The 50,926-nt window shown below is 50.4% G+C and carries 50 protein-coding genes and 1 tRNA gene; 34 read left to right on the top strand and 17 right to left on the bottom strand.

What is annotated here, in order from left to right:
• Window positions 1–270: 270 nt before the first annotated feature.
• A complete protein-coding gene (locus ACVA58_RS26210) occupies window positions 271–1,431 on the bottom strand; it encodes a 2-octaprenyl-3-methyl-6-methoxy-1,4-benzoquinol hydroxylase (protein WP_446513196.1) in 1,161 nt (386 codons plus the stop codon).
• A gap of 124 nt (window positions 1,432–1,555) precedes the next feature.
• On the opposite strand from ACVA58_RS26210, the gene mtgA reads away from it, so the two are divergent.
• The 7 genes from mtgA to ACVA58_RS26175 all read left to right on the top strand — a co-directional run bounded on the left by mtgA (window position 1,556) and on the right by ACVA58_RS26175 (window position 8,887).
• The gene (mtgA, locus tag ACVA58_RS26205) at window positions 1,556–2,260 is read left to right on the top strand and encodes a monofunctional biosynthetic peptidoglycan transglycosylase (protein ID WP_446513195.1); all 705 of its coding nucleotides are present in this window, start codon (window positions 1,556–1,558) and stop codon (window positions 2,258–2,260) included.
• A gap of 160 nt (window positions 2,261–2,420) precedes the next feature.
• Window positions 2,421–3,845 (top strand): tRNA (N6-isopentenyl adenosine(37)-C2)-methylthiotransferase MiaB, encoded by a 1,425-nt coding sequence (miaB, locus tag ACVA58_RS26200; RefSeq protein WP_446513194.1) that lies wholly within the window; start codon window positions 2,421–2,423, stop codon window positions 3,843–3,845.
• 81 nt (window positions 3,846–3,926) lie between these two features.
• Window positions 3,927–5,021: a PhoH family protein gene (locus ACVA58_RS26195; RefSeq protein ID WP_446513193.1), complete on the top strand. Its 1,095-nt coding sequence runs from the start codon at window positions 3,927–3,929 to the stop codon at window positions 5,019–5,021.
• Window positions 5,021–5,485 (top strand): rRNA maturation RNase YbeY, encoded by a 465-nt coding sequence (gene ybeY, locus ACVA58_RS26190; RefSeq protein ID WP_446513192.1) that lies wholly within the window; start codon window positions 5,021–5,023, stop codon window positions 5,483–5,485. The genes ACVA58_RS26195 and ybeY overlap by 1 nt, the downstream gene beginning before the upstream one ends.
• A 99-nt stretch (window positions 5,486–5,584) precedes the next feature.
• Complete coding sequence (gene corC, locus ACVA58_RS26185) at window positions 5,585–6,457, top strand: CNNM family magnesium/cobalt transport protein CorC (RefSeq protein WP_446513191.1); 873 nt, start codon at window positions 5,585–5,587, stop codon at window positions 6,455–6,457.
• 3 nt (window positions 6,458–6,460) lie between these two features.
• Window positions 6,461–8,020, top strand: a complete 1,560-nt coding sequence (gene lnt / locus ACVA58_RS26180) for an apolipoprotein N-acyltransferase (protein WP_446513190.1) — start codon at window positions 6,461–6,463, stop codon at window positions 8,018–8,020.
• 27 nt (window positions 8,021–8,047) lie between these two features.
• Window positions 8,048–8,887: a lipid-binding SYLF domain-containing protein gene (locus ACVA58_RS26175; protein WP_446513189.1), complete on the top strand. Its 840-nt coding sequence runs from the start codon at window positions 8,048–8,050 to the stop codon at window positions 8,885–8,887.
• A gap of 75 nt (window positions 8,888–8,962) precedes the next feature.
• Here the strand turns inward: ACVA58_RS26175 and ACVA58_RS26170 are convergent, their stop codons facing one another.
• Window positions 8,963–9,445 (bottom strand): zinc ribbon-containing protein, encoded by a 483-nt coding sequence (locus ACVA58_RS26170; protein ID WP_446513188.1) that lies wholly within the window; start codon window positions 9,443–9,445, stop codon window positions 8,963–8,965.
• A gap of 184 nt (window positions 9,446–9,629) precedes the next feature.
• Here ACVA58_RS26170 and leuS point away from each other — a divergent pair, with 184 nt between their 5' ends.
• The 12 genes from leuS (at window position 9,630) to lipA (ending at window position 22,515) form a co-directional block, all read left to right on the top strand.
• Complete coding sequence (leuS, locus tag ACVA58_RS26165; RefSeq protein WP_446513187.1) at window positions 9,630–12,206, top strand: leucine--tRNA ligase; 2,577 nt, start codon at window positions 9,630–9,632, stop codon at window positions 12,204–12,206.
• 142 nt (window positions 12,207–12,348) lie between these two features.
• On the top strand, window positions 12,349–13,047 hold the full coding sequence (locus tag ACVA58_RS26160) for an LPS-assembly lipoprotein LptE (RefSeq protein ID WP_446513186.1): 699 nt from the start codon (window positions 12,349–12,351) through the stop codon (window positions 13,045–13,047).
• Complete coding sequence (gene holA / locus ACVA58_RS26155; RefSeq protein WP_446513185.1) at window positions 13,044–14,072, top strand: DNA polymerase III subunit delta; 1,029 nt, start codon at window positions 13,044–13,046, stop codon at window positions 14,070–14,072. The genes ACVA58_RS26160 and holA overlap by 4 nt, the downstream gene beginning before the upstream one ends.
• 151 nt (window positions 14,073–14,223) lie before the next feature.
• A complete protein-coding gene (gene rsfS / locus ACVA58_RS26150) occupies window positions 14,224–14,541 on the top strand; it encodes a ribosome silencing factor (protein ID WP_428657222.1) in 318 nt (105 codons plus the stop codon).
• 6 nt (window positions 14,542–14,547) lie between these two features.
• A complete protein-coding gene (gene rlmH, locus ACVA58_RS26145; RefSeq protein ID WP_446513184.1) occupies window positions 14,548–15,018 on the top strand; it encodes a 23S rRNA (pseudouridine(1915)-N(3))-methyltransferase RlmH in 471 nt (156 codons plus the stop codon).
• A gap of 6 nt (window positions 15,019–15,024) precedes the next feature.
• Window positions 15,025–16,980 (top strand): penicillin-binding protein 2, encoded by a 1,956-nt coding sequence (gene mrdA / locus ACVA58_RS26140; protein ID WP_446513183.1) that lies wholly within the window; start codon window positions 15,025–15,027, stop codon window positions 16,978–16,980.
• Window positions 16,977–18,098 (top strand): peptidoglycan glycosyltransferase MrdB, encoded by a 1,122-nt coding sequence (gene mrdB / locus ACVA58_RS26135; protein WP_446513182.1) that lies wholly within the window; start codon window positions 16,977–16,979, stop codon window positions 18,096–18,098. Before mrdA ends, mrdB begins: the two co-directional genes overlap by 4 nt.
• Complete coding sequence (locus ACVA58_RS26130) at window positions 18,099–18,905, top strand: septal ring lytic transglycosylase RlpA family protein (protein ID WP_446513181.1); 807 nt, start codon at window positions 18,099–18,101, stop codon at window positions 18,903–18,905.
• A gap of 245 nt (window positions 18,906–19,150) precedes the next feature.
• Window positions 19,151–20,326 carry a serine hydrolase gene (locus ACVA58_RS26125; RefSeq protein ID WP_446513180.1) on the top strand — a complete coding sequence of 392 codons (1,176 nt, stop codon included), beginning with the start codon at window positions 19,151–19,153 and terminating at the stop codon, window positions 20,324–20,326.
• Between the two features lie 164 nt (window positions 20,327–20,490).
• The gene (gene ybeD / locus ACVA58_RS26120) at window positions 20,491–20,766 is read left to right on the top strand and encodes a DUF493 family protein YbeD (protein ID WP_446513179.1); all 276 of its coding nucleotides are present in this window, start codon (window positions 20,491–20,493) and stop codon (window positions 20,764–20,766) included.
• Between the two features lie 133 nt (window positions 20,767–20,899).
• Window positions 20,900–21,547 carry a lipoyl(octanoyl) transferase LipB gene (gene lipB / locus ACVA58_RS26115; protein WP_446513178.1) on the top strand — a complete coding sequence of 216 codons (648 nt, stop codon included), beginning with the start codon at window positions 20,900–20,902 and terminating at the stop codon, window positions 21,545–21,547.
• A complete protein-coding gene (gene lipA / locus ACVA58_RS26110) occupies window positions 21,544–22,515 on the top strand; it encodes a lipoyl synthase (protein WP_446513177.1) in 972 nt (323 codons plus the stop codon). Before lipB ends, lipA begins: the two co-directional genes overlap by 4 nt.
• 119 nt (window positions 22,516–22,634) lie before the next feature.
• On the opposite strand, the gene bamC is transcribed toward lipA, so the two are convergent.
• Both bamC and dapA read right to left on the bottom strand, forming a co-directional pair.
• On the bottom strand, window positions 22,635–23,663 hold the full coding sequence (bamC, locus tag ACVA58_RS26105; protein ID WP_446513176.1) for an outer membrane protein assembly factor BamC: 1,029 nt from the start codon (window positions 23,661–23,663) through the stop codon (window positions 22,635–22,637).
• Between the two features lie 30 nt (window positions 23,664–23,693).
• Window positions 23,694–24,575 (bottom strand): 4-hydroxy-tetrahydrodipicolinate synthase, encoded by an 882-nt coding sequence (gene dapA / locus ACVA58_RS26100; RefSeq protein WP_446513175.1) that lies wholly within the window; start codon window positions 24,573–24,575, stop codon window positions 23,694–23,696.
• Window positions 24,576–24,890: 315 nt separating this feature from the next.
• Here dapA and ACVA58_RS26095 point away from each other — a divergent pair, with 315 nt between their 5' ends.
• A complete protein-coding gene (locus ACVA58_RS26095; protein ID WP_446513174.1) occupies window positions 24,891–25,430 on the top strand; it encodes a glycine cleavage system protein R in 540 nt (179 codons plus the stop codon).
• Window positions 25,431–25,440: 10 nt separating this feature from the next.
• Window positions 25,441–25,911, top strand: coding sequence for a thioredoxin-dependent thiol peroxidase (gene bcp / locus ACVA58_RS26090; protein WP_446513173.1), 471 nt, complete (start codon window positions 25,441–25,443; stop codon window positions 25,909–25,911).
• Window positions 25,912–25,971: 60 nt separating this feature from the next.
• Here the strand turns inward: bcp and ACVA58_RS26085 are convergent, their stop codons facing one another.
• Entirely contained in the window at window positions 25,972–27,048 is a 1,077-nt protein-coding gene (locus ACVA58_RS26085; RefSeq protein WP_446513172.1) for an AI-2E family transporter, read from the bottom strand.
• A gap of 7 nt (window positions 27,049–27,055) precedes the next feature.
• Window positions 27,056–27,283: a sulfurtransferase TusA family protein gene (locus ACVA58_RS26080; protein ID WP_446513171.1), complete on the bottom strand. Its 228-nt coding sequence runs from the start codon at window positions 27,281–27,283 to the stop codon at window positions 27,056–27,058.
• Window positions 27,284–27,466: 183 nt separating this feature from the next.
• On the opposite strand from ACVA58_RS26080, the gene bepA reads away from it, so the two are divergent.
• From bepA to ACVA58_RS26060, 4 genes are all read left to right on the top strand, one after another.
• On the top strand, window positions 27,467–28,921 hold the full coding sequence (gene bepA / locus ACVA58_RS26075; protein WP_446513170.1) for a beta-barrel assembly-enhancing protease: 1,455 nt from the start codon (window positions 27,467–27,469) through the stop codon (window positions 28,919–28,921).
• Window positions 28,922–29,050: 129 nt separating this feature from the next.
• Window positions 29,051–29,401 (top strand): arsenate reductase (glutaredoxin), encoded by a 351-nt coding sequence (arsC, locus tag ACVA58_RS26070; protein WP_446513169.1) that lies wholly within the window; start codon window positions 29,051–29,053, stop codon window positions 29,399–29,401.
• Window positions 29,402–29,416: 15 nt separating this feature from the next.
• Window positions 29,417–29,998, top strand: coding sequence for an NAD(P)H:quinone oxidoreductase (gene wrbA / locus ACVA58_RS26065; RefSeq protein WP_446513168.1), 582 nt, complete (start codon window positions 29,417–29,419; stop codon window positions 29,996–29,998).
• Window positions 29,999–30,002: 4 nt separating this feature from the next.
• Window positions 30,003–30,428 carry a DUF2069 domain-containing protein gene (locus ACVA58_RS26060; protein ID WP_446513167.1) on the top strand — a complete coding sequence of 142 codons (426 nt, stop codon included), beginning with the start codon at window positions 30,003–30,005 and terminating at the stop codon, window positions 30,426–30,428.
• Window positions 30,429–30,508: 80 nt separating this feature from the next.
• Here the strand turns inward: ACVA58_RS26060 and ACVA58_RS26055 are convergent, their stop codons facing one another.
• Complete coding sequence (locus ACVA58_RS26055) at window positions 30,509–31,759, bottom strand: DUF2066 domain-containing protein (protein WP_446513166.1); 1,251 nt, start codon at window positions 31,757–31,759, stop codon at window positions 30,509–30,511.
• 294 nt (window positions 31,760–32,053) lie between these two features.
• Between ACVA58_RS26055 and ACVA58_RS26050 the strand changes: the two genes are divergently transcribed.
• The gene (locus ACVA58_RS26050) at window positions 32,054–33,307 is read left to right on the top strand and encodes a uracil-xanthine permease family protein (protein WP_255043493.1); all 1,254 of its coding nucleotides are present in this window, start codon (window positions 32,054–32,056) and stop codon (window positions 33,305–33,307) included.
• 169 nt (window positions 33,308–33,476) lie between these two features.
• Here the strand turns inward: ACVA58_RS26050 and upp are convergent, their stop codons facing one another.
• The gene (upp, locus tag ACVA58_RS26045) at window positions 33,477–34,103 is read right to left on the bottom strand and encodes a uracil phosphoribosyltransferase (protein WP_107350335.1); all 627 of its coding nucleotides are present in this window, start codon (window positions 34,101–34,103) and stop codon (window positions 33,477–33,479) included.
• A 197-nt stretch (window positions 34,104–34,300) separates the two neighbouring features.
• Here upp and purM point away from each other — a divergent pair, with 197 nt between their 5' ends.
• Both purM and purN read left to right on the top strand, forming a co-directional pair.
• Window positions 34,301–35,341 carry a phosphoribosylformylglycinamidine cyclo-ligase gene (gene purM, locus ACVA58_RS26040; RefSeq protein ID WP_446513165.1) on the top strand — a complete coding sequence of 347 codons (1,041 nt, stop codon included), beginning with the start codon at window positions 34,301–34,303 and terminating at the stop codon, window positions 35,339–35,341.
• A 3-nt stretch (window positions 35,342–35,344) separates the two neighbouring features.
• Window positions 35,345–35,989, top strand: coding sequence for a phosphoribosylglycinamide formyltransferase (purN, locus tag ACVA58_RS26035; RefSeq protein ID WP_446513164.1), 645 nt, complete (start codon window positions 35,345–35,347; stop codon window positions 35,987–35,989).
• 74 nt (window positions 35,990–36,063) lie between these two features.
• Here the strand turns inward: purN and ACVA58_RS26030 are convergent, their stop codons facing one another.
• From ACVA58_RS26030 to dauA, 3 genes are read right to left on the bottom strand one after another with little or no spacing between them, the layout of a single operon-like run.
• Window positions 36,064–36,843 (bottom strand): class II glutamine amidotransferase, encoded by a 780-nt coding sequence (locus ACVA58_RS26030; RefSeq protein ID WP_446513163.1) that lies wholly within the window; start codon window positions 36,841–36,843, stop codon window positions 36,064–36,066.
• A 43-nt stretch (window positions 36,844–36,886) separates the two neighbouring features.
• Window positions 36,887–37,465, bottom strand: a complete 579-nt coding sequence (gene lpcA, locus ACVA58_RS26025) for a D-sedoheptulose 7-phosphate isomerase (RefSeq protein ID WP_446513162.1) — start codon at window positions 37,463–37,465, stop codon at window positions 36,887–36,889.
• A 31-nt stretch (window positions 37,466–37,496) separates the two neighbouring features.
• Complete coding sequence (dauA, locus tag ACVA58_RS26020) at window positions 37,497–39,215, bottom strand: C4-dicarboxylic acid transporter DauA (protein ID WP_446513161.1); 1,719 nt, start codon at window positions 39,213–39,215, stop codon at window positions 37,497–37,499.
• A 493-nt stretch (window positions 39,216–39,708) separates the two neighbouring features.
• Here dauA and fadE point away from each other — a divergent pair, with 493 nt between their 5' ends.
• Window positions 39,709–42,159 carry an acyl-CoA dehydrogenase FadE gene (fadE, locus tag ACVA58_RS26015; RefSeq protein ID WP_446513160.1) on the top strand — a complete coding sequence of 817 codons (2,451 nt, stop codon included), beginning with the start codon at window positions 39,709–39,711 and terminating at the stop codon, window positions 42,157–42,159.
• Window positions 42,160–42,291: 132 nt separating this feature from the next.
• Here the strand turns inward: fadE and ACVA58_RS26010 are convergent, their stop codons facing one another.
• Both ACVA58_RS26010 and dnaQ read right to left on the bottom strand, forming a co-directional pair.
• Window positions 42,292–43,554 carry a TIGR03503 family protein gene (locus tag ACVA58_RS26010; RefSeq protein ID WP_446513159.1) on the bottom strand — a complete coding sequence of 421 codons (1,263 nt, stop codon included), beginning with the start codon at window positions 43,552–43,554 and terminating at the stop codon, window positions 42,292–42,294.
• Between the two features lie 4 nt (window positions 43,555–43,558).
• Window positions 43,559–44,284, bottom strand: coding sequence for a DNA polymerase III subunit epsilon (gene dnaQ, locus ACVA58_RS26005; RefSeq protein WP_446513158.1), 726 nt, complete (start codon window positions 44,282–44,284; stop codon window positions 43,559–43,561).
• Between the two features lie 51 nt (window positions 44,285–44,335).
• On the opposite strand from dnaQ, the gene rnhA reads away from it, so the two are divergent.
• Window positions 44,336–44,800, top strand: a complete 465-nt coding sequence (gene rnhA, locus ACVA58_RS26000; protein ID WP_446513157.1) for a ribonuclease HI — start codon at window positions 44,336–44,338, stop codon at window positions 44,798–44,800.
• Window positions 44,801–44,809: 9 nt separating this feature from the next.
• On the opposite strand, the gene ACVA58_RS25995 is transcribed toward rnhA, so the two are convergent.
• The gene (locus tag ACVA58_RS25995) at window positions 44,810–45,553 is read right to left on the bottom strand and encodes a methyltransferase domain-containing protein (RefSeq protein ID WP_446513156.1); all 744 of its coding nucleotides are present in this window, start codon (window positions 45,551–45,553) and stop codon (window positions 44,810–44,812) included.
• Window positions 45,554–45,607: 54 nt separating this feature from the next.
• Between ACVA58_RS25995 and gloB the strand changes: the two genes are divergently transcribed.
• The 3 genes from gloB (at window position 45,608) to ACVA58_RS25980 (ending at window position 48,694) form a co-directional block, all read left to right on the top strand.
• Entirely contained in the window at window positions 45,608–46,366 is a 759-nt protein-coding gene (gene gloB, locus ACVA58_RS25990) for a hydroxyacylglutathione hydrolase (RefSeq protein WP_446513155.1), read from the top strand.
• A gap of 70 nt (window positions 46,367–46,436) precedes the next feature.
• The gene (locus ACVA58_RS25985; RefSeq protein ID WP_446513154.1) at window positions 46,437–48,008 is read left to right on the top strand and encodes a LysM peptidoglycan-binding domain-containing protein; all 1,572 of its coding nucleotides are present in this window, start codon (window positions 46,437–46,439) and stop codon (window positions 48,006–48,008) included.
• The gene (locus ACVA58_RS25980; RefSeq protein WP_446513153.1) at window positions 48,005–48,694 is read left to right on the top strand and encodes a YIP1 family protein; all 690 of its coding nucleotides are present in this window, start codon (window positions 48,005–48,007) and stop codon (window positions 48,692–48,694) included. The genes ACVA58_RS25985 and ACVA58_RS25980 overlap by 4 nt, the downstream gene beginning before the upstream one ends.
• Here ACVA58_RS25980 and ACVA58_RS25975 read toward each other — a convergent pair.
• Both ACVA58_RS25975 and ACVA58_RS25970 read right to left on the bottom strand, forming a co-directional pair.
• Window positions 48,681–49,532, bottom strand: a complete 852-nt coding sequence (locus ACVA58_RS25975; RefSeq protein WP_446513152.1) for an endonuclease/exonuclease/phosphatase family protein — start codon at window positions 49,530–49,532, stop codon at window positions 48,681–48,683. The two genes, ACVA58_RS25980 and ACVA58_RS25975, sit on opposite strands and share 14 nt — an antisense overlap.
• A 108-nt stretch (window positions 49,533–49,640) precedes the next feature.
• Entirely contained in the window at window positions 49,641–49,976 is a 336-nt protein-coding gene (locus ACVA58_RS25970; protein WP_446513151.1) for a DUF1904 domain-containing protein, read from the bottom strand.
• Window positions 49,977–50,178: 202 nt separating this feature from the next.
• On the opposite strand from ACVA58_RS25970, the gene ACVA58_RS25965 reads away from it, so the two are divergent.
• Window positions 50,179–50,517, top strand: coding sequence for a hypothetical protein (locus ACVA58_RS25965; RefSeq protein WP_446513150.1), 339 nt, complete (start codon window positions 50,179–50,181; stop codon window positions 50,515–50,517).
• Between the two features lie 224 nt (window positions 50,518–50,741).
• Here ACVA58_RS25965 and ACVA58_RS25960 read toward each other — a convergent pair.
• Window positions 50,742–50,818: transfer RNA gene (locus tag ACVA58_RS25960), tRNA-Trp, on the bottom strand.
• Window positions 50,819–50,926 lie beyond the last annotated feature (108 nt).

Here is a 50,926-nt window from a genome sequence, read left to right as displayed (position 1 = left end):
AATTGGTAGACGCACCAGATTTAGGTTCTGGCGCCGCAAGGTGTGAGAGTTCAAGTCTCTCCTTCCGCACCATCTTTAGAAACCCACCTTTTGGTGGGTTTTCTTATGTCTGGCATATGGTTATGTGAATACATGGCTATCTAGAAATGCTGACAGTAGATTTTACAACCAACTCAATGATCGTATCTCTCTGGTTGTTAAGCCGAATGTTTTTCAATAAACATTCGGCTTTTTTCTTTATGCCACCTTTTGATCTACGAAGAAAGCCGGCTACATCCCCATCGCATATTTCAGAACTTTCTGCTTAATCGGCCCGGCTTGCTCGGCCAGCTTCAAACCCGCATTGCGTAACAACTTCACCGGCAGTAAGTTGTTACTGAAGGTGGTATAGAAAAAGTCCATGCCACTCTGCATCAACAGGTTATCCGGACGCCGGCGGCGCTCATAAGCTTTGAGCACCCGTTCGTTCGACCAATCTTGGCCAGCTTTCTCGATTTCATGCAGCAAGACATCAACATCCTTGAAGCCAAGATTGACCCCCTGCCCCGCCAAAGGATTAATAGTATGAGCAGCATCGCCTAACAACACCACGCCAGACTTGTAGTATCGCTGAGCATGGCGACGGGTTAGCGGGAATCGGCCATGGTTGAGCACCTTGATTTCACCCAGCTCTGGCGGGAAATGGGTAATGACCTGTGCTTCCAGCTGAGCTGGAGTCATCGCCGATAGTTGCTGGATCTTCGCTGGGCTGTCGTACCATACCAATGAGCCCTGATGGCCCGGCAACGGCAGAAATGAACGCGGACCGTGAGGGGTAAACATCTGCCAAGTAATATCCTGCTGTGGCAAGATCGTTTCGACATTGATCAGCATACAGTGCTGGCGGTAGTCCCATGCAGTGATCCCGATCCCCGCCTGTTGGCGAACACGAGACTGAGCACCGTCGGCTCCGACCAGCAAAGTAGCATGTAATGGGTTACCATCCTCGAGTGCAATCTCATAACCATTTTCGGTTTCGACTGCTGAGACCATACGGGCCGGACACTTCACCGTCAGGTTAGGGTAGAGTTCGAATTGCTGCCACAGTGCCAACTGGATCACCCGGTTTTCGACAATATAACCAAGGCGGTCAAGGTGCATGTGATCAGCATTAAAACGGGTACGGCACTCTGGGTGCTCCCAGGTTTCCAATCGCTTATACGGGCAAAGACGCATCGCCGTCACCGCCTCCCACGCCCCCAACCGTTCCAGTAATGACACAGAGTGTGGGGAAATGGCCGACACTCGCAGATCCATTGGCTGCGATGACTCGAACGGAGCTGGGGTGATCCCTTCCAACACTGCAACAGATAGCCCCTGCTGGGCCAAACCTATTGCTGTTGCCGCTCCGACCATACCGCCGCCAGCCACAACCACATCAAACTGTTCCATATCGGTTCCCATTTGTTATGCTCAAGAAAAGAGTACTGCGCCCACAGGCGCGTTGCTGCCATTATTCTACCAAAATTCACAAGTACATCAGTGATTAATATATGGCCACACAAGGATGAGGGGTATGACTGGATTTATCAAACGCTGGCTAATCAAGCTGCTATTGCTTGCCCTTGCGCTACCGATCTTGTTGGTATTGGCCGGGAAATTTATCAATCCACCGAGTTGGGGCTGGCAACTTCACCGTGAATGGTTTCCTCCGCAAGGCTATCCGCCACGATCAGCGCATTTATGGGTGCCAATGGAGGCGATATCGGCCAATGCCCAACTCGCGGTGATTGCATCTGAAGATCAAAATTTCCCAGATCATAACGGTATTGATATCAATGCCATCCTGGCGATCCTCAAACAAACCGGTGGTGATGGTCCCAGCCGTGGAGGCAGTACCATCACCCAGCAGACCGCCAAAAACCTATTTCTGTTTCCGTCCCGTACCTTCCTGCGAAAAGGGGTTGAGCTCTACTTTGCCCTGTGGATGGAGTTACTCTGGGATAAATCACGGATCTTGGAGGTCTACCTTAACATCGTTGAGTTCGGCCCCGGCCTGTTCGGTGTGGAAGCGGCTAGTCAGACCTTTTTCGGTACTCCCGCCAGCCGACTCAGCGCCCAACAAGCCGCGCAACTGGCCGCAGTACTGCCCAACCCTTACCGGATGCAGCCAGCCCCCATGACCCCCTATATTCAGCAGCGTAGCCAATGGATCCGTCAACAAATGCGCCAATTGGGTCCTCAAACCCTCAATAAACTCAAACCGGTAGTGACAGAATGAAAAACCACAAAATATTCGGGGTGGTGATGATCTAGTCAGGCACGCTTTAAAGCAGTACAATACGCGGCTTGCTACCGCAGGCGGCCTTGTTTTTGAGCGCCAAAGCGGAATGATGCAATGTGAAACGCAATGAATAAACACTACGAGTGAAGAGTTAGACATGGCTAAGAAACTGCTTATCAAAACCTGGGGTTGCCAGATGAACGAATACGATTCATCAAAAATGGCCGATCTTCTTAATGCAGCCAATGGCTTCGAAATAACGGAAGAACCAGAAGAAGCAGACGTTCTGCTGCTTAACACCTGCTCCATCCGTGAAAAAGCCCAGGAAAAAGTGTTCCACCAGCTTGGTCGCTGGAAAACCCTAAAAGACAAAAAACCTGAGCTAGTGATCGGCGTGGGTGGTTGTGTAGCAACCCAGGAAGGCGATTCTATCCGCAAGCGTGCACCGTATGTCGATGTTATTTTCGGCCCACAGACCTTGCACCGCCTGCCTGAGATGATCAAGCAATCGCAGAGCGACCATGCGCCAGTCATGGATATTTCCTTCCCGGAAATCGAGAAATTCGACCGCCTACCTGAGCCTCGTGCTGAAGGCCCGACGGCATTCGTTTCGATTATGGAAGGCTGCTCGAAGTACTGCACCTACTGTGTGGTTCCTTACACCCGTGGTGAAGAAGTGAGCCGTCCGCTGGATGACGTACTATTCGAAATCGCCCAACTGGCAGAGCAAGGTGTCCGTGAGGTCAACCTACTTGGCCAGAACGTCAATGCTTTCCGTGGTGCGACCCACGACGGTGACGTTGCGACTTTCGCAGAATTGTTGCGTCTGGTGGCAGCTATCGACGGTATCGACCGTATCCGTTACACCACCAGCCACCCGATCGAGTTCACCGATGACATTGTCGATGTGTACCTAGATACCCCTGAAGTGGTGAGCTTCCTGCACCTACCGGTACAAAGTGGTTCAGACCGTATTTTGACGAACATGAAGCGTCCACATACGGCGATCGAGTACAAGTCGAAGATCCGCAAGCTGCGTAAAGCACGTCCGGATATCACGATCAGCTCTGACTTCATCGTTGGCTTCCCGGGCGAGTCTGACCAAGACTTCCAGGATACGATGAAACTGATCCGTGATGTGGACTTCGATATCAGCTTCAGCTTTATCTTTTCTGCCCGTCCGGGTACGCCAGCAGCCGATTACCCATGTGATCTGCCTGAAAAAGTGAAGAAAGAACGCTTGTATGAACTGCAGCAACAGATCAATACTCAGGCTATGCGCTATTCTCGCCAGATGCTAGGTACCGAGCAGCGTATCTTGATTGAAGGCCCATCGAAGAAGAACGTGATGGAATTGCGTGGCCGTACCGAGAACAACCGCGTGGTGAACTTTGAAGGTTCGCCAGAGCTGATCGGCCAGTTCGTTGACGTGAAAATCACTGACGTCTTCACCAACTCACTACGTGGTGAGCTAGTTCGCACCGAAGCGGAAATGGACCTACGTGTAGCCATGTCTCCAGCCGAAGTGATGGAAAAAACACGCAAAGAAGATGAATTGGGTGTTGGCGTATATACTCCATAGTAAGACGCCCGTCTGAACACAAGTAGGACGCGCCCTGAACCCTAGGCCACCCACATGGGTGGCCCTATTGAGAGGCAAATCTTGAGCAAAGTTATTACTATTGAATTCAATCTGGAACCCGCCAATAACCAGCGCCTTTCCAGCCTTTGTGGCCCTTTCGACGATAACATCAAACAACTTGAACGCCGTTTGGGTGTAGAAATAAACCACCGCAGCAGCAGTTTCAGCGTGGTCGGCCAACCCCACACAGCCGAAGCCGCCGCCGATATCATCAAAACCCTGTATGTCGATACCGCCCCGGTACGCAACACCATTCCTGACATCGAACCTGATCAGGTTCACTTGGCTATCAAAGAATCCGGTGTCCTAGAGCAGTCGACCGAATCAAGCATTCCTTATGGCAAGGAAGTGGTGATCAAAACCAAGAAAGGGGTGATCAAACCACGCACGCCTAACCAGGCCCAGTACATTGCCAACATGGTTCGCCATGACATTACCTTCGGTATTGGCCCAGCAGGTACCGGTAAGACATACCTCGCTGTTGCTGCTGCAGTAGATGCGCTGGAACGTCAGGAAATCCGTCGTATTCTACTGACCCGCCCGGCGGTTGAAGCCGGTGAGAAACTGGGTTTCCTACCGGGTGATTTGAGCCAGAAAGTCGACCCGTATCTACGTCCGCTTTACGATGCCCTGTTTGAAATGCTGGGTTTCGAGCGTGTTGAAAAGTTGATTGAACGTAACGTGATTGAAGTTGCTCCGCTCGCCTATATGCGTGGCCGTACCCTCAATGACGCCTTCATCATTCTTGATGAAAGCCAGAACACCACCGTCGAGCAGATGAAGATGTTCCTGACCCGTATCGGCTTCAACTCCCGTGCGGTGATCACCGGTGACGTGACCCAGATCGACTTACCTCGCGGTGCCCGTTCAGGCCTGCGTCACGCGATTGAAGTACTGTCTGATGTCGATGAGATCAGCTTCAACTTCTTCCAGGCCGACGATGTCGTCCGCCACCCAGTAGTTGCACGAATTGTACAGGCCTACGAGGTATGGGAGAGCGCAGATCAGAAGCAACGTAAACTTGCAGAACAACGCCGACGTGAAGAGCAAGCCGTCATGCAAGCTGCAGCCGCAGCATCGGTTGCCGCACCAGTAGAAACGGAAAAAACAAACTAATGGCGATTTATCTTGATCTCCAGGTAGCCACTGAAAACACAAACGGTATGCCTAGCGAAGCGCAATTCCAGCAATGGCTGGATGCCGCAGTTACTCCTTTCCAAGCCGATGCCGAAGTGACAATCCGCTTGGTGGACGAGGAAGAGAGCCATAGCCTTAACCATGACTATCGTGGCAAGGACAAATCAACCAATGTCCTCTCTTTCCCGTTCGAAGCACCACCGGGTGTGGAGCTGGAACTGCTAGGCGACCTGATCATTTGCCGACAGGTCGTCGAAAAAGAAGCCAAGCAGCAGGATAAACCTCTGAATGCCCACTGGGCACACATGGTTGTACACGGCAGTCTTCATCTGCTAGGTTATGACCATATAGAGGACGACGAAGCAGAAGAGATGGAAGGCTTGGAAACGGACATCATGCAGCAGATGGGCTATGCCGATCCGTATGCCGAAGAAAAGCAGTAAACTTTTCATGATATTGTTGTCAAACTAATACGGCACATTGAGGTGCCGTATATTCCCGTGGCACAGCCACTTAACTGAGAGAAGTAATTCTTACAAACAATGAACGAAGATAACTCACAAAATTCTGAAGGTCCGAGTAGAAAGTCCTTCTTTGAACGAATTGGCCAGCTGTTTCAAGGCGAGCCACAGAACCGCGAAGAGCTTGTAGAAGTTTTCCGTGATTCAGAAGAAAACGATTTGATCGACCACGACACCCGCGACATGCTCGAAGGGGTCATGGAAATTTCCGAGATGCGTGTCCGTGACATCATGATCCCGCGCTCTCAGATGGTCACAATCGAGCGTTCTCAGAAGGTAGAGGATCTAATTAATTTAATTGTTGATGCCCAGCACTCACGCTACCCGGTGATCAGTGACGACAAAGACCACGTAGAAGGGATCCTTCTGGCTAAAGATCTTTTGCGTTACCTACAACCAAGCAGCGAACCGTTCGACATGGAAAAAGTACTGCGACCAGCGGTCGTTGTGCCTGAAAGCAAGCGGGTTGACCGCCTGCTCAAGGAGTTCCGTGAAGAACGTTACCACATGGCTATTGTGGTTGATGAGTTTGGTGGGGTATCAGGTGTTATCACCATTGAAGATATCCTTGAACAAATCGTTGGCGAAATCGAGGACGAGTTCGACGACGAGGAAGAGCAGGATATTCGTCAGTTAAGCAAACACACATATGCGGTGAAAGCGCTGACAACCATTGAAGAGTTCAATGAAATGTTCCATACCCAATTCAGCGATGAAGAAGTCGATACCGTCGGCGGCTTGGTAATGACCAGCTTTGGTCACCTGCCTACCCGAGGGGAAATTGTTGAATTGGCGGGCTACTCATTCAAGGTAACGTCAGCCGACAACCGCCGGGTTATTCAGTTGCAAGTGACCGTGCCTCACGAAGCACCTCAACCGACGACAACATCATAACGAATGACGAAAAATACCCTTAAGAAGTTGGGACAGCCATTGCTGGCTGTCCCAGCAGGTGCCTTAGCCACCTTATCCTTTGCTCCCTACCATCACTGGTACCTTGCTCCACTTTCCCTCTTTATTTTCCTGTACCTGCTACAGAATCAATCCGTCAAGCGCTCCGCGTTGATTGGTTTGCTCTGGGGCTTAGGTCTGTTTGGTACTGGGATCAGCTGGGTACATGTCAGTATCGCCAATTTTGGCGGTATGCCATGGCTAGCCGGTTGGGCGTTAATGGCCTTGCTAATAGGCTACCTTGCCCTGTACCCCGCCGTCTTCGGCGCCCTATTCAACAAATTCAACCGTGGCCGTCCATTCCACCAGTTAATGCTGAGCGGCCCGGTGATCTGGCTGCTGCTCGACTGGATCCGCGGCTGGTTGATGACCGGCTTTCCATGGCTGTGGTTGGGCTACGGCCAAATTAACAGCCCGTATGCCGGCTTTGCCCCTATTTTGGGAGTCGAAGGGATCACCTTGGCACTGCTGCTTAGCTGCGGCGCCCTCGTGGCAGCCACTTACTACCGTAACTGGCGTCCATTGCTGGTACCGGTATTTATTTTGGCGATCGGCCTATTTACCGGGCAGAAACAATGGGTCAAGCCGGATATCGACAATGCCCTCGATGTCGCAATGATCCAGGGTAACGTACCGCAGGAAATCAAATGGCTGCCAAGCCAGCGTTGGCCGACCCTGATGAAGTTCACCGATCTGACTCGCGAGAACTGGGACGCAGATCTGATCATCTGGCCGGAAGCAGCGATCCCAGCTTTGGAGACCCAGGTCACCACCTTCTTGCAGAACCTCGATGCAGCGGCGCGCAATAACAACAGTACCGTGATCACCGGTGTACTGGATCAGAATGAACAAGGGGAGTTTTACAACAACATCCTGACCCTTGGCATCAATGCAGTCGGTCCGTATAAGTACGACCAAGCAGAGCGTTATACCAAGCACCATTTGCTACCATTTGGTGAGTTCGTGCCGTTCGGCGATATCCTGCGTCCAATTGCGCCGTTCTTCAACCTGCCGATGTCTTCGTTCAGCCGAGGGGATTACATCCAGCCAAACCTCGAGGCCAATGGCTACTCGTTGGCACCGGCATTGTGCTACGAAGTCGCGTTCAGCGAGCAGGTACGTCGTAACGTCAATATCGACACCGAATTCCTGCTGACCTTGTCCAATGATACCTGGTTCGGTAAATCCATCGGCCCGTTCCAGCATATGGAAATAGCCCAGATGCGCTCACTTGAACTCGGCAAGCCCCTGCTAAGGGCAACCAACAGTGGCCTGACCGGTATTGTCGATCATAAGGGGAAGATCATTGAGCAGATCCCGCAGTTCGAAACCGGCGTCCTCAGGGCTGAAGTGGTACCGACTATTGGCATGACACCGTACACCACGCTCGGTAGCTGGCCGCTGTACATCTACATTCTGTGGTCTGTCGCCCTGTCGTGGATCCTGATCCGCCGCCAAGCCGGCCGGTTCCGTGACGAACAGCCGCAAGTGAATTACCACGATTAACCAGCGAGCCAGCATAACGCTGAATCAATGCTGACAATCCCCCCAAAAGGCGAAGGTAACCCCTTCGCCTTTTCATTCACCTTGTTAATATGTTGGACAGATAACCAAGCGATGTGTATCGGAGTGTGCCACGGTGCTGTGTACCGACTGTACCTATCAAAAGCTTGGAATAACAACAGCACAATGTCTATTTGGGGAATGCCAATGAAATCGATCAACAAACTCTTTGCCATGCTATGCAGCGTCGCGATGCTCTGCGTGGCAACAGGCTCGGTAGCAAAAGAAAGTCTTGAAACCCAAGCGGCCCTCACCCAGTTCCAAGCCGCTTCGCAAACCCAACCCTTTTTCCACACCGCTTATGGCTATGCGGTTTTTCCTTCTGTCGGTAAAGGCGGATTCTGGGTCGGTGGCGCCTATGGTAGCGGCACCGTCTTCAAAAATGGCGACATCACCGGCAATGCCAAGTTATACCAAGTGTCTTTCGGTTTGCAGTTCGGTGGTCAGTCGTACAGCGAAATTATATTCTTCCAGGATAAACGTGCTTACGAGCGCTTCATGGACGGCAATTTCGAGCTTGATGCCTCAGCCTCTGCGGTGGCTTTGACCGAGGGCGCCCAAGCCAATGCCGGGACATCAGGCTTCCGTGCCAGCGCCGGTGATAAATTTGTCGACGCTGACTACACCAACGGCGTGGCAGTATTCACTGCCGCCAAAGGCGGGATGATGGTGGAAGCAGCGATTGCAGGCCAAAAATTCAGTGTCACGCCGCTCCAGAGTGCCTCTCAACCGTCGGCAGCCGTACCAACCCAACTCCCAGAACCAGCACCAACAACCGTTGTGGTTGAGACGATAGAGCCAATGGAGTAAGCCGCGTTATACCCCTCGTAAAAAAACGGGCCCTTTCGGCCCGTTTTTGTTTATCTCATGTGAGTCAATTGCAGCCTAGGGCGACAACGGCTTGCGGGTAAAGCGGTTATGGCCGCATTTGAGGCAAGGCGAGATCTCTTTGACATGGGTGATGACCTCGTCGTGGCCGCACTTTTCACACACCAGATGACCAAGACCTATGATCTCACCGGCTTCATAGACGCCTTGGTGCTTGAGATCATCCATCACCTCATGCCATTCAATCTGGGTTTTGTCCGTCGCTTCGGCAAGCCCCTCCCAAATAGTCTCTTTTACTACCCGGTAAAATGGGCTGTCGCTGAACGGTGCCGGGCTCTCGTCAGCATTTTGGCCAAACTCCTGCACATCCCGCTTGAGGTATGCTGAAATCAATGCCAATTCGTCTTTGCTCATGTCACTGGCCGCTTGACGGTACTTTTCCGTCACCTCTGCCCAGTGTTTTAGCTCATCAGGACTGTGTTTGAGGGTTTCCGTGACTTGCTCGAGTAGCGCCTCATAATCCGTCTTCTTTGTTGCCATAGGTCACCTCCTATTCGCTAATTCACCGGCATCCGCCAGCCTTCTGAGTAATTGGCACCATTATCGGCCAACAATTCGCCCCCTAAGTGGTTTCAGCTATTGTTGACACCTTTACCTTTAGTTATTCTATGTCGATTATATTGAATGTGTTTGTACTCAACTCACAAAATCCCGGATGTCATCGATGCAAGAACAATATCGTCCACAGGACATTGAACAGAAAGTTCAAGAACATTGGGACAACAAAAAGACCTTTGTTGTAAGTGAAGACCCTAATAAAGAAAAATTCTACTGTCTCTCCATGTTCCCGTACCCAAGTGGTCGACTGCACATGGGTCACGTGCGTAACTACACCATCGGTGATGTGATCTCTCGTTACCAGCGCCTACAAGGCAAGAACGTGATGCAACCAATCGGTTGGGATGCATTCGGTCTACCGGCTGAAAATGCTGCAGTTAAAAACAAAACTGCGCCAGCGCCTTGGACATACGAGAACATCGAATACATGAAGAACCAGCTAAAACTGCTGGGCTTCGGCTACGACTGGGACCGCGAATTCGCAACCTGTACACCAGAGTATTACCGCTGGGAACAAGAATTCTTCACTAAGCTTTACGAAAAAGGCTTGGTATACAAGAAGACCTCTTCAGTTAACTGGTGTCCGAATGACCAGACCGTACTGGCTAACGAGCAGGTTGAAGACGGTTGCTGCTGGCGTTGTGATACGCCGGTAGAGCAAAAGAAAATCCCTCAGTGGTTCATTAAGATCACTGAATACGCTCAAGAGCTGCTTGATGATCTAGACAACCTTGAAGGTTGGCCTGAAATGGTGAAAACCATGCAGCGTAACTGGATCGGCCGCTCTGAAGGTGTTGAGCTATCTTTCGCTGTTAACGGCGAAGAAGCACCTCTAGAAGTCTACACTACGCGTCCTGATACACTGATGGGTGTTTCTTACGTGGGTATTGCTGCAGGTCACCCTCTTGCAGAAAAAGCCGCTCAGAATAACCCTGAGCTAGCGGCTTTCGTTGAAGAGTGCCGTAACACCAAGGTTGCTGAAGCTGAACTGGCAACCATGGAAAAGAAAGGGATGGATACCGGCCTAACAGCTATCCACCCACTTAACGGCCGTGAAGTACCGGTATTCGTAGCTAACTTCGTACTGATGGATTACGGAACAGGTGCGGTAATGGCGGTTCCAGCTCACGATCAGCGTGACTATGAATTTGCCACTAAGTACAGCCTAGACATCATCCCAGTGATCAAGCCAGAAGACGGCAGCGAGCTAGACGTATCAGAAGCGGCATACACTGAAAAAGGTGTACTGTTTGATTCGGGTGAATTCGACGGCCTGGGCTTCCAAGCGGCATTCGATGCCATTGCAGCGAAACTTGAAGCTGAAGGTAAAGGCAAGAAGACAGTAAACTTCCGTCTACGTGACTGGGGTGTCTCTCGTCAGCGTTACTGGGGTGCACCAATCCCAATGGTTACCACCGAAGACGGTGAAGTTCACCCGGTTCCAGCCGATCAACTACCGGTAATCCTACCGGAAGACGTGGTAATGGACGGCGTAACCAGCCCAATCAAAGCGGATAAAGAGTGGGCAAAAACCACCTTTAACGGCGAGCCAGCACTACGTGAAACAGATACCTTCGATACTTTCATGGAATCGTCTTGGTACTACGCACGTTACTGCTCACCACAGGCTGACGACATTCTAGACCCAGAAAAAGCGAACTACTGGCTACCAGTCGATCAGTACATTGGTGGTATCGAGCACGCTTGTATGCACCTATTGTACTCGCGCTTCTTCCACAAATTGCTACGTGACGCAGGTTACGTAACCTCTGATGAGCCGTTCAAGCAACTGCTATGTCAAGGTATGGTACTGGCCGATGCTTTCTACCACACTAACGACAAAGGCACTAAAGAGTGGATCGCCCCAACTGACGTTGAAATCGAGCGTGACAACAAAGGCCGCATTGAAAAAGCGACCGATGACAAAGGCCGCGATGTGACTCACTCAGGCATGATCAAAATGTCTAAGTCGAAAAACAACGGTATCGACCCACAAGAGATGGTAGACAAATACGGTGCAGATACCGTCCGTCTATTCATGATGTTTGCATCACCTGCAGACATGACACTTGAGTGGCAAGAGTCTGGTGTTGAAGGTGCCAACCGCTTCCTGAAACGTGTTTGGAAACTGGTTAACGAACATGCAAGCAATGGTGCAGCGGACGCTGTCGATGTAGCTGCATTGTCTTCCGATCAGAAAGCTCTGCGTCGTGATGTGCACAAAACAATCGCTAAAGTGGGTGACGATATTGGCCGCCGCCAAACATTCAACACCGCGATTGCCGCTATCATGGAGTTGATGAACAAGCTGGCTAAAGCCTCTCAAGAATCAGCACAAGACCGTGCTCTACTTGACGAAGCCCTAAAAGCTATCGTTCGTATGCTATACCCAATGACACCGCATATCTGTTTCGAAATGTGGGAAACGCTGGGCGAAAGCAACATCGATGACGCACAGTGGCCAGTTGCCGACGATAAAGCCATGGTTGAAGACGAAAAACTGATCATCGTACAGGTGAACGGTAAACTTCGCGCTAAACTAACGGTTGCGGCAGACTCAACCAAAGAGCAAGTCGAAGCCTTGGCAATGGCCGATGAAGGCGTAACTAAATTCACAAACGAAAAAACCATTCGTAAAGTGATTTATGTACCAGGAAAACTGCTGAACATCGTTGCGAACTAATTTCGCATCGAACTAAAGCTACTTCCTAGTGCCTAACCTGTGGCTCCAGTTTGGAGCCACAGTTTAATCCGGCTCACACACCCTAACTAGAACCATCCGCGTCAGCCGATCAGTTTTCACTTTTTTTCATGGAGCAGACTCGGTGAGAGCTTTCATTTCTCCAAAAAGCATTATCCGAACCTTCTTTGTTGTCCTTATGGCGTTGGCGACTGCATCTTGCGGTTTTCACCTCCGTGGTAACTATATGTTGCCCGACGACATTGCCAAGCTTTCCCTGACCAGTTTTGACCAATACGGCCAACTACATCGTCAGGTAAAGTCACAATTCCAACTACACGGTATCGAGCCTGTGGCACCGTCAAGCAAAGTACCGAACCTGCATTTGATCAGCGAATCGACCGGTGAACGCACCCTGTCGCTGTACCAAAATGCCCGTGCTGCCGAATACGAGCTGACCTATACCGTAAGCTACCGTATTGTGGTACCAGAAAAAGGTAGTCAGACGTTTACCACCCGCGTCAACCGTACGTTCCTTGATAACCCACTAACAGCACTGGCAAAATCTGTCGAGCGCGACATAATCGAGCAAGAGATGCGCGAACAGGCCGCTAAACAGATCATGCGCCAGCTAGCCCGCCTGACAGCTGTCTTCAACCAAATGGAAGAAGAAGAGCTGCAAGCCCTGCTGGAGCAAAGTGCGAATGCAGACAGCAATGATGATGAACGAGTAACTACAGAGCTCGGCTTAGACGTAAAGGCCGAGAGCGATCCTGCGAGCGACAATGCCAACCAGGCGATATTGCAAGGTGTGCAGATTGAGCAGGTTGAAACGGCGCAATGAGGATTTTCCCGGAACAACTGGCGCAGCAGCTAAGTAAAGGGCTGCGCCAAGCCTACCTGCTATGCGGTAATGAACCGCTGCTCAAGCTCGAATCAAGCAATCACATCAAGCAAGCAGCCCAGCAGGCTGGTTTTGATGAACGTCACAGCTTTACGGTCGACGCCCAACTGGATTGGAACGCGGTACTTGATTGTTGCCAGGCCATGAGCCTGTTTTCTGCCCGCCAGATTATTGAGCTGGAGCTGCCAGAAAATGGCCTAAATGCCCAGCAGGTCAAGTCATTCCAGGAAGTCATCGACGTTCTGCACGAGGACATCCTGCTGCTGATCCAGGGGCCCCGCCTCAACAAAAAACAGGAAAGCACCAAGTGGTTCAAGGCACTTGACGCACAAGGACTATATATTCCCTGCAATACCCCCGATGCCCGCCATCTACCGCGGTTTATTCAGGGGCGCTGCCAGCAGCTCGGGCTGAAACCGGATCATGAGTCGGTTCAGCTACTGGCCCAATGGCATGAGGGCAATCTGCTCGCCTTGGCCCAGAGCCTACAAAAGCTGGTGTTGCTCTATCCTGATGGCGACCTAACTATCGTCCGTCTTGAAGAGGCATTGAGCCGCCATAACCACTACACCCCATTCCAACTGCTTGACGCCGTATTGGCAGGCCAAGCCAAACGCAGCCAGCGGGTATTACGTCAATTACAGGGCGAAGGCATCGAAGCGGTGATCTTATTACGCACCTTGCAGCGCGAGTTGACCCAACTGTATAAAATGCAGGAAATGGGTAGCAAAGGCACTTCACTCAATAACATCTTCGAGAACTTCCGAATCTGGCAAAGCCGACGGGAAGTATACATTGGCGCACTACATCGCTTACCGCTCCCAACTATCATCAGGCTGCTCCGGCAGCTGGCTGAACTGGAGCTGCGGGTAAAAACCGACTTTGACGATCAGCCATGGGATACCCTATCGGCCCTGTGTGCCGAAATGTGCGGTGTAACGACCGCTATACCGGGTAAATTTTAGCCATCCGGCACAAGTTAGACGCAGGCTATGTAAAGTTACTGCCAACTTGTCATGGACAAGCTTGAGCATGGTATACTGCGCCGCTACATTGGGACCCAGTGCTATCTGGGTCTACAGTAATGACACCAAATATACAAAAGAGGATCCCCTTTTGCAGGTTCAAGAACTACACGATTTTATTGTTGATAAAGTAGATGACATCAAAGCACAGGACATCGTTACCCTTGATGTTCGCGGTAAATCCAGCATTACTGATTTCATGGTGCTTTGCACTGGTACCTCAAACCGCCACGTAGCCTCGATTGCCGATCACGTTAACAAAGAATCGAAGCTAATTGATTATCCGCCATTTGGGATCAGCGGCGAAGAAGACGGTGAGTGGGTAATCGTTGATATGGGCAATGTCATGCTGCATATCATGCAAGAAGATGCACGCAACCTTTACCAACTGGAGAAGCTTTGGGGCTAACCAACAATGAAGCTTCAACTAATTGCTGTCGGCACCAAGATGCCGAAATGGGTCGAGGAAGGCTATAAAGAATATAGCCGCCGCTTCCCGAAAGACATGCCGCTCGAGCTGGTTGAAATCACAGCCGGCAAACGCGGTAAAAATGCCGATATCGCTCGTATCCTGCAAAAGGAAGGCGAGGCGATGCTGGCCGCGGTGCAAAAAGGCAACCGTATTGTCACCTTGGATATCCCGGGCAAGCGCTGGGATACCGAGCAATTGGCCGATCAAATGGAAAGCTGGAAGTTGGATGGGCGAGATGTGTCTATCCTGATCGGCGGTCCGGAAGGCTTGGCACCGGCTTGCAAGGCAGCAGCAGATCAAAGCTGGTCACTGTCCCCACTGACATTACCTCACCCATTGGTGCGTATTGTCATGGCCGAAAGCCTGTACCGTGCGTGGAGCATCACAGCGAACCACCCGTACCATAGGGAATAATGGGCAATGAGACAAAAGCGAACGCAGATCCGCGACCACCGGGCTGAGTCGGCGTTATTCTTTCGCCGGGCTCTTGTCTCATTTATCGGCATCGTCGTGCTGGTCGGTATTCTGCTCACAAACCTATATCACATCCAGATCCAAGAGCACGAAGACTACCAGACACGTTCGAACGATAACCGGATCAAAATTGTTCCTGTCGCACCTAACCGCGGCCTGATCTATGACCGTAACGGCATTCTGCTTGCCGAGAACCGCCCGGTTTACTCGCTAGAAATCACCTCGGAAAAAGTGCCTGACAGGCAAGATACCTTCGATCGCCTAAAAGTATTGATGGGCGTCACCGATGAGCAAATCGAACGCTTCGAACGCGAGCGCCGCCGTACCCGACGCTTCAAATCGGTTCCAATCCTCAACCAGCTCACCGAAGAGCAGGTCGCACTGTTTTCAGTCAACCAGCACCGTTTCCCTGGCGTCGAAGTCAAAGCCTACCTGAAACGGCACTACCCTTACGGCGAAGCCCTGACCCATGTATTGGGCTACGTGGCGAAAATAAACGACCGTGATCTCCAACGCCTTGAGCGCGATGAGAAAATAAACAACTACAAAGCCACCCGAGATATCGGCAAGCTGGGTGTAGAGCGCTATTACGAAGATATGCTGCACGGTACCTCTGGCTATCAAGAAGTCGAGGTCAACAGCCGTGGGCGGATCATCCGTACCCTAAAATATGTCCCGCCAATCCCTGGCAACGACATCAAACTCAATATCGACATTGAGCTCCAGCTCTATGTCAAAGAACTACTGACTGAACGTAAGCTCGACCCCGATACCGGTGAAGAGCAGATCAAATACAAACGTGGCTCAGTCATTGTTATGGATCCGCGTGACTCGTCAGTGCTGGCGATGGTCTCAAGCCCAAGCTACGATCCTAACCTGTTCGTCCACGGCATTTCCGGTCCCCAGTACCGTGCCCTGCTGAACGATAAGAATCGTCCGCTGGTCAACCGGGTTACACTCGGGATCTACCCGCCGGCCTCGACCATTAAACCGATGATTGCGGTGGCGGCTCTGAGTGAAGGGGTGATCACCACCCGTACCACCCGGAACGATCCTGGCTACTGGCGGATCCCGAACTCCAACAGCCGTCCATTCCGTGACTGGCTGCGCTGGGGCCACGGCAAGGTCAATATTTACAAAGCGATAGAAGAATCAGTTGATACCTTCTTCTACCAAGTCGCCTATGACATGGGGATTGATCGCCTGTCCGACTGGATGAGCCGCTTCGGTTTCGGTGAATACACCGGTATCGACATCCATGAAGAGAGCAAGGCCAATATGCCAACCCGTGAATGGAAGCAAGCCCGTTTCCGCCAGCCTTGGTATCAAGGGGATACCATTCCGGTCGGGATCGGCCAGGGATACTGGACCGCGACACCGTTGCAGATTGCCAAAGCCACTACGGTATTGGTCAATGACGGTCGAGTACAAGCCCCGCACCTGCTAAAAGATATCATTGATGATGATGTCGAAAAGCCTGCGGTGTACGATGACTTCCCACCGATTGAAAATGTCGACCCGAAGAATTGGCAAGTAGCCAAAGAAGGCATGTTCCGGGTACTTCATGGCGTTCGCGGTACGGCACGCCGTTCATTCTACGGCTCTGAATACAAAGCCGGTGGTAAATCAGGTTCAGCTCAGGTCTTTGGTCTGGCCGAAGATCAGGAATACAACGCCGAAGAGCTGGAAGAACACTTACGTGACCATGCTTTGTTCACAGCATTTGCCCCATTTGAGAAACCAGAAGTGGTCGTATCCATGGTACTCGAAAACGCCGGTGGTGGTTCTTCCAACGGTGGTCCGGTCGCCCGCAGGATTTTCGACCACATGTTGCTCAAACCAGAAACACCCGATCCACTGGTAGAGATAGTCGATAAGAAAATAGCCGAGGTATCGCAATGAGTATCATGGCCGCCACAGGCAACAAACGCAGCTTGAGTGACCGCCTGCACCTGGACTTCCCGCTTTTGATGGGGATCCTTGCCCTAATGGGCTTTGCCCTGATGGTAATGTACAGTGCCAGCGGACAAGAAGCAGCCATGATGGAACGCCAAGCGATGCGTATGGTGTTGTCATTGGGGATCATGTTTATTCTGGCCCAGATCTCCCCGCGCCATTATGAAACCTGGGCCCCCTATTTATTTGGGGTCGGGTTGATCCTGCTACTCGGTGTATTGTTTTTCGGTGAAGCCTCGAAGGGCGCCCAACGCTGGCTGAATCTGGGATTTGTTCGCTTTCAACCCTCTGAGCTGATTAAGCTTGCAGTTCCCCTGATGGTAGCGCGCTTTATCGGCAACAACCCACTGCCGCCAAGCCTGAAAAATATTGTTATCGCTCTGGTGATGGTATTTGTCCCAACCATTTTAATTGCCAAGCAACCCGATCTGGGTACCTCGATTCTAATCGCTGCGTCTGGGGTTTTTGTGCTGTTCCTCTCCGGTATGAGCTGGAGAATAATCGGGGCTGCTGGTGTTCTGGTTGGAGCTTTCATCCCGGTACTGTGGATTTTCCTGATGCGTGATTACCAACGCACCCGGGTATTGACCCTGTTCAACCCTGAGTCCGATCCACTTGGTGCCGGTTACCATATCATCCAGTCGAAGATCGCTATCGGCTCCGGCGGCCTTTCCGGCAAGGGGTGGCTGCAAGGTACCCAGTCACAACTTGAGTTTCTACCTGAGCGCCACACCGACTTCATCTTCGCGGTGATTGCCGAGGAGTGGGGGCTGATCGGCGTCCTTTGCCTATTGGCTATATACCTGTTTATTATCGGCCGGGGTTTGCTTCTTGCTAGCCGGGCCCAAACTGCGTTCGGCCGAATGATGGCCGGTAGTATCGTATTGAGCTTTTTTGTCTATATTTTCGTAAACATCGGGATGGTCAGCGGATTGCTACCAGTTGTGGGGGTTCCCCTGCCGCTGGTCAGTTACGGGGGCACCTCCATGGTCACCTTGATGGCTGGCTTCGGGATCCTGATGTCTATCCATACCCACAGAAAAATGTTGTCCAAGGCGACCTAAATGCGCATATCACCCTTATTCCTTGTTCTTATCCTTGCGGGATGTAGCTCGGCACCCAATACCGAGCGCTACGATCTGGCTGACGATGTCGCACCAGAATCGTCACCGACACTGGATCATATTGAAGATGCCCAACCACGCTATGAGCCCCATAGTCTGGCTGGTAACAAGGATTACACACTACGAGGAAAGCACTACAAAATTGTGCAGGGTGAGCAGCCGTTCGTCGAAGAAGGCAATGCCTCATGGTATGGTCAGAAATTCCACGGCCACAAAACCTCCAATGGCGAAATCTACGACATGTACTCGATGACAGCGGCGCATAAAACACTGCCACTACCGAGCTATGTCAAAGTGACGAATACCAACAACGGTAAGAGCGCGATTGTCCGGGTTAATGACCGTGGTCCTTTCCACGACGGGCGTATTATCGACCTTAGCATGGCAGCGGCGGCACGGCTGGATGTTATCAAGCACGGCACCGCACCAGTCAAAATCGAGTTGATCCAAGTCGCGAAGCCCGACAACCCGGACGAATGGCAAAGTGCCAACCCCAACCTTTACTTCGTCCAGTTGGCAGCGGTTACCGATGCAGGTAAGGCCGAGCAAATCGCCAAACAGCTGGAGCAGGATTTCGATACCTCGGTTGATTTGAAAAAGGCGGACTCTGCTGAGATTTACCGCCTTCGTCTCGGGCCATACATCGACCGCGACGAAGCAACCAGCCAACGAGATAAAGCCAAAGCCGGGCAGTATCCGCAAGCCTTTATCATCACATCTAAACGCGAGTTGGAACCAAAATCCTAATTTGCAGTCATAAATAAATACCAGAGCGAACCGTTACTCTGGTATTTTTTTGACTTTCGCTTTTTTGACTCTGGTTATACCAAGCTGTTTCGTCGTCCAGGGGATTATTCAGCTTGGTATAATGTCAAAATTCGCCAAGAGTCGCCTTGCCGCACAACATATCCGAGTCCAACACTGGTCTCATATTGACAATCTGATATAGTGTGTGAAGTTTTTTACATTCGACAAATTAAGTTACAACCAACATGAAAAAATCTGCTGCACTTTTTCGCTCTGTTGCTATTTCAGCAACCTTGCTGGCTTCAGCATCAGCAGCGGCTGCCCCAGCTGTAGTACCTGAAGCCCCTCAGATAGCTGCCAAGGGCTATGTCCTTATGGACTATCATTCAGGCAAGATCCTGGCTGGTAATAAAGAATACGATCAAATCCCACCGGCAAGCTTGACCAAAATGATGACCAGTTATGTCATCGGTCAAGAAGTTAACCGTGGCAATATCACCATGGATGACACTGTGGTGATCAGCAAGAATGCCTGGGCCAAGAACTTCCCGGGGTCTTCTAAAATGTTCATCGAAGTCGGTAGCGAAGTAAAAGTTGCTGACCTTAACCGTGGCATCATCATCCAGTCGGGCAACGATGCGTGTGTTGCAATGGCTGAGCATGTGGCTGGTTCGGAAGACTCTTTCGTTGACTTGATGAATGCCTGGGCCAAGACTCTAGGTATGGACTCGACCCATTTTGCCAATGTTCACGGCCTGGATAACCCAGATCTCTACACTACGCCGTATGATATGGCACTGCTTGCTCAGGGGCTTATCCGTGATGTTCCCGATGAGTTTGCTATCTACAAAGAGAAATCTTTCACTTATAACGGTATCACCCAGTACAACCGTAACAGCCTGCTGTGGGACAAGAGCCTCAACGTTGACGGCCTGAAGACCGGCCACACCGACAATGCCGGCTACAGCTTGGTAAGTACAGCAACCGAAGGTCAAATGCGCCTTGTTTCTGTTGTTATGGGCACCAGCAACCCTAATGCCCGTAAGGCTGAAAGCAAAAAGCTACTGAACTACGGCTTCCGCTTCTTCGAAACAGTGTCTCCGCATAAAGCAAACGAGACATTTGTGACAGAAAAAGTATGGATGGGTGACAAGGCTGAAGTATCACTGGGTGTGAACGAAGATACCTTCGTAACCTTGCCACGCGGCCAAACCAAAGATCTAACTGCAAGCTTCGTGCTGGAAAAAGAGCTGAAAGCTCCAATCCAGAAAGGCGATGTGGTTGGTAAGCTCTACTACCGCGTCGGCGACGAAGATATTGCCGAATACCCACTGCTGGCGTTGGATGACATCAACGAAGGCAGCATGTTCAGCCGTCTGATTGATTACATCATGCTGCTGTTCAAAGGCTGGTTGAGCTAAGCTTGGTATAACTTACCGATAAATAAAGAAAAGAGGCGACCTTGGGTTGCCTCTTTTTTTTCCTGCCGATCCCCAAGACACCAGATGGCTTGTGAAAAATCCACATACCCATTAATATGCTCGGCTAACATCGCAAAATGAATGCAATATACTCGGAGTTCAGCATGCAGCAGCAAGAGCAGCCAAAACTAAAAGATCTTCTAGAGTTCCCTTGTAAGTTCACTTACAAGGTAATGGGTTACAACAAACCTGAACTCCCGGATCTGGTTGTTGGCGTGATCCAGCGTCACGCACCGGGCGACTATACCCCGAACGTCAAGCCAAGTGGCAAAGGAACCTACAGTGCCGTGTCTGTATCTATCACAGCAACCTCGATTGAACAGGTAGAAATCCTGTACAAAGAGCTGGGTGAAATCGACATTGTCCGCGTTGTGCTGTAAGCACTACCCTATTCCCCTACAAAATTGGCGGCTGTAAATTCAGCCGCCAAGTTTTATAATACCCGTTGGTATTGAACCCCATGCTGGGGTGTCAGTTGTTCCGGCTTCGTCAAACGACTAAAAGGGTGTGACATTGCAAGAGAAGATTATAATTCGCAACCTCGGCCGCCAGGATTATCAACCTATCTGGCAGTCCATGCATCAGTTCACCGACGAACGTGGCCCGGAAACCACGGACGAAGTTTGGCTGGTTGAACACAATCCTGTGTTTACCCAAGGCCAGGCAGGCAAAGCCGAGCACCTACTCAACACGGGGGATATCCCTGTGGTGCAAAGCGACCGCGGTGGTCAGGTCACCTTTCATGGACCAGGCCAACTTGTTGCCTATATCCTCATCGACTTACGTCGAAAAAAAATAGGTGTGCGCGATCTTGTCACGCATATCGAAAATACCATCATCAAGACCCTTTCCCATTTCGGGATTGAGTCCAATGCCCGCCCTGATGCGCCAGGTGTCTATGTCTCCGGTCAGAAGATATGTTCACTCGGATTACGGATCAGACGTGGTTGCTCTTTTCACGGTCTGGCACTCAATATCAATATGGATCTGGCACCTTTCCTACGCATCAACCCATGCGGTTATGCTGGGATGGAAATGACGCAGACAGCGTTGTTGAATGGGCCTTCTGAACTAACGGAAATTCAGCCTGTACTCGTAGAAGAGTTAGTCAACCTGCTCGATTACCAGAGCATTGAGTGGAAAACGGAAAGCAATTCATGAGTAAACCAATCAAAATTGAAAAAGGTGTCAAATACCGTGATGCCGACAAAATGGCCCTCATCCCTACTCGCAATGTAGAGGTAGAGGAAGCGCCGAAAGAAGTGCTGCGTAAGCCTGAATGGATGAAGATCAAACTTCCGTCAGACAGTAAGCGTATCCAAGATATCAAATCTGCGATGCGTAAAAACAAGCTGCACTCAGTCTGTGAAGAAGCCTCTTGCCCGAACCTAGCCGAGTGTTTCAATCACGGTACGGCTACCTTTATGATTCTCGGTGCAATTTGTACACGTCGTTGTCCTTTCTGCGATGTTGCTCATGGTCGCCCGTTGCCACCAAACGCCGAAGAACCACAGCACCTGGCTAAGACCATCGCAGACATGAAACTGCGTTATGTCGTTGTCACTTCAGTTGACCGTGATGATCTTCGAGATGGCGGTGCCCAGCATTTTGCCGATTGTACTCGTGAAATCCGTGCCCTGAACCCAGAAATCAAAATTGAGACGCTAGTCCCTGATTTCCGTGGCCGTATGGATCGCGCGCTGGATATCCTGCGCGACAGTCCGCCAGACGTATTCAACCACAACTTGGAAACAGCACCCCGTCTGTACCGTAAGGCACGACCAGGCGCTAACTACCAGTGGTCGTTGGATCTGCTGAAGAAGTTCAAGGAAATGCACCCTGAAGTGCCAACCAAATCTGGCGTGATGATGGGGTTGGGCGAAACCAAAGAAGAGATCGTCCAAGTACTGAAAGATCTGCGTGCCCATGGTGTAACTATGCTGACACTGGGCCAGTACCTGGCACCAAGCCGCCACCACCTTCCGGTTGAGCGCTATGTGCCACCTTCAGAGTTCGATGAGCTAAAAGAGATCGCCCTTGAACTTGGGTTTACCCATGCCGCTTGTGGCCCGTTTGTTCGCTCTTCTTACCATGCAGATATGCAGGCCAAAGGCGAAGAAGTGAAATAAGCCCTTCTCGTACCCAGCGCCTACCTACAAGCCGCTGGGTTATTAAAACCGCTTATTAAGAACATAAAAAAACGCAGCTGGGCAACCAGCTGCGTTTTTTATTGGCTATATCGAGTTACTTAGCCCTTATTCGCACGATCAATAGCAGCGGCCATAACGGGTGCCAGGCTATTCAGTGCTTGCTCAGTAACAGGTTTACCGTCAGTATCGGTGATATTGATAGACGTACGGTTACCCAAATCACCTAGCTGTAGGTTATAAGCACGGCTATCCAGCTCAATTGGCTGGGTACCTAGATCTGCCCAAAACTCATCATCCGGAGATTTGAACTGTACCTCAACCACACCCTGTGAACGGTTACGCCCTTCCACGGTAAAGCCCAGTTGACCCAAGAGTTCCGGCAGACGCTCCCAGAACACATTGTATGGTGCACGAGCAATGATCACCGGTAGACCACTGCGATCCTGACCCATTGAGATCGGGATCTGCTTCACCAACTCCTGAGCACGCAAGCGCGCTTGTTCACGCTCTTGCTCATCAAAACGCGATGTCACCAAGTTGGTCATCAGAATACTGTAGCGCTCTTTGTTCTCAACGCTGACCGTTTGCTCAGTTCCACCTTCACGCCAGTCAACTAGCATGATGCGGTAGCTATAGCGTCCAGCATCAGCAGATTTTTCGATACGATAGCGACTACCGATCTCGGTATCTTCGTCTTCGTTGTTCCAGCTGATCCAGTCGGTTTCGATGACATTGGCCGTCTGACTTCTCAGTCCAATATTCTGCTCGGCGATCAACTTTTGGGTTACCGACCAAACATCAGAAAGATCTTCCTGCTTGACCATTACCAAGGTCACACCATCATCATCTTGCAGCATTCGTGCACCCGGGATCAAGGCCAGCACTTGCTGTGGCGGGCGGATATCAACGCCTGCACCAATTGCTCCCTGATATTCCCCTGCCGGTATCGCATAGTCGCTGACCTGCGAGGCCTGGGCATCGCTTGGCAACGTCCAGCTCTCAAGCTGTTGGGTGTCGAGGTAGTTAAAATCTTGGTTCGCCTGACGGCGACGCTCCGCGCCATCAGAGCAGCCAGCCAGTGTAACAACTGCAACGGCAGCCGCCACCAGCTTATACTTATAATTCATTACGCTTCTGCGCTCCTACGCTCTAGCAAATTACAGTAGTACGTTCGCATCCTTGAGTGCTTCGGCTACTACTGGTTGGGCTGATTCGCTTAGCTCAGTCAATGGTAGGCGAAGAGTGCCATACGAGACGAGGCCAAGCTGATGTGCCGCCCATTTTACCGGGATAGGGTTAGATTCAACAAACAATTGCTTATGAAGTGGCATCAAACGTTGATTGATCTCATTCGCCGCTTCAATTTGACCAGAGAGGGCCAACTTGAACATTTGCGCCATATCCGCTGCCGCAATATTGGCTGTTACAGAGATCACGCCGTGACCACCCTCGGCAACAAAATCCAACCCTGTGGCATCATCACCGCTTAATTGGATAAAATCATCGCCACAAAGTTCCCGGGTTTTCTTTACACGAGAAAGATCTGCTGTCGCATCTTTAATACCAACGATGTTATCAATCTTCGCCAGTCGGGCCACCGTCTCCGGCAGCAGGTCAACAGCAGTACGCCCTGGTACATTGTATAGGATTTGAGGCAGCTCTGTCGCCTCGGCAATCGCTTTGAAATGCTGGTACAGGCCTTCCTGTGTGGGCTTGTTATAGTACGGCGTCACCGTCAAACAACCCGCAACACCGGTGCCAGAAAAGAGTTTACTAAAGGTGATGGCTTCATGAGTCGCATTGGCCCCAGTTCCTGCAATGACCGGAATACGGCCCTGTGCATATTCCAAGGTCTTCAATACCACCTTCACATGCTCATCAACGGTCAGTGTGGCTGACTCTCCGGTGGTACCAACCGCAACAATCGCATCGGTGCCGGCGGCAATGTGGTATTCTACAAGTGACGCCAAACTGGCGTAATCGACTTCACCGGCTTCATCAAGCGGTGTTATTAGCGCTACCATGCTTCCTGAAAACATGTCCATCTCCCCTGAATAAAAATATCCCTGGCTTCGTCATGAATTTATGCTGGTTAAGCGAATAATCAAGCGGCCAAGAAAAACCATACTACGTTTCAGTTACAGTAAACTCAAGACAGAAGTATGTAAATCAGTGAAGGCTAACTCTCTGCCAACAGCTCACTTTTACATCTACTTTTTCGCTTCCACCTGATGCAAAACAACACCATGGCCAAACAGCCATTTCCCCACCTTTCATATCTACAGGAGATATTCCTTGGCGGGGCATAGGTCTGTGCTAACATGCGGGAGGTATTCAAAAAGTGATGGATAAATATGGAGCATTATCTCGTCGTTACCGCGGTTGGCACCGACCGCCCTGGCATTTCTGATGACATCACCCGGCTTATTACCCAATGCGACTGCAACATTGTTGACAGTCGCCTGGCGCTATTTGGCCAAGAGTTTACTCTTATCATGTTACTTTCGGGCTCGGCCAATGCCATCTCCCGGGTTGAATCGACCTTACCGCTAAAGGCCAGCGAGCATGATTTACTAACGGTTATGAAGCGCACAACCAAGCATGAATACCGTCATTTTACCTATACCGCGGACTTCCACATAGAAGCCAATGACAGCCCTGGCCTGATTGAGCAATTTACCGGCTTCTTCGCCTCGCGCACGATCGATATCGCCTCGCTCAGCGCCCACACTCAAGAAAGCACACAAACCGGATCACCGAATAGATTTCAGCTGCAAATCGGGACAAATTTACCTGAAGGCTGTAACCTAATGAGCTTACAAGAAGAATTTGAAGCACTTTGCCAAGATCTGGTGGTCAGCGGCAACGTGACTTTTGTCGGCCATAATCAATAAGGAATCCACTATGAAGACCTTGACCGCCGGTACGCCTGCGCCAGCCTTCACACTACATAACCAAAATGACGAGCCGGTTAGCCTGGCTGATTTCAAAGGCAAGAAAGTCCTTGCCTACTTCTATCCGAAAGCCATGACCCCGGGCTGTACCGTTCAGGCGTGCGGCCTGCGTGACAGCAAAGCTGAGCTTGATGCCCTTAACGTTGAAGTACTAGGTATCAGTATCGATGCAGTCAAGCGCCTGCCGAAATTTATCGAACGTGACAGCCTGAACTTCACCCTTTTGTCAGACGAAGACCATGCAGTAGCTGATCAATTTGGCGTCTGGGGCGAAAAAAAATTCATGGGCAAAGTATACGACGGCCTGCACCGTATCAGCTTCCTGATAGATGAAAATGGTGTGATTGAACATGTCTTCAATAAGTTCAAGACCAAGAATCACCATGAGGTAGTGCTTGCCTACCTGAACGAAAATAGCTAACAAAAAGGCCGCAATCGCGGCCTTTTTTACATTTATCCGAGAGTAACTCGTTTTATTCTGTCACTCCTCAAGCTGCTCTTGCGGCTGCAACTCCGTAGAAGGGAAGGCATTCCATACCGCTTTGACCAGAGTCGCCAGCGGGATAGCAAAGAATACGCCCCAAAAGCCCCACATCCCGCCAAATACCAGCACCGATACGATAATCGCTACCGGGTGAAGGTTGACCGCTTCCGAGAACAGGATCGGTACCAATACGTTGCCGTCTAGTGCCTGAATGATACCGTAGGCAACCAGCAGCCACCAAAACTCTGGGCTGATCCCCCATTGGAACAAACCTACCATCGCCACCGGTAAAGTAACCGCTGCCGCCCCAATATATGGGATCAATACCGAGAACCCCACCAATACCCCAAGCAGAACTGCATAGCGCAAATCCATGACCGCAAAAGTGACATAACTGACGATACCAACAATGAAAATTTCGGTGACCTTACCGCGAATATAGTTAGAGATCTGTTGGTTCATTTCCGCCCCAACCTTGCTGGTCAGACGACGGTTCTTCGGTAGCAGGCCACTGAGCATCTCCATCATCTCTTCCTTGTCCTTAAGCAGGAAGAAGACCAATAGAGGAACCAAGATCAAGTAGACGGCCAAGGTGGCTAAACTTACCAGCGAAGCCAATGAACCTTTCACCACACTCTCACCCATGCCCAGCACTTTCTCGCGCAAGGTGATCATGAATGTGGACACTTGGTGTGGCTGAACAAAGTCTGGGTAGCGTTCAGGCAAGCTGGAGACATATTCCTGCAGGCCATTGAACATATTCGGTACATCAGCAATCAAATTGCCTACCTGATGCCAAATCGTCGGCACCAGACCAAAGACCGCCATAACCATTAAACCGGCAAAGATAAGTAATACCCCCATGACCGCCAGCGTTCTAGGCAGTCCCAGTCGGGTCAGCTGCATCACGGGCCACTCAAGCAAGTATGCGAGGACAATGGCCACCAGCAATGGTGCGATGAGGTTACCGAAGAAATAAATAGTCAGGAAGCCACCCAGTAGAATAGCAATCAAGCTCACGGCATGGGGGTCGGAAAAGCGTCGCTTATACCAGCGAGTCAGCATGTCCAGCATAAAATTTTTACTGCCTTTTGGTCACAATAATTTCAAGTACCTGTTGGTTGTCCAACCGTACATCAATAAAAAAGCCATGGTTTGATAGGTAGCGGGGGATATCCAGCCTTGCCCCAGTGTCAGTGATATGAATTTCAAGCTTGTCGTCAACATCCAGCGCTTGCACCGCCCTTTTGGCAATAAGCAGAGCCATTGGGCAGCGTTCTGTCGTCAAATTAAGCAATACAGGTTCCATTCCGGTATACTGACAATTATCATCCATCGGGTTATTGTAAAGGTTATTAGAGTGACAAAAAAGAAACCTGTCAAAGGTTTCGCTGTCAGACCTTGGTGAAACACAGCATTATTCAGGACAGATTTAGCCTCGCAGTAGTGCGAATGCAGGAACACGCAACAGAAGGCGGTATTAATTATTACTATGTTTCGATTTGCTAAGGCACCAGCCTATCTTCTCATCAGTGCGTTACTCGGCACTAGCATTGCAGCGCCAGCCAATGACTTAAGCAGTTTACCCGATATCGGGACGGCAGCGGCATCGACGCTCAGCATTGAAAAGGAAATGGAGTACGGTGACGCCTACATGCGAATGATCAGGGCCAGCATGCCAGTGGTCAGCGATCCGCTACTGTCTGAATATATCAATGATCTCGGCCATCGACTGGTCGCCAATTCCAACGATGTCCGTACCCCGTTCAGTTTCTTCATGATCCAGAACCGGGATATCAACGCCTTCGCCTTCTTTGGTGGCCATGTCGCTATTCACTCAGGGTTGTTTCTTCACGCTAAAACCGAAAGTGAACTGGCCTCGGTCGTTGCCCACGAAATCGCCCACGTGACCCAACGCCACCTTGCGCGAAGTATGGAAGACCAAGCCAGAAAGTCCCCGGCCACCTTAGCAGCTCTTATCGGCTCTATGATGCTGGCGATTGCCTCACCGGAAGCTGGGCTCGCAGCGATTCATGCCACCACCGCGGCATCTGCCCAGGGCCAGATAAACTATACCCGAAGTAACGAAAAAGAAGCCGACCGCATCGGTATCGCCACCTTGTCCAAGTCAGGTTTTGATGTACAGGCGATGCCGCGCTTCTTTGGTCGCCTTGCTGATCAATATCGCTATGTCAGTACGCCACCACCAATGCTACTAACCCACCCCCTGCCAGAGTCGCGGATCACCGACAGCCGCAGCCGAGCCAACCAATTTCCGGCTCGCAGTGTGCAAACCTCAAAGCGTTATCAATTAGCAAGAGCTCGTATTGTCGCCCGCTATGCAGGTATCGACAGCAACGCAGCGCATGATTGGTTCGATCGCCAGCTGAAAAAGAGCAATGGCACAATGAAAGATGCCCTCAATTACGGCAAAGCACTGGTGTTTATCGATTCAGAGCAATACGAAAAAGCTCATGCCCTACTTGACCCTTTGTTGGCTAAGGAGCCTAACAACCGCTTCTACATCGATTCAGCCACTGATCTCGATCTGCACCAAAAGCAATACGAACGCGCTATTTCTCGCCTTGAAAAAGCGCAAAAAGCCAACCCGAACAACAAGGTATTGCGCCTTAATCTCGCCAATGCACTGCTGGAAGCGAACCGTAATAACGACAGTATCCCGATCCTGACGCGCTATACCTATGACAATCCGGATGATACAAATGGCTGGCACTTACTGGCCCAAGCCCAGGCCGCCAATGGTCGCCGAGATGCAGAGCTGGCCGCTAGAGCCGAGTTAATGGCCTTGCGTGGCGCATGGGAAAAGGCGATCCAAATGTATATCCAAGCGAGCCAAATTGTCGAGGTCAACTCTCTGGATCAGGCTCGCTATGATGCCCGTATAGATCAACTTCGTCTTGCCAGACAGCGTTTTTCCAACCTCTGATCGAGCTAGCAAGAACCGAGGTTATAGCATTCCTTCTTGATGACAGGTGTTCTACAATGGAGCAACATCATCAAAACAATTTGTAACCGGTGTGGTATCCACGCCGGTTACCATTTAGAAGGAAGTCACATGTCAATCACCATTTACCACAACCCTCGTTGCTCAAAGAGCCGCCAGACACTCGCTCTTCTGGAAGAAAAAGGGATCAGCCCAACAATTGTCAAATATCTTGACGACACCCCTTCAGCCGAACAGATCCACATCCTGCTGAGCCAGCTTGGCTATAGCACAGCCCGAGACATGATGCGTACCAAGGAAGCCGTATACAAAGAACTGGAGCTGGGTGGTGCTGATATTACCGAACAGCAACTGATCGACGCGATGGTCGCCAACCCGAAGCTGATCGAGCGTCCAATCGTCGTCAATGGCGAGCGTGCTGCAATGGGCCGCCCCCCAGAGCAAGTGCTAGACATCCTGTGATCAGGTTACCTGCCCATGCATAGCATTCTCGTTCTGTATTACAGCCGCCACGGCTCGACACGCCAACTCGCTCGGCAAATTGCCCGTGGTATCGAACAGGTCTCTGACTGCGAAGCAGTATTGCGTACCGTCGCTGAACTCGGTGCTGATGGCCAGCTACAATCTGAAACATTAGGCGACCCATTGGTTACCAAGGCTGATATCCAGCAGTGCGCAGGGCTGGCACTAGGAAGCCCTGTACGGTTTGGCAACATGGCCGCACCACTCAAGCACTTTATTGATTCAACCAGTGCCGAATGGCTGAATGGTAGCCTGATCGGAAAACCGGCCTGTGTCTTTACTGCTTCGTCATCCATGCATGGTGGTCAGGAAACCACCTTGCAATCGATGATGCTGCCGCTGCTGCACCACGGCATGCTGATTGTCGGGTTGCCGTATTCAGAACCGGCACTGCATACCACTACTACCGGAGGGACCCCTTACGGCCCTTCCCACCTCAACCATAAACAATGCCGCCAGTTAAGCCGCGAAGAATGTGAATTGGCGCAAGCTTGTGGCAAACGGCTAGCTGAGGTTGCCTGCAAATTACAAGGATAGTGCCATGACCGTCATGCAGAAAAAAACGCGCTTGCTGCGCTACTTCGCCGTATCGGCCAACCTTGGCCTCTTGGCCTGGGTGGTACTGTGGCAAACAAGCCTGTCGCCGCACCCGCATATTAACCCCATAGCAATGGCTGCGGTCTGGGTAGTACCGCTACTACTTCCGCTCAAAGGGATTTTGGCCGGTAAACCCTACACCCACGCTTGGGCCAACTTCATCCTGATGTTTTACTTTCTCCACGCCCTGACCATCCTGTGGATCGACGATGGAGAGCGCTGGCTGGCATTGGTCGAACTGGCACTGACAACCAGCGCCTTCATCGCCAATATCTTATTTACCCGCCACCGCGGCAGGGAGCTGGGACTGAAGCTGAAAAAACTCTCTCAGGTAGAGAAAGAAGAAAAAGCCCAGCATGAAGGGCACTAAACCCTAATCTTGGTACAAACAAAAACGGTGGCCTGAGCCACCGTTTTTTTATTGCTTTATCAATATTGGTAAGTAACTACTTACAATGCTGCTGACGTACTATCAGACCAGCTGAACACAGCAGCCTGCTTGGCTGGCTTGGTTTCAACTGGCGCATCGCTGCTAAGCTGCTCTGTGTCAGAAACATCAACACCTGATGCCTCATCAGCAACAGGTGTTGCTTGGTCGGCAGGTTGCACTAACGGATCACCAGAAGCTGACACATCTGTTGCTCTTATCATGCCTTCTGGCTGAGGGGCCGGCTCATATTGCTCTGCCACTGGCGTAGTCACGGCTGACAAGCGGCTATCTTGGCTCAGCTCACGCTGGAACACATCCTCGGTAGTAAGTAACTGCACCGTAAACTCAACTTGGTCACCTTGAATACGGTAAGCATTAACGGCAGCAACCGATGTCAGGTCAGTGATCATACGCTCCAGGGTAAAGAAATCTTTCGACGATTGGATATTTTCAACCACCACAGCTAACTGGCCGCTGGTGTCACCGCCAAGCGGCACGGCATATTTGGTAGCGAGAATATCAGCCACGCTGTCTACCATCTGAGCAACCGATGTCGCCGTTTCACCACTGTTGCGGCCTTCAGATGGCACAATCTGGTTACGGCCTAGTTGCTCGACATTGCCTGAATAAAGCTGCCAATTCAGGGAAACTTGCTCATTGTCCTGCTGGCGGGCACGCACCACCAATACCGCTTGAGGCTGGTAACGCTGGCTGGCTGTCGCAATTGGCTGGACAAAGCCACCCCAGATATCCGGTGTGCTGATAGCCGTAACATCTTCAAAGTCACCGATGGGGATCAATACAGGTACTCCTCGGCGATCACCGTCATCTTTGATGCGGTTAGCTAAATCGTTACTCGACTGATCCCAGATAATATCCCGGCTTCGGTTAGCATCTTCCACCAGCCATACCAACACACTCGGTCGCTGCTCGCTCCAGAAGGTTGAGTTGGCCTGTGTCAATAAGTTACGAATGCGGCTTCGGTCAAAAGTCAGTAATAGAGTACGCTGACCATCACGGTTGGCATAGCTAAACTGGCTAACATATTGGTTACTGCTTCCCAGCGCCTTGGCAACGACTTCGTTTTCAACGATGTTGCTCTGCCCCGATACTTTAATCAGTACCTGCTCCAAAGCCTGCTTTCTGGCTGCTTGCTCGGATTGGCGATCCGTATCAGGCAGGGCAACCTGTGCCTGATAAAGGTTGGTCACTGTGGCTGCCTTCAGCGGCAGAGCCAATAGTGCCAAGAAAAGTAATGCAATACGCAACATAAAGTACTCGTTATCACTAAAGTTAATACCCGATCATAAATTGAACATATCTCGCGGGGCAACAGCTTCCCACACAAAAAACTCATTCAATTGTATTTTTCTGTTCCCAACTTTTTATAAGTCTTTGCCAATAGACACTATTCAACGTCAATATTCTGCAAATTTTATTATTGTACATAACAAAATATTGCGGAGATCCCTTTTGGAACTATTTTGCCGATAACCTTTAGGTAAACGGTTGCCTCTGTGCTAATATTCCGCGATTTTTTTTTACAGCTAGGGTGGAATTCAACCATGATGCAGATATTACAGGGTGCTCAAATGCTTTTCGTCGCATTTGGCGCATTGGTTCTGGTACCGCTTCTTACCGGACTGGATCCCAACGTTGCCCTCTTCGGTGCCGGTATTGGTACTCTCCTCTTTCAAGTCATCACCAAACGCTCCGTCCCTATCTTCCTCGCCTCCTCTTTTGCTTTTATTGCTCCTATTATGTATGGCGTACAAACCTGGGGGATCCCCGCGACCATGGGTGGCTTGATGATGGCCGGCGTGATTTACGTCTGTATGGGAGCGATTATTAAGGTACGTGGTGTTGCGATTATCCATAAGCTGCTACCACCCGTTGTTGTTGGCCCAGTGATCATGGTTATCGGCCTTGGCTTGGCACCAGCAGCAGTGAATATGGCGCTGGGTAAAACCGGTGACGGTGCAGTACAGCTCGTTAATGGTGATGCTGCGTTGTGGATTTCTGCCATCTCGCTATTAGTCACCATTGCCTTCAGCGTGTTTGCTAAGGGCTTTTTCAAGCTGATTCCTATTATGGCGGGTATCGTTACCGGCTATCTGGTCAGCCTTGGCTTTGGCGTTGTTGACTTCACCCCGGTTCAACAGGCTGCTTGGTTAGCACTTCCTAACTTCACCTTCCCGGAATTCAACATCAATGCGGTGTTGTTTATGATCCCAGTAGCCATTGCTCCAGCCGTTGAGCACGTCGGCGATATGTTGGCGATTTCAAACGTAACGGGCAAAGATTACCTGAAAAAACCAGGCCTACACCGCACTATGGCGGGTGACGGGGTCGCGACGATTGCAGCTTCTATGTTCGGCGCGCCACCAAATACCACTTACTCTGAAGTCACCGGTGCCGTTATGCTAACCAAGGCGTTCAACCCGGTGATCATGACTTACGCTGCCGTGACAGCGCTAGTACTGGCCTTTGTCGGTAAGCTAGGCGCAATGCTGCAAACTATTCCGGTTCCTGTCATGGGTGGTATTATGATCCTGCTGTTTGGTTCCATTGCCACTGTCGGCCTCAATACCTTGATCAAAAACCAGGTCGACCTACACAAGGCACGCAACTTGGTGATTGTAGCGGTAACATTGGTGTTTGGTATCGGTGGTATGGCTTTCGGTATCGGTGAATTCAGCCTACAGGGTGTCAGCCTATGTGGTATCGTGGCTATCTTGCTGAATCTGATCTTGCCTGATGACTTGGGCGAAAGCCATGTGGTCGATAATGCCCAGATGGAAGAAACATCCAGTAAATAATCTATAGGCAATGAGCCGAGGCAAACTCGGTTCATCTGCTTTGCCTACTGGTTCCACACATTTCATCGAGATCGACCTCTATTCAACATGAAAACAGCAGGCATAAAAAAGCCGGATAACTATCCGGCTTTTTACTTTCTACCTACTTCCTAAAGATACAGTACAGTGCTTATTTAGTACCGAAGATCTTGTCACCTGCATCGCCTAGACCCGGTACGATGTAGCCTTTGTCGTTCAGCTTCTCATCGATTGCCGCCGTGTAAAGCTCAACATCTGGGTGGGCTTTTTCAAGTGCCGCAATACCTTCAGGCGCAGCAACTAGTACCAACACCTTGAACTGCTTACAACCTTGCTCTTTCAGCAGGTCAAGGGTAGCAATCATCGAGCCACCAGTTGCCAGCATAGGGTCAACAACTAGCGCAATACGCTCGTCGATATTTGATGCTAGCTTGTTGAAGTAAGGAACTGGCTCAAGCGTTTCTTCGTCACGGTAGATACCCACAACGCTGATACGTGCACTTGGCATGTGCTCAAGCACGCCGTCCATCATACCAAGACCTGCACGCAGGATTGGCACAACTGTTACTTTTTTGCCTTTTAGTTGATCAATTTCAACTGGACCATTCCAACCGTCAATGGTAACTTTTTCAGTTTCGAAGTCTGAAGTCGCTTCATACGTCAGCAAGCTGCCTACTTCCGTCGCTAGCTCACGGAATCGCTTAGTGCTGATGTCACCTTCGCGCATAAGACCAATCTTATGTTTTACTAGTGGGTGTTTAACCTCAACGACTTTCATCTCTGACTCCTGGGCAAATTAATTTCAAAAAAATCGCACTATTATACACTAGACCATTTGTGCTCTGGTAGGGGTATAGCTGCTATTTGCTCAGGAAATACTCAGTGACAAATATTGACGCAAACGTTTTCCTTTCCGCCCTGACTGCTGTTATCATACTCCCGCTTTTTTTACTTTAATACGTTGAGGAAACTCCTGTGAGCGGCAATAACTCTTCTCTTAGCTACAAAGATGCTGGTGTTGATATCGATGCAGGTAATGCATTAGTTGATCGTATTAAAGGGGTGGTAAAACGCACCCACCGTCCTGAGGTAATGGGCGGTATTGGCGGTTTCGGCGCACTATGTAGCCTGCCGACCAAGTACAAAGAGCCAGTACTGGTATCTGGTACAGATGGTGTTGGAACAAAACTGCGCCTGGCGATGGATCTGAAAAAACACGACACTATTGGTATCGATTTGGTTGCCATGTGTGTCAACGATTTGATCGTACAAGGTGGCGAGCCACTGTTCTTCCTTGACTACTATGCAACAGGCAAGCTAGATGTAGATACCGCTGCAGATGTTGTTGCTGGTATCGGTGAAGGTTGTATCCAGTCAGGTTGTGCACTGATCGGTGGTGAAACGGCGGAAATGCCGGGCATGTACCACGGCGAAGATTACGACGTTGCCGGCTTCTGTGTTGGCGTTGTTGAAAAAGCTGACATCATTGATGGCAGCAAGGTTGCTGAAGGTGATGCCCTGATTGCTGTAGCGTCAAGTGGCCCACACTCAAACGGCTTCTCGCTGATCCGTAAAATCCTTGAGGTTTCAAATGCTGACCTTGACCAGGTTCTAGAAGGCAAAGCACTTTCTGACCACCTGCTTGAACCAACCAAAATCTACGTGAAATCAACCCTTAAGATGATGGAAAGCTGTGATGTTCACGCTATCTCCCACATCACTGGCGGTGGTTTCTGGGAAAACATCCCGCGCGTTCTGCCACAAGGCACGAAAGCGGTGGTTGATGGTAACAGCTGGCAGTGGCCTACTGTCTTTAACTGGCTACAAGAAGCCGGTAACGTAGACACATACGAGATGTACCGTACCTTCAACTGTGGTGTTGGCTTGGTAATTGCCCTACCAAAAACACAAGCGGAGCAAGCGATCAGCATCCTCAATGCCGAAGGCGAAAGTGCATGGCTACTAGGCCACATTGCTAACGCTAACGAAGGCGAAGAGCAGGTGGAGATCCTGTAAACAATGAAGAATATCGTTGTTCTCATCTCAGGCAACGGCTCTAATCTTCAAGCGATGATTGATGCCTGCGAGTCAGGCATCATCAAGGACGCCCGCGTCAGCGCGGTACTGTCCAATAAGGCTGACGCTTACGGATTAGAGCGTGCCCGCCAAGCAGGCATTGATGCCTTACACCTCTCGGCAACTGACTTTGCAGACCGAGCGGCGTTTGACCAAGCCATGGCTGAGCAGATTGATCGTTATCGGCCTGATCTGGTTATTCTCGCTGGCTTCATGCGGATCCTCAGTGGTGAATTCGTTCGCCATTATGAAGGGCGGATGATCAATGTTCACCCCTCTTTGCTACCAAAATATCCCGGGCTTAATACCCACCAGCGGGCTATAGACGCCGGTGATGACGAACACGGAACCAGTGTCCATTTCGTTACCGAAGAGCTCGATGGCGGCCCGGTGATCCTCCAAGCCAAGGTACCAATCTTTGTCGACGATAGTGCCGATGAAGTACGGGCCCGAGTTCAGGAGCAAGAGCATCGTATCTACCCTATGGTCGCTAACTGGTGTCTGCAAAGCCGCGCCGTTATAACTGACGGTCACGCCGTCTTTGACGGCCATGCATTGCCAGTCACGGGATATGCAACCGACGAGTAAAGCACCAAAATTTAGGTATTATCAAAGACATAAAAAACGCGACCTAAGGTCGCGTTTTTTTATTCGGAGTAGAATTACAGCGTTCGACTGAATACTAGCTCACCGAAATGGAAAACATTGAATTCCCCGACCTCCATTTTATGCCAATTTTCATCATTGGTCAGAGGCTGGGTTGCAATCACGGTTACCACATCATTAGGTGTCGTTTCCTGCTGAAAATCAATCGTGACATCTTCGTCAATCAATGACGCCTGGCCAAAGGGAGCACGGCGGGTGATCCAATGTAGGTTGTTGGTACAATAGGTAAGTACATACTCACCATTACTCAACAGCATGTTGTAAACACCAAGCTGACGTAATGTATCACAGCTTTCTGCCAGTACTCGGTACACCGCATCCAAGTCACCAGGGGTATCAGGGAACTGATCATCAAGTTGTTTGAGCAACCAGCAAAAAGCGATTTCACTGTCGGTATCACCCACGGCCTTGAATCGACCTGTATCCAGCGCATCATATCCGGTCAGCTGCCCATTATGGGCAAACGTCCAATATTGTCCCCATAGCTCCCGGGTAAACGGGTGGGTATTTTCAAGACTGACGCCTCCGCGGTTGGCCTGTCGAATATGACTGATCACCGCGCAACTCTTGATTGGGTACTCCTGTACCAGTTCAGCAATACGTGACCGACAGCTCGGATTCGGATCTTTGAAAGTCCGAAATCCCTTACCCTCGTAAAAGGTGATCCCCCAGCCATCTTGGTGAGGACCGGTATTGCCCCCACGCTGCATCAAGCCGGTAAAACTAAAGCATATATCTGTCGGCACATTGGCACTCATGCCAAGTAATTCACACATAGTCCTTTATGCCCTTCCTCTATGTTCCTGCAAAAAACCAGGGTTATTTCGCCATTTCTTTTTCAATCAACATAATCAAAATATGGATAATCTTGATATGCACTTCCTGAATACGATCAGCATAACCGAAATGCGGTACACGAATTTCCACATCCGCAAGACCCGCCATCTTGCCACCATCTTTACCGGTTAAGGCAATCACTTTCATTCCCTTCGCCTTGGCGGCATCAATAGCCTTCAAGATATTACCGGAATTGCCTGATGTCGATAGGCCGAAAAGCACATCGCCTTTTGAGCCTACCGCTTCAAGGTAGCGTGAAAACACTGACTCATAACCAAAGTCATTGCTGACGCAAGACAGGTGGCTCGGGTCGGAAATCGCAATACCCGGGTAACCCGGACGGTTTTCACGGTAGCGACCTGTCAGCTCTTCGGCAAAATGCATTGCATCACAGTGAGAGCCCCCATTTCCACAAGACAATACCTTGCCACCTTGCTTAAACGACTCGGCCAAAAGTTTGGCTGCTGCTTCTATATCAGCAATATTCTTATCATCATTTAAGAAGCGATTGAGGACTTCTGCCGCTTCCATCAACTCGGCGCGGATGTTGTCTTGATACATAGGACCTTCTCTGACTTATCAAAAATTATTATCAACTAGCAGTGTACAAAGAAACGCTTGGAAGTGTCGACTCCTTCGGCTGAACATTGTGAGTCTTTATCGCCAAATGCTCACGTAATGACTCTGCGCAGGCATAACAGGCAACATTATCCACCGCCAGAAGACCTGTTGCTGCCAACTTCTTCTCAATATGTGTGGCAACGCCTAGCAGGTATACCGGATAGTCTCGGACCCGGTCGATGGCATTTTCCAACGCATGGATAGCGGTAATATCAACCGTCGTCACATCACAAAAGTCCAATACCACTGCCTGGGTATCCGGTGCGGTGTAATCAATGACCGATAACGCTTTTTCACTGGCGGCAAAAAACAGCGGGCCATTGATGTCATACACCACAACATCATCACCGAAGTTTTGGTGCAGGTGCCCGCCCGTCACTTTATCGACCGTCGTCAGTGAGGCAATACGCTGGATGAACAACACGCCGGCCAGCAGCAAACCGACGACTACAGCCACCACCATGTCGAATACAACGGTTAGGGTAAAGCAGGTCATCAGCACCGCGACATCCCGCCTTGGAGCGACTTTCAAGGTATGTACGAAGTGAGGTGCCTCGGACATATTCCACGCCACCATAATCAGCAGCCCCGCCAGTGCACTCATTGGCACGTACGAGAGCATTGGTGCCAAAGCTATCATCGCAGCCAGCACAAATAAGGCATGAACAATTGCTGATAAAGGAGAGAAAGCACCTGACCTAATATTAGTCGCCGTACGGGCAATGGCGGCTGTCGCCGGGATCCCACCAAAGAACGGAACCACTATATTCGCCAAACCTTGGCCAACCAATTCGGCATTGGGGTTGTGCTTGGTGCCCGTCATACCATCGGCAACGACAGCGCACAGCAATGACTCAATACAGCCCAACATAGCTATGGTAAATGCCGCAGGCAATAGCTCAATGACCAGCGCCCAGGAGAAATGACTGTCATGCCACGGCAACACGAACTGAGGCAGCACCTGAGGGATCCCCTGCCCGATCAAGTCACCAATCTGATAGTGGAATTTCTCCCCCAGCAAGCCAACATGGGCACCGCTGCTGTGGTTAACAAACAACGCTACCAGCGTGCCAGCCAATAGCGCCACCACATGGGCTGGTACTTTGGTTTTCAACTTGGCCCACAGAATAAAAACCACGATAGTCACGATACCAACTAGGGCATCAACCATATTCAAGGTCGGCATTGCACTGGCATACGCCACCACCTTCTCTGGAAAATGGATAGGATTTGTGGCCACACTCAGGCCGAGCAAATCTTTGAGTTGCAAGAAGGCTATCGTCAAGCCGATACCCGCGGTAAAGCCAGTCGTCACTGGGTACGGGACATAAGCCACCAGCTGGCCCAGGCGCAGAAATCCCATCAGCAGCAAGATCACCCCTGACATCATGGTTGCCAGCATCAAGCCGGACAACCCATATTGCTGGGTGATAGGCAAAAGGATCACCACAAAAGCTGCTGTCGGACCGGTGATATTAAAACGGGAACCACCTAACAGCGCTGCCAGCAAGCCTGCGACAATAACAGTATAAAGACCGTGCTGGGGCGGAACCCCAACTGCAATCGCCAATGCCATGCCCAACGGAATAGCAACAACCCCTACGGTAATGCCGGAGACAATATCAGCGCGCAACGTCGAGAGAGAAAAGCCTTCGCGCCAAGCCTGCCTGAACGCATCAAATAACAACACGGTAAACCCCTTACAAACCAAACGGGAACGACAAAAGCCAAACACAATTGTTACCGTTTGGTGAAGATAAATTGAAGAATTGTAAGTAGCTGTCATCCCGAGAGAGGGATCCGGCGGGCAACTTGTCAGTCGGAGTTCGGGAAAGGCAACAATCTGGAAAGGCTACTTTGCGTAACCTATTTCACTCCATGAAAATTCACGAAAATGCCGGCTTCAATGCCGCATTCCTAGCAATACGTGAACTATATCACGCGATCTTAATTGTGTGAGAAATTAACGCAAGCGCTTTTTTCCTTCCCGCTGATCTCGATCAATCCCTTATTTTACAACAAGTGACAAGACATCTTTACGTAACCACTCGCTTTCAGAATTGAAATTTATTTTACATTTCATTAAAAATCACATTACACTTAGAGCAAGTGGTTAGACCTCTTACCATGCATAAATTGTACCTAAAATATAATAAAACAACGCCCAAATAAGGAGATTGAACATGGTTACACTTGTGTACCTACTGGGGCTGGTTGGTATAACCGGTGTGCTCGCTTACCACCGGGCAAACCTACGCACCTTCACCCTCGCCATTGCTGCTGCACTGGCAGTGGGCACCCTACTCGATATTACTGGCCAGTTCAGCTGGTTAGCTTTTTTGATCATCGCTCTGCCGCTAAATATAACGTCTCTACGCCGCTCGTTAGTGAGCCGCCGCGCACTGGAAGCGTTCAAGAAAGTCATGCCTGAAATGTCACGGACGGAAAAAGAAGCCATTGACGCTGGAACCGTCTGGTGGGAAGCCGACTTGTTCCGTGGTGCACCCGACTGGAATAAGCTGCACGATATTCCTGCCCCGCGCCTGAGTCCAGAAGAGAAAGCGTTCCTCGATGGCCCGGTCAATGAAGTCTGCCGTATGGTCAACGATTTCCAGGTCACCCATGAGCTGGCTGACCTACCGCCGGAAGTATGGCAATACCTAAAAGAACACAAATTCTTTGCCATGATTATCAAGAAGAAATATGGCGGCCTTGAATTTTCGGCTTACGCCCAATCTCTGGTACTACAAAAGTTAACCGGAGTGTCTGCCGTGCTTTCTTCAACTGTCGGGGTGCCGAATTCACTCGGTCCCGGTGAGCTACTGCAGCATTACGGTACCAAAGATCAGAAAGACCATTACCTGCCCCGACTTGCCGAAGGCAAGGAGATCCCTTGTTTTGCCCTGACCAGCCCAGAAGCAGGTTCCGATGCCGGCTCTATTCCGGACTTCGGGATCGTCAAAAAAGGCTATTGGCAGGGAGAGGAAGTACTCGGGATGGAGCTGACCTGGAACAAGCGCTATATCACCTTGGCACCGATTGCCAGCGTACTTGGCCTGGCTTTCAAGCTGTTTGACCCGAACCACTTATTGGGTGATGAAGAAGAGCTGGGGATCACCTGCGCCCTGATCCCAACAGATATTGATGGTGTCGACATCGGCCGCCGTCACTTCCCTCTCAATGTCCCGTTCCAAAATGGTCCCACCCAGGGCGACAAAGTCTTTGTCCCTATCGAGTTTATTATTGGCGGTCAGGAAATGGCAGGCCAAGGCTGGCGTATGCTTGTTGAATGCCTCTCGGTCGGCCGTGGGATCACCTTACCATCCAACTCAACAGGCGGACTGAAGTCTGCGGCAATGGCTACCGGAGCCTATGCCCGTATCCGCCGGCAGTTCAAACTACCAATCGGTAAGATGGAAGGAATTGAGGAGCCATTGGCCCGCATTACCGGCAATGCCTATGTAATGGATGCGGCCAGTAATCTTACCGTGGCCGGTATTGATCTTGGCGAGAAACCCTCGGTCATTTCAGCGATTGTGAAATACCACTGTACCCACCGTGGCCAACGTAGTGTTATCGACGCGATGGACATTGTCGGAGGGAAAGGGATCTGTATGGGTCCAAGCAACTTCTTGGCTCGAGGTTACCAAGGGGCGCCAATAGCCGTAACCGTGGAAGGTGCCAATATCCTGACCCGATCGATGATCATCTTTGGTCAGGGGGCGATCCGCTGCCACCCGTATGTCCTTAACGAAATCAACGCCGCCTACAACGAAGATACCGAAAAAGCACTGCGTGAGTTTGATCAATCCTTGTTCGGCCATGTTGGGTTTGTGATCAGCAATATTGTGCGTTCATTCTGGTTCGGCCTGACAGATGGCCGTGGCTCTTCAGCTCCGAGAAAAGATCCAACGGCTCGCTACTACCAGCAACTGAACCGCTACAGTGCCAACTTGGCTTTACTTGCTGACATATCAATGGCAGTACTGGGTGGGTCTCTCAAGCGTAAAGAGCGCCTTTCAGCCCGACTGGGTGATGTACTGAGTCAGCTCTACCTTGCCTCTGCGACACTCAAACGCTACACGGACGAAGGTGCCAAGGCAGAAGATTTACCCTTGGTCCACTGGGGCCTTCAAGATGCGCTCTACCAGACTCAGGAAGCACTGGACGAATTTCTGCGCAACTTCCCGAACCGCCCGATTGCAGCAGTACTACGTACCATGGTGTTCCCGCTAGGACTGGGCCGCGTACGCCCATCGGATAAACTGGATCACAAGGTCGCAAGGATCATCCAAACGCCAAGTGAAACCCGCAGCCGTATTGGCCGAAACCAATACCTAGAGGCAACGCCAAATAACGCTGTCGGTATGATTGAAGAAACGCTGAACGATATCCTTGCCGCCGAACCAATCTACGACCGCGTCTGTAAAGCAGCAGGAAAGCGCATGCCGTTCATGCAGCTAGACAAAGTCGCAGAGAAAGGGCTTGAGCTTAATGTGATAAACCCTGAAGAAGCCGAGCTACTATGCCGGGCAGAAGAAGGTCGACTACGCACCATCAATGTCGATGACTTCGACTCGCAAGAACTAGCAGCCAAGCCCTACCAGCCGACACCTAAGGAAATAGCCGCTTAAATTAACCACAGCGCAAAACGACAAAGGGAAGCCTACAGGCTTCCCTTTTGCTATCCAGTGATTTATTCATTGTCCACCTAAGATACATAGTCAGGATAATAACAATCGCTCTATCACTCTCCCGGAGTTTAATTAACTCGCCGGTACACTGATTTCGGCGCTTTCCATCGCCTTTTTCACTTTACGCTTACGCCAAAGCACCGCCACCACAACGACCAGCACTATCACCAGTACATTGACCAATGCGATAATTTTCATAGCCTTGGCGCGAGCAACTTGTCGCTCCGCTTCTAGTTTCGCGAATTCAACCTGTCGCTCCTTGGCTTCTTGCTGCTCGCGAAAAGTTGCAAGATTCCGATCAAGCTGTAGCTCAGCCTGAATGGCAAAATGGCTTTCAGGAATTTGGAAAATAAGCTCACGTTTGCTGAAATTATCGGTGGCATAAAGCCAACCAGACCATGTATAGCGTCCAGGTAACTCACCATTGGGCAACCACACCGTCAAGGCTTCTTCATCCGGCAAGGCTGCCTGCTGGCTGATACTGGTTTCCCCTTCAAAGCTCACTTGCTCAATATGAGCAGCCAATGAACCTGTTTTTAATGCGCCTTCCTCACCCGTAACGACCACTTGATGATCTTCCGTTTGGCCTCGACCTTGAATAAAACTAGCATTAATCGGGGGTGGGTAGACCAAGACTTCTTGTTCAACCGTCCTCAGAAAAATACCATTGCCGGAGCTGACCTTAACCGTGTATTTACCTGGCTGGAGCTCTACTGGCAGGGCAACCGTAAACACCCCATCACCGGCAACCTCATCAAAACCATTCCCATCATCGGCGAAAATTCCCATCGGGATAGGCATCGGCAACGCTTCTTTCGGTAGTTCATCGGGGGTTTCAATATACTCATAGAACACCACTGACAAGTTAACTCGGTCAAGAAAATCACGTAAAGCCAAAGGCTGGCCAGCTTGGGTCAAGCGAGCGGTAAATTTAATGGTCTCCGATTGATAGAGCCTGGCGGGCAAGTTATCAACATCGAGCTTTAAATCAGACAGGACGGTAATATGGTTTTTCGGACTGACTTTCCCCACCGCCTGCCATGGACCTGGCATGGGATTTTCAATAGAAATAATATCCATCCCCGCCTCTTCGTACCAAGAGACATTCTCAGGATGGCGCCAGGCATAATACTTGTGGCCGTCTGGGCGAACCAAGACCACCGAATTACTTTTCTGATCGCGCTTGACCATAAAAGAGACTTGCTGCACCGTCGGGTCAACCCGGAAGCGATTATCCAGCCATGACATTACCGTGCTGTCGTCAGCACATGATAATAGTGGCCATAACAACAGCTGCGGCCAAACTAGCATTAGCAACCATAATCGCTTCATCATATCCTTACTGACGCCACATCACGTCGCCCTTCTTGTCGATAATATCCAAACGCGCTTCATGCGCTTGTATTTCATCGGCAGAAGCCCGGATAACCTTTAGTGCTTTTCGCCCAGAAGCTAACCGACGGATTGCATTTTCTGCACCAGCATCACTATTTTCACTGCCGCTGCTCAGGGCCAAGGACGTCTGGCCACCGGTCATCATCAGATAAACATCGGCCAGGATCTCGGCATCGAGCAATGCCCCGTGGAGCGTTCGGTGTGAGTTATCGATACCGTAACGGGAGCAAAGCACATCAAGGTTATTACGTTTACCCGGGAATAGCCGCTTGGCCATCGCAAGGGTATCGGTCACCTTGCAGATCTCTTCCGTTTTCATCGAAAGAGCTAGCTTTCTGAATTCATAATCCATGAAGCCGATATCAAAGGAAGCGTTGTGAGCGACCAGTTCGGCCCCACGGATAAAATCCATGAACTCCTGATGGATTTCACCGTAAGTCGGCTTATCAACCAAGAATTCATCGGTAATACCGTGGACATCAATCGCCTCGGCATCGATTTCGCGATCCGGCTTGATATATACATGGAAAGTATTGCCCGTTAACTTACGGTTAATAATTTCTACAGCACCGATCTCGACAATACAGTGCCCTTCATAGTGAGGGCCGGTCATATTCATACCAGTTGTTTCAGTATCGAATACGATTATGCGTTCATTTGTGGCTTTCATAGATACGATTGTGTCAGACTCAAGTTTTAACTAAGACGAATACTACCAAATATGACGAAGCAGGTAGAAATATTCACGGACGGTTCTTGTCTCGGCAACCCAGGACCGGGCGGCTATGGTACCGTGTTGCGCTATAAACAGCATGAAAAAGAACTCAACGACGGCTTTTTCATGACGACCAACAACCGCATGGAGCTTCTAGCCGCGATTGTCGGTTTGGCGAGCCTGAAAGAACCCTGCCAGGTCGATCTCACCACCGATAGCCAATATGTCCGTCAAGGGATCACTCAGTGGATCCATAACTGGAAAAAGCGCGGCTGGAAAACCGCTGAAAAAAAACCGGTTAAGAACGCCGACTTATGGCAACGCCTTGATAACGAAACCCAACGCCACCAAGTCAGTTGGCATTGGGTAAAAGGCCACGCTGGCCACCCTGAAAACGAACGCTGTGATGAGCTGGCTCGTGCTGCAGCAGAATCACCAACCCAAGATGATACCGGCTATCAGGCCAGTTAGTATCTAAGCCTAGCATTTCTGCTTGCGGGAAGCCTTGGTGCGGCAGTTCACTCCCAGCGGTGTCAGCTGTCGCCTGAGTTTCCAGGTTGGCTTAATCGGCTTTAGCGGGACTGTGCGCTTTCTTGCTACAATCAAGTACATACTACCGACAGACGATAAGCTATCCGACACCATTCCCTCGACCCAGGCCGAACAAGCTTGGTGACGCGTTGCAGGCAATATGGCAAAATTTTCATGAAACACCACTTCGTAGTTAAGCACCCCTAACCAGTCTTTTATCCGCATAGGCATGAACATGCGGCCTTTCCACGGAAAGCGTTTGCGGTTCCACGGCAAGAGCCCCCGTACCCCCAAAGCACTCACTGGATTGTTGCCACTAATAAGAATATAACCATCATCGACAATCACCCGGTCAACCTCGCGCAGCAATCGGTGGGGATCACTGCAGTAGTCCAACTGATGGGTAATAACGCAGGCATCAAACGCCTTTTCGACAAACGGCAAGGCAAAGGGATCGGCAACAACATTATGCAGAGGGTTGAACTTATCAATGCAAATCTGATGCTGGATGTTACAATGGCCACTGGCCAATTCGCAGCTTAGCCCACCCAGCTTTAGCATATGGTAGCCAAACAGTTTGGGCCACCACTCATCAAGCCGGGCCTGTAGTAGCTCTGCTGCCCACTCACCGTTGACGACTTGTGACCAGGTATGTGGTGGTTCTATATGTTTTAATATGCGGGCTGGCTTCATAGCAATTCCAAACTAAGTCGATGCTCAATAGCAAAAAAAGCCGGAGAAACAAAGATGCTGACCATTAAAAGCATACCTGCATTCAATGACAATTACATCTGGCTGATTCACAGTCCGGATAACCATTGCGTCGTGGTGGATCCCGGTGATGCTACCCCAGTCCTGGAACTCCTCGAAAAGGAAGAGCTTGAACTAGATGCCATCCTGATCACCCACCATCACAATGACCATATCGGCGGGATCAGCGAACTCAAACGCCGCTATCCGAATATCCATATTGTCGCCCCATCTGCCGAGCCTATCCCGGGCGTATCGCAGTCGGTCGATGACGGCGATCAGGTTGAAATTTTTGGTGAGCGCTTCATGGTCCTTGGCGTACCGGGTCATACTGCAGGCCATGTTGCCTATGTCGGAGACGGCAAGCTATTCTGCGGCGATACCCTGTTTTCTGCCGGTTGTGGCCGCTTATTCGAAGGCACCGCCGGGCAAATGTATGCCTCGCTGCAAAAGCTCAGTGCCCTACCCGATGAAACCGAAATCTACTGTGCCCATGAATATACCAGCAGCAATCTGGCCTTTGCCCTTGTTGCCGAACAAGACAACCCACACCTTCAGCGTTACCGCGAAGAGGTCGGCCGAATGAGAGCACAAGGGACTAGCACCATTCCTAGCACTTTGAAACAAGAAAAATTGATCAATCCATTCCTGCGTTGCGACCAGCCGAGCATTAAAAAATCAGTTGCAAATAAAGCAGTTAACGATAGCGACGTCGAAACCTTTGCAGCACTGCGTCGTTGGAAAGACGAATTTTGACCTGTGTCACTTGTCACTAAGGTGGTTGGACAAGTATTATCTCCAACTATTTTGGCTATAGGCTGGACACATGAAATCCCGATTTTTTTTGGCGAGTGCGCTACTTCTGGCTGGTTGCCAAATTACAAATACGACAAATACAGTAGAAGAAGAAAAAACAAACACAACAAATAATGATCCTGCGGCCCAAGTTGCTCCGACAGCAACCACTAAAACACCAACACCTGAGCCGCAGGTGGTTATTCCTAAGAAAGTTCCTACCCCTCAGGAACAGCAGGATGTGTGGCAACGCATCAGCATGCAGCTGAAGGCGGAGATCCCCAATGACCAACGCGTCATTCACTACCGTGACTGGTATCTGCGTCACCCCAGCCACCTCAACACCGTCGCCCAACGAGCCGAACCTTTCCTCTATATGATCACCGAGGAAATCGAAAAACGCGATCTGCCACTTGAACTAGCTTTGCTTCCGGTCGTTGAAAGTTCTTTCGACCAATTTGCCTATTCACACGGTCGTGCGGCAGGTCTTTGGCAAATCACCGCACCAACAGGGCGCAGTTTCGGCCTTGAGCAAAACTGGTGGTATGACGGTCGCCGCGACGTCGTGGAATCTACCCGCGCAGCACTGGATCTGCTTGAATACCTTAACCGTAAGTTTGATGGTAACTGGCTTCACGCTCTTGCCGCCTACAACACCGGTGAAGGCCGAGTATTCCGTGCAATTCGCAATAACAAAGCGGCTGGCAAACCGACCGATTTCTGGTCGCTGGACCTACCGCGAGAAACCAGTGACTACGTGCCGAAGCTACTCGCGGTTTCTGACGTGATCCAAAACCGCGACAAGTACGGCATCAGTATTCCTGCTATCGACAATGAACCAGCGGTAAAACTTGTTAAGCCAAAGACCCAGATGGATTTGGCGATGGCTGCCAAATTTGCCAATGTTTCTCTGGATGAACTTCAGCGCCTGAACCCGGGCTACAACCGCTGGGCAACCGCCCCTGAGGGTCCGAGCCACCTATTGCTACCGATCAGTAAAGTCGACAAGTTCAACAACGCCTTTGACGAAAATGGCCGCCGTGGCATGAAAGTGATCCGTTATGAGGTCAAGCCGGGCGATACCCTGAGTGTGCTTGCCCGCAAGCATAAAACAACGACCAAGCAGATCCAGCGTGCCAATAACATGAGTGGCACCAATATCCGTGTCGGCCGCCATATTCTGATCCCCGTAGCAATGCAGGACGGGGAAACTGTTGCTGCCCGTATGGCCAATAACACCCAGAAAAGCCATGGCAGCGGTTACCGCACAACGTATACTGTCCAGTCAGGCGATAGCTTATGGACCATTGCCCGCAAGCAGAAAGTCTCGATCGACGAAATCACCAAATGGAATGGGATCAACAAAAATTCTTCCCTTCGCGTTGGCCAGAAACTGACCCTGTGGAAGTCAAGTGAAACTGGTGGGGTGATCCGTACGGTTTTCTACAAGGTTCGCTCTGGGGACAATCTGAGTACCATTGCCCAGCGCTATAAGGTGAAAGTCGCCGATGTGGTGAAGTGGAACCAGATCAGTAGCCAGAAGTACCTCAAGCCGGGACAGCAATTAAAACTTTATGTTGATGTTACCAAGGTAAGTGTATGACGCCTTCCAAAAACCCGTTTATTGCGGCTCTTGATACCTTCCGCTCACCGATTGACTGTTTTGCAGCCGTTCACGAACGTCCCAAATGGGCGTTCTTACCGTACTTGATGATCATCATCGGTCCGTTCTTCTTTTGGGGGGGATACTTCAATCATGTCGATATGAGCTGGTTGCAGCAAACGCTGATGTTACAACTGCCCAATGTGGAGCAGCAAGTACAAGAGGCCTGGCTAACCAAGGAAGTCTTGTTAGCCGGAGAAGTATTCAGTGATTTCTTCGGCCGGACAGCCGCTATTTTTGTCTTGGCTCTTTGGCTTAACCTGGCAACCAAGAGCAGCAAATATAAGCACAGTTTCGGCAAGTGGCTCGCTGCGGCGTGCTTTATCATGCTGCCAGCAGTTATCGGCGACTTCGCCAGCTATCTGAATGCAGTATTCAACACCAGTAACTTCTTGCCTAATGCGGCTGATCTAAACAGCCTCAATGGCTTCCTGAAGCTACCGTTGAATCATCCTTGGTCTGCCTTTGCGACCACTGCACCACTTCTGGCACCATGGTACATCGCCTTGAGCTATGCCGCCGTCGCTGCTTGGACAGACTATGACAGAGCTAAATGTATCATCGTCGCAGCCTTACCTTGGCTGATGACCCTGATCGTCTGGCCAATAATGATTATTGCAGCCTAAAGTTGGCAATGATCGGGTTATGATCGGAGGCATCGGTTGTCGGTGCCTCCGCGCTTACCAGCGCTAACCCGCGATAATAGACATGATCAAGCGGCTTGCCAAACACCTTCACCCGTTGATCACGACGTAATACGGCATCTTCCAAGCCGAGACTGCGGGCAAAATCATCCACTACATCCAGCCTCGCCTGACGCCAGGTATTGAAATCGCCAGCCAAAATCATCGGGCCAATATGTTTATCTAGTACTCGCTTCAGGGTACGAAACTGCTCTTTGTATTCTTCCAGCCCCAGAGCAAAGTTCACCCCGTGCAGGTTAACTACCGCCAGTGTCTGGCCATTCGAAAGATTGAACTCGGACAACAAGGCCGACTTTGGTAAACGCAGCCAAGGTTCCATCGCCAGGTAGGCACAGGTTGTCTTGGCATTGACCGAAGACAAATTCATCACCCCAGCAGGCGTGTTAAGGAATTTGAAGGCATTGGCCATTCTTACCTTCCACTGAGTATCATCTAAATACTCTTTCAGCTCCGTGGTCAGGCTAGCCTCTTGCAGTAAAACCAACCCGCTGTCTTGGCTGAATCTCTCAAGCTCTGTTCGCCAGTTTTCTTTCTGCTGCTTATAGATATTCCAGACTGAAACCGAAAAATTACCGTCTTGATCCAGCGGCAGTGCAACATCGCTTTTTATACAATTGAACGAGAACTGCGGTGCCAACACATTGGCACTAACTTCAGGCACTTCAGACACATCAAACGACCAGTTCAGTGCTCCTGTACTGATCCCCAGCGCTCCTGCGACAACCCCCAATCCTGCTACAACCTTGGTATAACGCGACATCAAACTTACCTAACGACAACAACAATGATTCAACGGCCACATACCAATTAGGCATGTACCAAACAGGTAACAACAAAAAGGAAAGCGGCCTAGTGACCGCTTGGAGTATCAGTAATGACTACCATTGTCATAATACGCTGACGCAGTCAGCGCAGTAAAAATCACAGCAACATCCTGTTCTGGCTCTTCAAGTTCAGTGCGTACAGCCTCGGTGATCAACTGGGCGACCTGATCCTGAACCTCTTGGCCACGATCGAACCACAGCACTTCCACAAACGGATAGGCATCAGATACTTCACCGTCAAAAATAAAGGTCGTTGAAACATGCTCGAGGGTAAAATCCTCGCGAGGACAAACCATTAGTGGCTCCAAAACATCAACCAACTTGGTCGACAACGCCTTCACATGATCAAATTCAATAGCTCGAAAACGTAAGTGCGGCATGGTGACTCCGATTTTACTCAACCTGAAAAAGCCACAAGATACCATCTAACACATCTTTTTCGCAGTTTTTTTTGTCAATTTAGAGTCAGACTCTTCCCACTACCCCATCCCTTCAAGCTGTTTAATATTTCAATAAAAGAGATATTTTGCTACCATACACAAAAAATAAAACATCGTTCAATTAAATGTAGATAGCAATAGTATGTTTAAAAAATTACTTCCCTTTTTAGCTCTCAGCCTCATCGCTACATCACAGGCCAGTGCCGCAGGCAACAACACAGATCAGCATATTAGAGAGCTGAAATACCAGATCCGATTACTGACCCAAAGGGTGGATACCCTGGAAAGGGAGCTGGAACGAAAACATGACAACGATCGCCATGACCAAATGTACCAATGTCAGATGAGTGTCTTTGGTCAAAGATACAAAGGCCGCTCATCAAGTCGCGGCAAGGCGATAAGCAAGGTAGTTAATCAGTGCAGCAGTGATCATGATCATATGTTTTGCCGCCCCGAAGCCGTTAGCTGCAAGACTTACTGATAATACTACGCCCTCAAGAGAGAGTGTTTGTTTAATAAGCAATACTAAATACTGCACATACGAAAAAGGCTCCAGCATTTCTGCCTGGACGCGTAGTCTAGAGCCTTGAATGTGTTAGGGGGACCGGGCTGGCGAGCCAAGGGGACGCCTAGTTCTCCCAATATTGCTTTGCAGAAGCAACAGATGCAAAAAAGCCCCGACATTTCTGTCGAGGCTTTCGAAGGTGGCAGGGGTAGAGAGATTCGAACTCCCAACACGCGGATTTGGAATCCGCTGCTCTGCCAATTGGAGCTATACCCCTGTAGCTATTTTAAAGACTTAACTCTGTCTGAATAAGTGGCGGAGCGGACGGGACTCGAACCCGCGACCCCCGGCGTGACAGGCCGGTATTCTAACCAACTGAACTACC

Source organism: Photobacterium sp. DNB22_13_2, from assembly GCF_052873915.1.
Note: the sequence above shows the minus strand (reverse complement) of the source record. Positions and strands in the feature narration are given on the sequence as shown.

Coding starts and splice junctions, on each gene's coding strand:
- ACVA58_RS26210 (WP_446513196.1), bottom strand. CDS start 1,431: ATGGAACAGTTTGATGTGGTTGTGGCTGGCGGCGGTATGGTCGGAGCG.
- mtgA (WP_446513195.1), top strand. CDS start 1,556: ATGACTGGATTTATCAAACGCTGGCTAATCAAGCTGCTATTGCTTGCC.
- miaB (WP_446513194.1), top strand. CDS start 2,421: ATGGCTAAGAAACTGCTTATCAAAACCTGGGGTTGCCAGATGAACGAA.
- ybeY (WP_446513192.1), top strand. CDS start 5,021: ATGGCGATTTATCTTGATCTCCAGGTAGCCACTGAAAACACAAACGGT.
- corC (WP_446513191.1), top strand. CDS start 5,585: ATGAACGAAGATAACTCACAAAATTCTGAAGGTCCGAGTAGAAAGTCC.
- lnt (WP_446513190.1), top strand. CDS start 6,461: ATGACGAAAAATACCCTTAAGAAGTTGGGACAGCCATTGCTGGCTGTC.
- ACVA58_RS26175 (WP_446513189.1), top strand. CDS start 8,048: ATGCTGACAATCCCCCCAAAAGGCGAAGGTAACCCCTTCGCCTTTTCA.
- ACVA58_RS26170 (WP_446513188.1), bottom strand. CDS start 9,445: ATGGCAACAAAGAAGACGGATTATGAGGCGCTACTCGAGCAAGTCACG.
- leuS (WP_446513187.1), top strand. CDS start 9,630: ATGCAAGAACAATATCGTCCACAGGACATTGAACAGAAAGTTCAAGAA.
- holA (WP_446513185.1), top strand. CDS start 13,044: ATGAGGATTTTCCCGGAACAACTGGCGCAGCAGCTAAGTAAAGGGCTG.
- rlmH (WP_446513184.1), top strand. CDS start 14,548: ATGAAGCTTCAACTAATTGCTGTCGGCACCAAGATGCCGAAATGGGTC.
- mrdA (WP_446513183.1), top strand. CDS start 15,025: ATGAGACAAAAGCGAACGCAGATCCGCGACCACCGGGCTGAGTCGGCG.
- mrdB (WP_446513182.1), top strand. CDS start 16,977: ATGAGTATCATGGCCGCCACAGGCAACAAACGCAGCTTGAGTGACCGC.
- ACVA58_RS26130 (WP_446513181.1), top strand. CDS start 18,099: ATGCGCATATCACCCTTATTCCTTGTTCTTATCCTTGCGGGATGTAGC.
- ACVA58_RS26125 (WP_446513180.1), top strand. CDS start 19,151: ATGAAAAAATCTGCTGCACTTTTTCGCTCTGTTGCTATTTCAGCAACC.
- ybeD (WP_446513179.1), top strand. CDS start 20,491: ATGCAGCAGCAAGAGCAGCCAAAACTAAAAGATCTTCTAGAGTTCCCT.
- lipA (WP_446513177.1), top strand. CDS start 21,544: ATGAGTAAACCAATCAAAATTGAAAAAGGTGTCAAATACCGTGATGCC.
- bamC (WP_446513176.1), bottom strand. CDS start 23,663: ATGAATTATAAGTATAAGCTGGTGGCGGCTGCCGTTGCAGTTGTTACA.
- dapA (WP_446513175.1), bottom strand. CDS start 24,575: ATGTTTTCAGGAAGCATGGTAGCGCTAATAACACCGCTTGATGAAGCC.
- ACVA58_RS26095 (WP_446513174.1), top strand. CDS start 24,891: ATGGAGCATTATCTCGTCGTTACCGCGGTTGGCACCGACCGCCCTGGC.
- bcp (WP_446513173.1), top strand. CDS start 25,441: ATGAAGACCTTGACCGCCGGTACGCCTGCGCCAGCCTTCACACTACAT.
- ACVA58_RS26085 (WP_446513172.1), bottom strand. CDS start 27,048: ATGCTGGACATGCTGACTCGCTGGTATAAGCGACGCTTTTCCGACCCC.
- ACVA58_RS26080 (WP_446513171.1), bottom strand. CDS start 27,283: ATGGAACCTGTATTGCTTAATTTGACGACAGAACGCTGCCCAATGGCT.
- bepA (WP_446513170.1), top strand. CDS start 27,467: ATGTTTCGATTTGCTAAGGCACCAGCCTATCTTCTCATCAGTGCGTTA.
- arsC (WP_446513169.1), top strand. CDS start 29,051: ATGTCAATCACCATTTACCACAACCCTCGTTGCTCAAAGAGCCGCCAG.
- wrbA (WP_446513168.1), top strand. CDS start 29,417: ATGCATAGCATTCTCGTTCTGTATTACAGCCGCCACGGCTCGACACGC.
- ACVA58_RS26060 (WP_446513167.1), top strand. CDS start 30,003: ATGACCGTCATGCAGAAAAAAACGCGCTTGCTGCGCTACTTCGCCGTA.
- ACVA58_RS26055 (WP_446513166.1), bottom strand. CDS start 31,759: ATGTTGCGTATTGCATTACTTTTCTTGGCACTATTGGCTCTGCCGCTG.
- ACVA58_RS26050 (WP_255043493.1), top strand. CDS start 32,054: ATGATGCAGATATTACAGGGTGCTCAAATGCTTTTCGTCGCATTTGGC.
- upp (WP_107350335.1), bottom strand. CDS start 34,103: ATGAAAGTCGTTGAGGTTAAACACCCACTAGTAAAACATAAGATTGGT.
- purN (WP_446513164.1), top strand. CDS start 35,345: ATGAAGAATATCGTTGTTCTCATCTCAGGCAACGGCTCTAATCTTCAA.
- ACVA58_RS26030 (WP_446513163.1), bottom strand. CDS start 36,843: ATGTGTGAATTACTTGGCATGAGTGCCAATGTGCCGACAGATATATGC.
- lpcA (WP_446513162.1), bottom strand. CDS start 37,465: ATGTATCAAGACAACATCCGCGCCGAGTTGATGGAAGCGGCAGAAGTC.
- fadE (WP_446513160.1), top strand. CDS start 39,709: ATGGTTACACTTGTGTACCTACTGGGGCTGGTTGGTATAACCGGTGTG.
- ACVA58_RS26010 (WP_446513159.1), bottom strand. CDS start 43,554: ATGATGAAGCGATTATGGTTGCTAATGCTAGTTTGGCCGCAGCTGTTG.
- dnaQ (WP_446513158.1), bottom strand. CDS start 44,284: ATGAAAGCCACAAATGAACGCATAATCGTATTCGATACTGAAACAACT.
- rnhA (WP_446513157.1), top strand. CDS start 44,336: ATGACGAAGCAGGTAGAAATATTCACGGACGGTTCTTGTCTCGGCAAC.
- ACVA58_RS25995 (WP_446513156.1), bottom strand. CDS start 45,553: ATGAAGCCAGCCCGCATATTAAAACATATAGAACCACCACATACCTGG.
- gloB (WP_446513155.1), top strand. CDS start 45,608: ATGCTGACCATTAAAAGCATACCTGCATTCAATGACAATTACATCTGG.
- ACVA58_RS25985 (WP_446513154.1), top strand. CDS start 46,437: ATGAAATCCCGATTTTTTTTGGCGAGTGCGCTACTTCTGGCTGGTTGC.
- ACVA58_RS25980 (WP_446513153.1), top strand. CDS start 48,005: ATGACGCCTTCCAAAAACCCGTTTATTGCGGCTCTTGATACCTTCCGC.
- ACVA58_RS25975 (WP_446513152.1), bottom strand. CDS start 49,532: ATGTCGCGTTATACCAAGGTTGTAGCAGGATTGGGGGTTGTCGCAGGA.
- ACVA58_RS25970 (WP_446513151.1), bottom strand. CDS start 49,976: ATGCCGCACTTACGTTTTCGAGCTATTGAATTTGATCATGTGAAGGCG.
- ACVA58_RS25965 (WP_446513150.1), top strand. CDS start 50,179: ATGTTTAAAAAATTACTTCCCTTTTTAGCTCTCAGCCTCATCGCTACA.